The sequence below is a fragment of the Sphaerochaeta globosa str. Buddy genome (genome assembly GCF_000190435.1).
In the GTDB taxonomy this organism is placed as follows: Bacteria; Spirochaetota; Spirochaetia; order Sphaerochaetales; family Sphaerochaetaceae; genus Sphaerochaeta; species Sphaerochaeta globosa.
The window spans coordinates 2935870-2992055 of sequence record NC_015152.1 but is presented as its reverse complement, the minus strand read 5'-3'; the positions used below and the strand labels follow the sequence as shown (position 1 = coordinate 2992055).

General features: G+C 50.2%; 53 protein-coding genes and 1 tRNA gene (2 of these 54 only partly in view). 26 read left to right on the top strand and 28 right to left on the bottom strand.

Features of this window, described 5'->3' with window-relative positions; translation table 11 throughout:
* The 3 genes from SPIBUDDY_RS13925 to SPIBUDDY_RS16395 all read right to left on the bottom strand — a co-directional run.
* Positions 1-1076, bottom strand: partial view of a GGDEF domain-containing protein gene (locus SPIBUDDY_RS13925; RefSeq protein ID WP_013608409.1) — the 5' portion only. 592 nt of this gene lie to the left of the window's left edge; only the first 1076 of its 1668 coding nucleotides appear in the window; its start codon is at positions 1074-1076; its stop codon lies off the left edge, out of view.
* A 9-nt stretch (positions 1077-1085) separates the two neighbouring features.
* On the bottom strand, positions 1086-1886 hold the full coding sequence (locus SPIBUDDY_RS13920; protein WP_013608408.1) for an NYN domain-containing protein: 801 nt from the start codon (positions 1884-1886) through the stop codon (positions 1086-1088).
* A gap of 74 nt (positions 1887-1960) precedes the next feature.
* Complete coding sequence (locus tag SPIBUDDY_RS16395) at positions 1961-3214, bottom strand: RluA family pseudouridine synthase (protein WP_013608407.1); 1254 nt, start codon at positions 3212-3214, stop codon at positions 1961-1963.
* Positions 3215-3306: 92 nt separating this feature from the next.
* Between SPIBUDDY_RS16395 and SPIBUDDY_RS15905 the strand changes: the two genes are divergently transcribed.
* The 3 genes from SPIBUDDY_RS15905 (at position 3307) to SPIBUDDY_RS13900 (ending at position 5677) form a co-directional block, all read left to right on the top strand.
* Positions 3307-4410, top strand: coding sequence for a GGDEF domain-containing protein (locus SPIBUDDY_RS15905; RefSeq protein WP_013608406.1), 1104 nt, complete (start codon positions 3307-3309; stop codon positions 4408-4410).
* Positions 4403-5125, top strand: a complete 723-nt coding sequence (locus tag SPIBUDDY_RS13905; protein ID WP_013608405.1) for a creatininase family protein — start codon at positions 4403-4405, stop codon at positions 5123-5125. The genes SPIBUDDY_RS15905 and SPIBUDDY_RS13905 overlap by 8 nt, the downstream gene beginning before the upstream one ends.
* Before the next feature lie 84 nt (positions 5126-5209).
* Positions 5210-5677, top strand: coding sequence for a TrmO family methyltransferase domain-containing protein (locus SPIBUDDY_RS13900; protein WP_013608404.1), 468 nt, complete (start codon positions 5210-5212; stop codon positions 5675-5677).
* On the opposite strand, the gene SPIBUDDY_RS13895 is transcribed toward SPIBUDDY_RS13900, so the two are convergent.
* On the bottom strand, positions 5649-6500 hold the full coding sequence (locus tag SPIBUDDY_RS13895; RefSeq protein ID WP_013608403.1) for an effector binding domain-containing protein: 852 nt from the start codon (positions 6498-6500) through the stop codon (positions 5649-5651). The two genes, SPIBUDDY_RS13900 and SPIBUDDY_RS13895, sit on opposite strands and share 29 nt — an antisense overlap.
* A gap of 35 nt (positions 6501-6535) precedes the next feature.
* Here SPIBUDDY_RS13895 and SPIBUDDY_RS13890 point away from each other — a divergent pair, with 35 nt between their 5' ends.
* Positions 6536-7009: a 2-thiouracil desulfurase family protein gene (locus SPIBUDDY_RS13890; RefSeq protein ID WP_013608402.1), complete on the top strand. Its 474-nt coding sequence runs from the start codon at positions 6536-6538 to the stop codon at positions 7007-7009.
* On the opposite strand, the gene SPIBUDDY_RS13885 is transcribed toward SPIBUDDY_RS13890, so the two are convergent.
* Both SPIBUDDY_RS13885 and SPIBUDDY_RS13880 read right to left on the bottom strand, forming a co-directional pair.
* On the bottom strand, positions 6966-7568 hold the full coding sequence (locus SPIBUDDY_RS13885) for a KDPG and KHG aldolase (RefSeq protein ID WP_013608401.1): 603 nt from the start codon (positions 7566-7568) through the stop codon (positions 6966-6968). The two genes, SPIBUDDY_RS13890 and SPIBUDDY_RS13885, sit on opposite strands and share 44 nt — an antisense overlap.
* Positions 7569-7594: 26 nt before the next feature.
* Positions 7595-8935: an MATE family efflux transporter gene (locus SPIBUDDY_RS13880; protein WP_013608400.1), complete on the bottom strand. Its 1341-nt coding sequence runs from the start codon at positions 8933-8935 to the stop codon at positions 7595-7597.
* A 90-nt stretch (positions 8936-9025) separates the two neighbouring features.
* Between SPIBUDDY_RS13880 and SPIBUDDY_RS13875 the strand changes: the two genes are divergently transcribed.
* The 3 genes from SPIBUDDY_RS13875 to SPIBUDDY_RS13865 all read left to right on the top strand — a co-directional run bounded on the left by SPIBUDDY_RS13875 (position 9026) and on the right by SPIBUDDY_RS13865 (position 13310).
* Positions 9026-9763, top strand: a complete 738-nt coding sequence (locus tag SPIBUDDY_RS13875; protein ID WP_013608399.1) for a haloacid dehalogenase-like hydrolase — start codon at positions 9026-9028, stop codon at positions 9761-9763.
* 55 nt (positions 9764-9818) lie between these two features.
* The gene (locus SPIBUDDY_RS13870; protein WP_013608398.1) at positions 9819-10739 is read left to right on the top strand and encodes a PHP domain-containing protein; all 921 of its coding nucleotides are present in this window, start codon (positions 9819-9821) and stop codon (positions 10737-10739) included.
* 144 nt (positions 10740-10883) lie between these two features.
* Positions 10884-13310: a bifunctional diguanylate cyclase/phosphodiesterase gene (locus SPIBUDDY_RS13865; RefSeq protein ID WP_013608397.1), complete on the top strand. Its 2427-nt coding sequence runs from the start codon at positions 10884-10886 to the stop codon at positions 13308-13310.
* On the opposite strand, the gene SPIBUDDY_RS13860 is transcribed toward SPIBUDDY_RS13865, so the two are convergent.
* Entirely contained in the window at positions 13307-13846 is a 540-nt protein-coding gene (locus SPIBUDDY_RS13860) for a hypothetical protein (protein ID WP_013608396.1), read from the bottom strand. The two genes, SPIBUDDY_RS13865 and SPIBUDDY_RS13860, sit on opposite strands and share 4 nt — an antisense overlap.
* Positions 13847-13869: 23 nt before the next feature.
* Positions 13870-14739, bottom strand: coding sequence for a DMT family transporter (locus SPIBUDDY_RS13855; protein WP_013608395.1), 870 nt, complete (start codon positions 14737-14739; stop codon positions 13870-13872).
* A 106-nt stretch (positions 14740-14845) separates the two neighbouring features.
* On the opposite strand from SPIBUDDY_RS13855, the gene SPIBUDDY_RS13850 reads away from it, so the two are divergent.
* Both SPIBUDDY_RS13850 and SPIBUDDY_RS13845 read left to right on the top strand, forming a co-directional pair.
* Positions 14846-15697 (top strand): LysR family transcriptional regulator, encoded by an 852-nt coding sequence (locus SPIBUDDY_RS13850; RefSeq protein ID WP_013608394.1) that lies wholly within the window; start codon positions 14846-14848, stop codon positions 15695-15697.
* An 89-nt stretch (positions 15698-15786) separates the two neighbouring features.
* Positions 15787-17691, top strand: a complete 1905-nt coding sequence (locus tag SPIBUDDY_RS13845; protein ID WP_013608393.1) for a GGDEF domain-containing phosphodiesterase — start codon at positions 15787-15789, stop codon at positions 17689-17691.
* Here SPIBUDDY_RS13845 and SPIBUDDY_RS13840 read toward each other — a convergent pair.
* The 9 genes from SPIBUDDY_RS13840 to SPIBUDDY_RS13800 form a co-directional block, all read right to left on the bottom strand.
* Positions 17688-18314 carry a hypothetical protein gene (locus SPIBUDDY_RS13840; protein WP_013608392.1) on the bottom strand — a complete coding sequence of 209 codons (627 nt, stop codon included), beginning with the start codon at positions 18312-18314 and terminating at the stop codon, positions 17688-17690. The genes SPIBUDDY_RS13845 and SPIBUDDY_RS13840 overlap by 4 nt on opposite strands.
* Before the next feature lie 80 nt (positions 18315-18394).
* Positions 18395-19156 carry an amino acid ABC transporter ATP-binding protein gene (locus SPIBUDDY_RS13835; RefSeq protein ID WP_013608391.1) on the bottom strand — a complete coding sequence of 254 codons (762 nt, stop codon included), beginning with the start codon at positions 19154-19156 and terminating at the stop codon, positions 18395-18397.
* Positions 19156-19956: an amino acid ABC transporter permease gene (locus SPIBUDDY_RS13830; protein ID WP_013608390.1), complete on the bottom strand. Its 801-nt coding sequence runs from the start codon at positions 19954-19956 to the stop codon at positions 19156-19158. The genes SPIBUDDY_RS13835 and SPIBUDDY_RS13830 overlap by 1 nt, the downstream gene beginning before the upstream one ends.
* 15 nt (positions 19957-19971) lie before the next feature.
* On the bottom strand, positions 19972-20817 hold the full coding sequence (locus tag SPIBUDDY_RS13825; protein WP_013608389.1) for a transporter substrate-binding domain-containing protein: 846 nt from the start codon (positions 20815-20817) through the stop codon (positions 19972-19974).
* 227 nt (positions 20818-21044) lie between these two features.
* Entirely contained in the window at positions 21045-22064 is a 1020-nt protein-coding gene (locus tag SPIBUDDY_RS13820) for a LacI family DNA-binding transcriptional regulator (RefSeq protein ID WP_013608388.1), read from the bottom strand.
* Between the two features lie 55 nt (positions 22065-22119).
* Complete coding sequence (locus tag SPIBUDDY_RS13815) at positions 22120-23475, bottom strand: family 4 glycosyl hydrolase (RefSeq protein ID WP_013608387.1); 1356 nt, start codon at positions 23473-23475, stop codon at positions 22120-22122.
* 14 nt (positions 23476-23489) lie between these two features.
* Positions 23490-24374: a carbohydrate ABC transporter permease gene (locus SPIBUDDY_RS13810; RefSeq protein WP_013608386.1), complete on the bottom strand. Its 885-nt coding sequence runs from the start codon at positions 24372-24374 to the stop codon at positions 23490-23492.
* A complete protein-coding gene (locus SPIBUDDY_RS13805) occupies positions 24374-25261 on the bottom strand; it encodes a carbohydrate ABC transporter permease (RefSeq protein WP_013608385.1) in 888 nt (295 codons plus the stop codon). The genes SPIBUDDY_RS13810 and SPIBUDDY_RS13805 overlap by 1 nt, the downstream gene beginning before the upstream one ends.
* A gap of 72 nt (positions 25262-25333) precedes the next feature.
* Positions 25334-26611 carry an ABC transporter substrate-binding protein gene (locus SPIBUDDY_RS13800; RefSeq protein WP_013608384.1) on the bottom strand — a complete coding sequence of 426 codons (1278 nt, stop codon included), beginning with the start codon at positions 26609-26611 and terminating at the stop codon, positions 25334-25336.
* A gap of 276 nt (positions 26612-26887) precedes the next feature.
* Here SPIBUDDY_RS13800 and SPIBUDDY_RS13795 point away from each other — a divergent pair, with 276 nt between their 5' ends.
* From SPIBUDDY_RS13795 to SPIBUDDY_RS13785, 3 genes are all read left to right on the top strand, one after another.
* Positions 26888-28054, top strand: coding sequence for a serine hydrolase (locus tag SPIBUDDY_RS13795; RefSeq protein WP_013608383.1), 1167 nt, complete (start codon positions 26888-26890; stop codon positions 28052-28054).
* Between the two features lie 33 nt (positions 28055-28087).
* On the top strand, positions 28088-28645 hold the full coding sequence (locus tag SPIBUDDY_RS13790; protein ID WP_013608382.1) for a CDP-alcohol phosphatidyltransferase family protein: 558 nt from the start codon (positions 28088-28090) through the stop codon (positions 28643-28645).
* A 508-nt stretch (positions 28646-29153) separates the two neighbouring features.
* Positions 29154-29933, top strand: a complete 780-nt coding sequence (locus SPIBUDDY_RS13785; RefSeq protein WP_013608381.1) for an ice-binding family protein — start codon at positions 29154-29156, stop codon at positions 29931-29933.
* A 271-nt stretch (positions 29934-30204) separates the two neighbouring features.
* Here SPIBUDDY_RS13785 and SPIBUDDY_RS13780 read toward each other — a convergent pair.
* Positions 30205-30278: transfer RNA gene (locus SPIBUDDY_RS13780), tRNA-Ala, on the bottom strand.
* Positions 30279-30460: 182 nt separating this feature from the next.
* Between SPIBUDDY_RS13780 and SPIBUDDY_RS13775 the strand changes: the two genes are divergently transcribed.
* The 4 genes from SPIBUDDY_RS13775 to SPIBUDDY_RS13760 all read left to right on the top strand — a co-directional run bounded on the left by SPIBUDDY_RS13775 (position 30461) and on the right by SPIBUDDY_RS13760 (position 34379).
* A complete protein-coding gene (locus tag SPIBUDDY_RS13775; protein ID WP_013608380.1) occupies positions 30461-31927 on the top strand; it encodes a DUF1538 domain-containing protein in 1467 nt (488 codons plus the stop codon).
* Positions 31924-32529 (top strand): hypothetical protein, encoded by a 606-nt coding sequence (locus SPIBUDDY_RS13770; RefSeq protein WP_013608379.1) that lies wholly within the window; start codon positions 31924-31926, stop codon positions 32527-32529. Before SPIBUDDY_RS13775 ends, SPIBUDDY_RS13770 begins: the two co-directional genes overlap by 4 nt.
* A 208-nt stretch (positions 32530-32737) precedes the next feature.
* On the top strand, positions 32738-33757 hold the full coding sequence (gene asd, locus SPIBUDDY_RS13765; protein ID WP_013608378.1) for an aspartate-semialdehyde dehydrogenase: 1020 nt from the start codon (positions 32738-32740) through the stop codon (positions 33755-33757).
* Between the two features lie 112 nt (positions 33758-33869).
* On the top strand, positions 33870-34379 hold the full coding sequence (locus SPIBUDDY_RS13760; protein WP_013608377.1) for an NUDIX hydrolase: 510 nt from the start codon (positions 33870-33872) through the stop codon (positions 34377-34379).
* On the opposite strand, the gene SPIBUDDY_RS13755 is transcribed toward SPIBUDDY_RS13760, so the two are convergent.
* Positions 34376-36604: a U32 family peptidase gene (locus SPIBUDDY_RS13755; protein ID WP_013608376.1), complete on the bottom strand. Its 2229-nt coding sequence runs from the start codon at positions 36602-36604 to the stop codon at positions 34376-34378. The two genes, SPIBUDDY_RS13760 and SPIBUDDY_RS13755, sit on opposite strands and share 4 nt — an antisense overlap.
* Positions 36605-36795: 191 nt before the next feature.
* Between SPIBUDDY_RS13755 and SPIBUDDY_RS13750 the strand changes: the two genes are divergently transcribed.
* From SPIBUDDY_RS13750 to SPIBUDDY_RS13730, 5 genes are all read left to right on the top strand, one after another.
* Positions 36796-37344: a cyclic nucleotide-binding domain-containing protein gene (locus SPIBUDDY_RS13750; RefSeq protein ID WP_013608375.1), complete on the top strand. Its 549-nt coding sequence runs from the start codon at positions 36796-36798 to the stop codon at positions 37342-37344.
* A 99-nt stretch (positions 37345-37443) separates the two neighbouring features.
* A complete protein-coding gene (locus tag SPIBUDDY_RS13745) occupies positions 37444-39300 on the top strand; it encodes a phosphoenolpyruvate carboxykinase (GTP) (protein WP_081454665.1) in 1857 nt (618 codons plus the stop codon).
* A 70-nt stretch (positions 39301-39370) separates the two neighbouring features.
* Positions 39371-40327: a helix-turn-helix transcriptional regulator gene (locus tag SPIBUDDY_RS13740; RefSeq protein WP_049787910.1), complete on the top strand. Its 957-nt coding sequence runs from the start codon at positions 39371-39373 to the stop codon at positions 40325-40327.
* A gap of 206 nt (positions 40328-40533) precedes the next feature.
* Positions 40534-40740, top strand: a complete 207-nt coding sequence (locus tag SPIBUDDY_RS13735; RefSeq protein ID WP_013608371.1) for a hypothetical protein — start codon at positions 40534-40536, stop codon at positions 40738-40740.
* A gap of 179 nt (positions 40741-40919) precedes the next feature.
* Entirely contained in the window at positions 40920-42203 is a 1284-nt protein-coding gene (locus SPIBUDDY_RS13730; RefSeq protein ID WP_013608370.1) for a uracil-xanthine permease family protein, read from the top strand.
* Positions 42204-42274: 71 nt separating this feature from the next.
* Here SPIBUDDY_RS13730 and SPIBUDDY_RS13725 read toward each other — a convergent pair whose 3' ends face one another.
* Complete coding sequence (locus SPIBUDDY_RS13725) at positions 42275-43429, bottom strand: iron-containing alcohol dehydrogenase (RefSeq protein ID WP_013608369.1); 1155 nt, start codon at positions 43427-43429, stop codon at positions 42275-42277.
* 307 nt (positions 43430-43736) lie between these two features.
* On the opposite strand from SPIBUDDY_RS13725, the gene SPIBUDDY_RS13720 reads away from it, so the two are divergent.
* The gene (locus SPIBUDDY_RS13720; protein WP_013608368.1) at positions 43737-44621 is read left to right on the top strand and encodes an HRDC domain-containing protein; all 885 of its coding nucleotides are present in this window, start codon (positions 43737-43739) and stop codon (positions 44619-44621) included.
* On the opposite strand, the gene SPIBUDDY_RS13715 is transcribed toward SPIBUDDY_RS13720, so the two are convergent.
* Complete coding sequence (locus SPIBUDDY_RS13715; protein WP_013608367.1) at positions 44593-45522, bottom strand: ketopantoate reductase family protein; 930 nt, start codon at positions 45520-45522, stop codon at positions 44593-44595. The genes SPIBUDDY_RS13720 and SPIBUDDY_RS13715 overlap by 29 nt on opposite strands.
* Positions 45519-46589 carry a M20/M25/M40 family metallo-hydrolase gene (locus tag SPIBUDDY_RS13710; RefSeq protein WP_013608366.1) on the bottom strand — a complete coding sequence of 357 codons (1071 nt, stop codon included), beginning with the start codon at positions 46587-46589 and terminating at the stop codon, positions 45519-45521. The genes SPIBUDDY_RS13715 and SPIBUDDY_RS13710 overlap by 4 nt, the downstream gene beginning before the upstream one ends.
* Positions 46590-46652: 63 nt before the next feature.
* On the opposite strand from SPIBUDDY_RS13710, the gene SPIBUDDY_RS13705 reads away from it, so the two are divergent.
* From SPIBUDDY_RS13705 to SPIBUDDY_RS13690, 4 genes are all read left to right on the top strand, one after another.
* Entirely contained in the window at positions 46653-47657 is a 1005-nt protein-coding gene (locus tag SPIBUDDY_RS13705; RefSeq protein WP_013608365.1) for an aldo/keto reductase, read from the top strand.
* Positions 47632-48024, top strand: coding sequence for an iron chaperone (locus SPIBUDDY_RS13700; RefSeq protein ID WP_081454664.1), 393 nt, complete (start codon positions 47632-47634; stop codon positions 48022-48024). The genes SPIBUDDY_RS13705 and SPIBUDDY_RS13700 overlap by 26 nt, the downstream gene beginning before the upstream one ends.
* Before the next feature lie 133 nt (positions 48025-48157).
* Positions 48158-48856 carry a P-II family nitrogen regulator gene (locus tag SPIBUDDY_RS13695; RefSeq protein ID WP_013608363.1) on the top strand — a complete coding sequence of 233 codons (699 nt, stop codon included), beginning with the start codon at positions 48158-48160 and terminating at the stop codon, positions 48854-48856.
* A complete protein-coding gene (locus SPIBUDDY_RS13690) occupies positions 48853-50718 on the top strand; it encodes a DUF1538 domain-containing protein (RefSeq protein ID WP_013608362.1) in 1866 nt (621 codons plus the stop codon). The genes SPIBUDDY_RS13695 and SPIBUDDY_RS13690 overlap by 4 nt, the downstream gene beginning before the upstream one ends.
* Before the next feature lie 19 nt (positions 50719-50737).
* Here the strand turns inward: SPIBUDDY_RS13690 and SPIBUDDY_RS13685 are convergent, their stop codons facing one another.
* The 6 genes from SPIBUDDY_RS13685 to SPIBUDDY_RS13660 all read right to left on the bottom strand — a co-directional run.
* Positions 50738-51487: a MerR family transcriptional regulator gene (locus SPIBUDDY_RS13685; RefSeq protein ID WP_013608361.1), complete on the bottom strand. Its 750-nt coding sequence runs from the start codon at positions 51485-51487 to the stop codon at positions 50738-50740.
* 67 nt (positions 51488-51554) lie between these two features.
* Positions 51555-52589 (bottom strand): GGDEF domain-containing protein, encoded by a 1035-nt coding sequence (locus tag SPIBUDDY_RS13680; RefSeq protein ID WP_013608360.1) that lies wholly within the window; start codon positions 52587-52589, stop codon positions 51555-51557.
* Between the two features lies 1 nt (position 52590).
* The gene (locus SPIBUDDY_RS13675; protein WP_013608359.1) at positions 52591-53652 is read right to left on the bottom strand and encodes a cobalamin B12-binding domain-containing protein; all 1062 of its coding nucleotides are present in this window, start codon (positions 53650-53652) and stop codon (positions 52591-52593) included.
* A 68-nt stretch (positions 53653-53720) separates the two neighbouring features.
* Positions 53721-54455, bottom strand: a complete 735-nt coding sequence (locus SPIBUDDY_RS13670; RefSeq protein WP_013608358.1) for a FadR/GntR family transcriptional regulator — start codon at positions 54453-54455, stop codon at positions 53721-53723.
* Positions 54456-54502: 47 nt separating this feature from the next.
* Complete coding sequence (locus SPIBUDDY_RS13665) at positions 54503-55270, bottom strand: HpcH/HpaI aldolase family protein (protein WP_013608357.1); 768 nt, start codon at positions 55268-55270, stop codon at positions 54503-54505.
* Positions 55267-56186: the 3' portion of a dihydrodipicolinate synthase family protein gene (locus SPIBUDDY_RS13660; protein WP_013608356.1), read on the bottom strand. It continues 4 nt past the right edge of the window; the window shows 920 of its 924 coding nt (coding positions 5-924); its start codon lies beyond the right edge, outside the window; it ends in the stop codon at positions 55267-55269. The genes SPIBUDDY_RS13665 and SPIBUDDY_RS13660 overlap by 4 nt, the downstream gene beginning before the upstream one ends.

Sequence of the window (56186 nt, the reverse complement as noted above, 5' to 3'; positions counted from 1 at the left end):
ATATTCATTGCAAGGAGCACCACTTCTGTAAGGATGGAGAAAAGCAGGCAGGAAAGGGCGAGCAAAAAGGAACTGAGACGGCTGTTTCCCTTTGCATATGCATAGATGAGATAGGCGAACAAGGAGAGCAGAAAGAGAGCGAGGGCCAAGCCGGAGACCAGTAATACATCGGTGTATTGGATGAACCCAACCACCTGCAAGACGCCAATTACTATATACATAAGCAGAAAGAGCATTGAAGTGCGTTTGAAATGATTGATTCCTCGGTGTACCGGATAGGAGTAGAGGATGTAGTTGGTTAAAAAGGTAGGAAGGGTATAGAGGGCGAAGAAGCTGAGATTCATCGGGAGGGCGGGATTGCGAAATAGCAGGAATTTGCTGGGAGTCTGGCTGAACACCCACCCGCCGAGGGCGAGCAGCACCATGCCGAAATAGAAAAAACTCTTGCGCTCTTCCCTCGACTGGATGGAAAAAGAGAAGAGTGCAATGAGGAAGCCGAGCAAAAGCAGTGAAAAGCCGAAGAACAGCGAGGGCCATTCCACGAACTCGGAAAGGATGAGGGAGGCCTTGCTGCCGGCGCGTACCTCATGGATGTGGCCTGCAAACGAGTTGTTGGAGGTATATTCGAAGGTGAGGGAGAGCGTTTTCCCCTGATAGGAGTCGTCAAGGCGAATAAAATGGGGAGTAGATCCCCCATAAACGGGGCGGGCCCAGCCTTCTGCAGGTCCTTCGTAGCGATACAAGACTTTTCCATCCACATCAACAACAAGACTGCACATACTGGTATCGACTGCTATGGCTGTATTGTGGTTTGGGAACGAGGAAGGCAGGGTATAGGAAGCGGTAAAGGTTTTCCCCAAAAAGGGCCCTTCGATGGTGTAGGGAAGCTTGACTTTGGTTGCCAGGACACGCTGTCCTTCATAGATGGTCCAAGGTCCCTCCCATTCGGTGGTTGGCTCGTTATCCAGCGCGGGAATGGACAAGAATGAGTCGAAGAAAAATGCCAGGCAAAGCATGAGCATGACGAGGAGCAACAGAGTACGTTGCAGGTGCTGATCAAAAGAGGTGGGGGACATCGTATACTCCTATGGTGATACAGATACAGATGCTTTGCGTATTTCAGGATGCCCTTTTTCGTTGAGCTTCCGTTCAATGAATCTCTCCTGTTCCAGCTTGGACAGCAAGTTGCCGAGGCTCCGATAACTGCTGCGCTCGATCATCCGGCTTTTATCCATCTGATGGAACTTCACCCCCGCATAGCTGACAAGCTGCCAGGCATCAGGGTCGAAGGATTCAACCACCTTTTTCATTAAATCCTCAACCAGCAGGTCCATTTTCTTGGTATGTGCCGCATCGGGTTTTTCAGCCTTTTTAACCTTGCCTTTCTCTGCCTCTTTCGGTTCTTCTGTTTTTGGTTTGGGCATGAAGGACTCAATGATCAAAATCTCATCACAACAATTGTTGAAAATCGGCTTGTCGCTTACCGATTCCTTGGTTACCAAATACACTTCCTTTCCATACTTTCTCAGCGCTTCCATAATGACGGTGAAATCGCTATCGCTGGTGATGAAAACATAACGGTCGATGACCGGGGTGTTGATGATGATGGTCTCCAGCGCTTCGAGGCTAATAATCAGGTCGGCTCTGTTCTTGTAGTTGGTGGTAATCGACGGGGTGTCACGAATGGTAAAGTTGTATTCAGCGAGCTGTTTTTCCAGTTTCTTAATCGATGCTGAGTTGCCGCAAGCCATTTTAATGACGAAAATATTCTCTTCCTCAGGGCTTTCATTATGTTTGAGTGTAAGCTCCTCGAAGAGCATCTTCAGATCAAGGCCTGATGGTATGTTCTCAAGGTCGATATACAGTGCGTTGTTTTTCCTATGCATGCATTGCCCCCTGACCATCAACTATACACCAGCTTTTACGGCCAAGAAAGTACGAGGTAGGGACTATGTGTTGTTTAGAACGGTATTTCTGTACAAAAGTCCATCATTTGGCCGCTGATGGGATGTGAGAAGCTAATCCTCTGGGCATGCAGGTACAGCCGTTCGGTCATCCCGCTGCCGTAGAGTCGGTCTCCAACTATGGGAATTCCCAACCCCTTGGGATGGGAACTGTGGAGCCTGAGCTGGTGGGTCCTGCCTGTTTGCGGCTCAAACAGCATCCGGGTTACGAGCTCACCTTCTGCAGTACGTTCCACACCAAGGCGCGTATAGTGAGTCGTTCCCCATTTGCCATGTACCTCATCATAGATTTGGTGGGGGCGGTTGGTGATATCGACTCGGAAGGGCAGCGTGATGGATCCGCTCTTTTGCTTAACCACACCCTGAAGCAGGGCGATATAGCTCTTCTTTACCTGTTGTTCACGAAACTGTATATGCATCCTGCTGTGTGCCTGTTTATTGAGTGCAACCACCAAGAGGCCGGAGGTGTCCATATCCAGGCGATGGGTTGCACACTGCAAGGGAGCATGGGGATACAGAAGACGGATGCGTGTTTCCACTGAATCGATCTTGTCTTGTGTTCGTCCGGGTACCGAAAGCAGTCCGGACGGTTTATTGACCACCACAATGTGTTCATCCTGATAGACGATGTCCAGACCAAGCATTTGCTTGAGAATGGGTTTGCATTTTTGGTCACAGGGACCATACAAGGCCAGATGTTCACGATTGGGGCTTGAGCCGAAGAAGAATTCGGCCATGCTGATCGGCTTCAGTCCTTGGGAAAATGCTGCATGAAGCAGCTTGATCGCACAACAATCGCCACTGCCGGTGGGTATATTGGCAGAGGGGAAGCAAGAGGCAAGCGAAACCTGCTTTGCGTCGATAGTGCTCAGGTGATAGAGGCTGTAGTAGTGGCAAAGAGCCTTTTGGGAGAGTTTGATGCGCTGTAGTTCATCCTCCTGCTCTTTGATTCTCTGGTCGTACATCTGCATATAGGAATCGTACGCTTGGTCTTCTACCAGATGCTTGGCCCAGCCCGGTAGGTTGCGCTTCCCTCCCAGACTTCCGGAAAATGCTTTGAGCAGTATCTCATTGCCATCCTTGTCTTGTGCAACCAGCACCCCGAACATACTACCCCCGCCGCTTTCAAAAAACCGGTCGATGGAATAGGAACACTGTGCATCGAAATCGACACAGCGTTTGGTCAGCAGCAGATGTTGCAAATAGAGGGCATGCAGTGTTGCCGGATACTGGGGAAGTGGAGGGTGCATATGCGTATAGTACGCAAGTGAAGCTTGTGTGGCAACCTTTCCCCTAGGCAAACAGAAATGGGTGTGTCATCATACGAATCAAGGGGAAATTCATGCAAGCAACGATAGAATTGGACCTGCTTTCAGCAGTCATGATGCTTTTTGCCATCGCCTTGGCAAGCAGGAGTGTACAGAGCAATCCCCGCAATCGTTGGTATATCCTCTCTGCGTGCTCTTTGCTTGTGTTGCTGGGAACCGAGTTGTTTGCCTACCAGGTAGCTGATGTTGGAAATGCCAACCAGATATTCTTTCACCGGGCTACCAATGTGCTCGGTTTCTCCCTCTCCCCGGTCGTCTGCTTCTTCCTGCTGAAATTTATCGGCTATTTCAGTTTCCGAAAACATAGCCCCCTTTTGATGCTTCCCCTTATTGTCAACGCGATGTTCAGCTTGGCAAGCTATTGGACGGGGTGGTTTTTCTTCGTTGATGAACAGAACATCTATCGACGAGGTACTTTCTTTTTTGTCACAACCACAATTACGCTTTTTTACTATGCATTGTGCATTCTCTATCTGATTCGATCACTGACCCGCTATGAGAGTTCAGATCGGGTGCTGCTTATTTGCATTTTAATCACCCCTCTGTTGGGCCTTCTCTTCCAGCTGATGTTTCCCTGGGTACTTACTCTTTGGCCGGGCATCGCCCTTTCGCTTCTTCTCTTCTACCTCTTTTTTTTGGAACAACGCTACTCGATCGATACACTGACCGGGCTGAGAAACAGAACGGTATTCATGCGTGACATTTTGGACCTGCAGCATTCCCGAAAAGATGCTGCCTCCATCGTGGTTCTGGATGTCAACTTCCTCAAGCAAGCCAACGATACATGGGGGCATAAAGCCGGTGATGAGGTATTGGTGCATGCCAGTGCCTTAATCGAGCGATGTTTCCGTGGCCTCGGCAAGGTTTACCGCGTTGGTGGTGATGAGTTTGCCGTCATCAGCACCAGAAATGACAATAACGATGTTGAGCGTGCTCTTTCGTTGTTGGATGCACAGATTCAGATGGCCAACACCGGCAGGACGATTCCCCTCTCCCTCGCATCAGGTTTTTCGTGGTGTGAAACGTGTATTGACAATCTGTTCAACACATACATTGCTGCGGACAATGCCATGTATCGTAACAAGGAGGCGATGAAACGGAGGCTCTCCCATGAATGAGTGTGTACACTATGCATATTTGAGCATTCCGGCTTTTTCAAAGAGATTGAAAGAGCATCCGGTCGGCTACATCCCTTTGGGTACGTTGGAGTGGCATGGACTACACAATGTATTGGGAGCCGATGCCTTGCAGGCCGATGGTGTGTTTGCCCGTGCTGCGAGAGCGTTTGGAGGCATAGTATTCCCTCCTCTCTATCTCGGACCCGACCGAATTGAGACCGCTTTGGAAGAAACGACGTTGATAGGCATGGACCTCAGCGACGCCACCAAACCTCATCAAAGGCTGGAGGGAAGTTGTTACTGGGTCAACAAAGGTTTGTTCCTTCAGATGCTGGAGGCTCTCATCGCCCAAGCAAAACGAGCCGGTTTCATGTGCCTTATTGCCGACGGACACGGTCCTTCACGCAAGGCTTGGGCGGAGATGGCTCCTCTATGGGAGAAGCAGTATGACATCATTCTGCTCTCTTCCCTCAATGATTTTGAGGCACAGACCTTTTTGACCCAACAGGACCATGCAGGACGCAATGAAACCTCTGTCATGATGGCTCTCTATCCAGACTTGGTTGACTTAGGCCGCATTGAGGATGCCGGCGGTGCATGGCCGCTTGGGGTAAAAGGTGAGGATCCCCGCCTTTCTGATGCAGCGTATGGGGAGTTCCTGATTCAGACCACTGTTGATGCTATCGGAGGCAAGTTGTTGGAGTTGGGATTGTAATACCAGATAGTGTCATATCTGTCTCCTGTTTTGTCATGGCTGTCTTTCACGAAGCGAGCCATGCTTGTATCAGGAGGATTACCTATGGAAATTACCTGTACCGCAATTGGAAGGGTGCATACCCAAAAAGGCTTTCAACTTCAACTCGAGGAGCCCTACAAAAACGGCCTGACCGCCTTGGAAGGCTTTGGCCATGTACTGGTCATCTGGTATGCCGACCAGCTGGGAAATGCCGGTTCTGCCCTGACGCTCATACCCAAACCCTATGCAAAGGGACCCGAACAGCTGGGAGTTTTTGCCACCCGCTCCCCGTATCGCCCCAACTCATTGTGCATCAGCATCGCCGAAGTAGTGAAAGTCGATGTGAAACAGGGTGTTCTGGAGCTTGGGTACATTGACGCATTGGAAGGGACGGCTGTCCTGGATATCAAGCCGTATCACGGCAGTGAGGATCGCGTGCGTGAGTACAAGACTCCCTCTTGGTGTGCCCATTGGCCTTTGTGGATCGAGGACAGCGAGCATTTCAACTGGGAAGAGGAGTTCCTGTTCTGACGGGAATGTAGATTTCAATTTCCGATCGACCTTGGGGGTACCGCTGGAACTCCCAATTGCCCAGAGGCTGCAACGGGCTCCGGGCAAAATAGGTTCCGTAGATGTACTGGTAGGCTTCTTGTATGAGCATGACATCCTGGGTATGCACAAAACGAACGTAGGTGGCGGGGGGAACTTTTCGGATAGTGAAGAGTTCCTCCTCCAGCCAAGCTTCTTCTATGGCTTTTGCGCAGAGCACACTCATGCCCGGCATTGGTTCATCTGCCCATGAGCTGTACTGATAGGTCGTCCCCTCTTCCAGAGTATGCTCGATCAGGTGCTCATACCTACTGAATTGCGCCCAGATGGTATGAAAGGTTTTTGTTTCCGGGCCGACGAAAAAGCTTAGCCCGCAGAGATTGATAGCCTCTTTCTGTACCAACTCGCCGACCAAGGTGATTGTTGGCTCTTTTCTTTGTGGATAGATTCTCTGCTGCTTTTGCTCTTCTGCCAGCCCTTGCTCCCGTATTTGGGTGGGATTCTTGTCCCAACGGGTCTTGCATGCACGATAGAATGTTTCGTAGTCACGAAAGCCATATAGAGCAGCAAGCGTTGCAAACGGAGCATTGTCGGTTGCTGCCTGCTCAAAAATTGAGGTAAGCAATCTGCCCTGCAGGTACTCCTTCACGTGAAGCGAGGTATGGGAGAAGAAGAGGCGGGAAAAGTGATGGACACTGTAGCCGCTTTCTTTTGCCAGTTCGCCTACCGTGGTGATCGGCTTGAGGGAAGCCAGACTATGTTCGAAACGTGAAAGCGTCTCAACTAAAGTGTCATACCCATTCATGACAGAAGCATACCACACTGTGCTATGCTGTCGATATGAAAAAGCCGCCTCTTTTGATCAGTGCCTGTCTTGCAGGCAAAAACTGCCGCTACGATGCAAGTTCGGCAACCCTAAGCTGCCTTGCTGAACTTAGGGAGCACTATGAACTTATTGAGGTCTGTCCCGAGCAATTGGGAGGACTTCTGACACCCCGTCCTTGCACAGAGTTGGTAAAGGAAAGAGTGTTGACGAAAGATGCTTTGGATTTTACCGAGCAGTTCCTTTCCGGCGCAAAGAAAGCACTGCTCATTGCTCAACTGCAAGCATGCAACATAGCACTCTTGATGGAGCGTAGCCCTTCCTGTGGCTCGCATACCGTCTATGATGGGACGTTCAGCGGCACCTTGATCGAAGGCGAAGGGGTGTTTGCCCATCTGCTTCGTCAGATGGGTTTTGCCATCTACACAGCCCAAACCATCGAGGTGCTTATGAAAGCCAATACTGCTTGGTGCGAATCAGAGCCTCGGTAACTGCTTTGAAGTTGTCCGCATCCTTGAACATCCAGCTGCCGGTCATGCCCAGGACACGGGGGTGCTCCAGGTAGTGATTCATCATCGACTCTTCAATATGTCCGGCAACAAAGAAGGAAAAGTCTCCTTCCAAAGCAATTCTTTCCATGAAAGCCAGCCCTCCCAGTTCCTCGACCGGGTAACAGCCAAGGACTTTCAGCTGATGCAGTGTTGCCAGATTCGCTTGTGTGGTGACCGGATAGATGGGAACGGAACGACTGAGGCACAAATCAATCATACGCTCGTCAAAGAGAGGGGAGAATACAAAGGCCGCTCCTGCTTGGAGAGCGTTCACCGCCTGCTCATATGTCTGGACATTGCCAGCTCCTACCAAAAGGGACTCCTCCTTGGCAAAGGTGGCGAGCAGGGAAAGGCCGTCTTTTCCTTGTTGGCTGACATTGATGGCTCGGATGCCGCTGTCAAGAAAAGCGTTGGTAAGCTTCACAGCATGTTCTTGAGTATACTGCTTTACCATGGGGATGCAGCGAAGTTTGGAGAGGGTGAAGGTAGTCTTGTCCATGAGAACCTCCTCGTGGTGGTTTTAGTTTACTTTGTTTGGCCCATCCAGTCGACCAGAAAGTAATAGAGGACAAATAGTATTGCGCTGATCGTCCAGGTAACCGGATAAGCCCAGTATACGACGCGGATATCCATGATGATGGCAAGTCCCACCTGGATGAAGATAATGCGGAAAATACACCACACAGCAAGCATGACACTCATCGGGACGATGGACTTGCCCGCCCCCCGGAAGATTCCTGTCATCGCATGGCTGAGGGCGAGAGACCAAAGGAACAGACTCGCAATCTGTGATTTCTGCACCCCGAAGGCGAGGACCTCCGGATCACGGCTGAAAAGGGCTATGAGTGGCTCGGAACCGAAGTACATCAAAGCCCCGATGGTTTCAGCAAGGATCATGGCAAAGACTACGCCAAAACGAGCTCCCTTGCGGACTCGCTCGTATTCACCTGCTCCTAGGTTTTGCCCCGTGAAGGTGGTCAGGGCGAGGGCGAAGGCGGTGATGGGTATGAATGCAAAGCCTTGGATGCGCATGAACGCTCCGTTGCCGGCCATGGCCGATGGTCCGAAGAGGTTGATCGAGGACTGAAGAATGACGTTTGCAAAGCTTGTGACCGAGTTCTGGATACCTGAAGGCACTCCCAACCTGAGGATGGGACCAATGAAACCCTTATGAAAACGGATATGAGAGAGTCTGACCTTGATGATATCGCTTGTGTTGAAGAGCAGGCGGAAACTGAGCATTGCGCTCACCCCTTGGGCGATGATTGTTGCATAGGCGGTTCCTGCAATTCCCATGTCAAATACTGCAACAAACACTAAATCCAGCACAATGTTGATTATTGCCGAAATGATGAGAAAGTACAGGGGATGCCTGCTATCTCCCACTGCTTGGAGAATGCCGCTGGCGGTGTTGTAGAGGATGAGCGAGCTCACTCCCAAAAAATAGATGCGTATATAGAGCTGGGCATCGTCAAAAACACTGGCAGGTGTTTGCATCCAAATAAGAATGAGGGGAGCAAAGTAGTACCCGAGCAACGTGAGAAGGACGCTGCCTGCAAGTCCGAGTGCGACGGTGGTATGGACGGCTTTTTGCACAGCAGCCTTATCACCTTCCCCGAATGCTTTGGATATGACAACCCCGGCTCCCACAAAAATACCCTGAACGAGTCCGATCATGAGCATGGTCAGTGAACCGATGGATGAGATGGCAGCCAACGACTCCTTACCGACAAAGTTCCCCACCACCAGGGAATCGGCGGTGTGGTAGAGTTGCTGAAAAAGATTTCCCAAAAAGAGGGGGATCGCAAAGGAGAGTAGATTCCTTTGAATGGAGCCGGTGGTCATGAGTTTTGAATGCGTTCCCATATGGAGTAGTACTCTAGTCCATCATAGCCAATCATGCAAGTTGCAATCTGAGAGAAGGTATGCAAGGATGGTCTAGGTTGGGAGGATGCGATGCTGGATGTACAATTGTTGTGCCGTGAAGGCGAGGGACCTGTTCTCTTTGATATGGATGGTACATTGTTTGCCGGGGACCTTGGGGAGACTTCATTTTTCCTGTTGCTTGCCGCAGAGTTACTGCAAAAGGAGCCTCAGGCTATCAAAGAGGCCGACATTTCCTTGCTTGCACAAGCCCAAACTGGTCGAGTACCTGAGATTCTTGCCTCCTATGGTAGTGCTGTAAAGCAAGGCCGGATGGACAGGGCATATCAAATCACCAGCGATTATGTGCAGGATCTTCCGTATGATACGGTCTTTCATGCTTGTAAGCAGGCTTTTGATGCCTTCAGTGGAAGTCCTGTTGTTTTCAGCTTCGATGGGGTTGCACATCGGCTGTATGTAAAGAAGGAAGCTCACATGCTTGCCATCCTCCAAACCTGTCTCCAAGCGAAGAGGGATGTCTTTCTTGTGTCGGCGAGTCCCTTGGCGGTGGTGAACTCTTTTTGTGAACTCTTCTCGTTTTCAGGTCTTACCTGTCTGGCAGCCGATGGCTTGCACATCCTGCCATATGGACAGGGCAAGGTCGAACGCCTTAACGAAGCAGGCTTGAAGGCTGCTGCTATCGCATTCGGCAATAGCATCGGTGATACGCAAATGCTGCAGATGGCTAGGTACGGGGTTTTTAGGCATCCGGGTGATGACCATGACCTCCTTGATCTGGCAATCCGCATGCATTGGATACTTTTTCCCTAACGTAGGACAAGGACTGCACAAAGTAGGATATGATGACATGTGTTGGAGGTGGAATATGGTGGAGAAAGCATTTGTGGCACAGCAAGGAATCTGGCTGAAAGGAAACCTGCACAGTCATTCAACGGTCTCCGATGGGAATTTACATCCGGCGTCGGTGATCAGGGCATATGCAGATAAAGGCTATGACTTTCTCAGTTTGACGGACCACAACGTCTATACTCAGTACGAAGACTACCAGAACCTGTTGATGATTCCAGGCTTTGAGCTGACCTGCTACCTCAACCAGAAGAGAGTTCATCTCAATTTCATCCAACGCATATCCTCTACACGGTTTGCTTACGGCCAGCAGTTCGACATCACCACACCTGAACAAACTATAGCCCTCATTGAGGAGCTCAAGAATGAGTATTGGATCATGCTCAACCACCCCGATTGGTCCTTGCTGGAGTATCGTGATATTGAGAATTTTAATTGCTTCTCAGCCTTGGAGGTTCTCAACTACGGCACTGAAAGGTATGACCGGGTGGGGGAGAGTTCACACTTCTGGGATACCTGTCTCAGGCATGGCAAGCGGTGGCCTGCGGTTGCCACCGACGATAATCACAACGGCTATGTGCACAGTGATGGCTGGCCGTTTGGGCATCCGGAGAATGACAGCTTCGGAGGTTATGTGATGGTCAAGTCAGCTTCCAAGAGCCAAAAAGACATTCTTGCTGCTCTCGACAACGGGCAATACTATGCGACCGGGGGACCGATAATCCACGATTTCCACGTTTCAGGCGAATATGTGTCAGTGACTTGCTCGCCAGTGGACCGCATCATCTTCAAGGGTGAGAACAGGAACTTTGTTCGCAAACTTGGCAAGGATATCACCGAGTTTAGCGCCATCCTTCGGGGCAACAAGGAGTTTGTAAGGGTTGAGTGCATTGACCAGTATGGTCGTATTGCCTTCAGTAATCCTCTCTATCTTTCGTAAGGAAGGTAGGTTGCATATGCATCATCCATTGCTTTTCATTATCTCAACTCTCTGTTTCAACGGTTTTAGTTTGATCTTTTTGTTACCTTATTTCTTTTATGATATTGAACATAATCATGTATACTGCTTACATTGGAGGATAGATTGGCTAAGAAACTCTTGGTGGTTGGCTCCTCAGCTGAGGATGCTTCACTCATCGGCACTGCCATGGCTGGGTATGAGGTGGTTCTTGCCAAGGATGGAAAGCAAGCCTTGGAATTGGCAGCCGGACTTTCAGATTTGGTGCTGATCATCATCGATGCAATAGCCAATACCTTCGATGCGCTCTTGTTGCTTCATACCTTGGAGCAGAATCCCCGGTATGCCATTATGTTGATCACCGATTCCGGTGATGGTGTTTCGCTTCTTCACCAACCGCTCACCTCTGATGCTGTATCCAAGCAGGTACAACAGGTGTTGCGTAAGGATCACAGCAAATTGCTCAATGAGCAATCGTTCCTCTTCAATGCCATTTTCTGGCAGGCTCCAATCGGCATTTCCATTTCCCATGGCATCGGGCCCATCGATGGACCCATCAACGAGGTATTCAGTGTCAATCCCCGTTTCGAAGCGATTACCGGAAGAACAAGTCAGGAGTTGAAAGCAATCGGATGGGCCGTTATTACCCATCCGGATGACCTAGAGGCCGACCTTACCCAGTTCAAGCGATTACAGGCAGGCGAAATCCAAAGCTATTCGCTTGAGAAGCGGTATATCAAGCCCGATGGTACGTATGTGTGGGTTTCCCTTGTTGTGGCCGCATTGAAAATCCAGAGTGATCACTCGTACAGTCATATCTGCTTGGTGCAGGATATCTCACAGCGTAAAAAAGCCGAGCAGTTGCTTGCTGAAAGCGAACGCAGCAAATCAGTGCTGCTTTCCCACTTGCCAGGCCTTGCCTATCGCACCAAGTACGACCGTGACTGGACCGTACTCTATGTTTCTAAGGGGTGCAAAGCCCTGACCGGGTATGATTCAGAAAGTCTGCTTGGGAATCGTGACCTTAGTTTCAACGATCTCATTGTGCCATGCTACCAAGAGGACATCCGTAGAGAATGGGACCGGGTGTTGCCGTTGCACCAGATGTTCACCTACGAGTATGAGATCATCACTCGCGATGGAAAACGCAAGTGGGTGTGGGAGAATGGACAGGGGTTCTATACTAAGCAAGGTGAAGTAGAGGAGCTTGAAGGGATAATTCTTGATATCTCAAACCGTAAGAATGTTGAGCAAGAGCTGATGTATAACAACGAGCATGACATTTGGACGGGCTTGTTCAACCGCCAGTACCTAGAGAGGCTGCTTCGCTTGGATGCACAGCTGCATCCAAGTCTTAAGCGGGCCGTACTAGCTGTCAATATCAGTGCTCTGCATTTTGCGAACATGACCTATGGCTTTCAATATACCCAGGAGGTAGTAAAGAAGGTCTCATCGGCCTTGCAGGTGCTCACCAGTGAGCAGTGTCTCCTCTGTAAGACCCATGAATATCGGTTTTCCTTCTATATAAAAAACTATCACACGAAACAGGATTTGATAGACTTCTGCAAGAGAATATCTTCTCTTTTGGAATCTTTCTTGATCATTGAGGGTATCAATTGGGGTATCGGCATTGTTGAGATCAAAAAAGAGACGGCCGAGGATGTTGAACAGTTGCTGCGTAATTTGCTGGTAGCCTCGGAGAAAGCATTGCAGCAACTGCAAGGTGATATTTGCTGCTGCTTCTTTGATGCTGCAATGGAGGAACAACTCTATCAGGAGGAGGAAATCACCGCTGAGCTCAGTCGCATTGCATCAGGCGAAGGCAGCGGCTCTTTGTTTCTGAACTACCAGCCGATTCTCGAGCTTGCAACCAATAAGATTGTTGGGTTTGAAGCCTTGGCCCGCCTGCAGATTCCCTCTTTGGGCCTTATCTCACCGCTACAGTTCATTCCGATTACGGAAAAAACCAAACTCATCATTCCCCTTGGCGATTCCATTATTCTCCAAGCCCTGCGGTTTCTCAACACGTTGCAAAACTCTGGGTATGCCGATATTGGCATTTCCATCAATATTTCAGCCATTCAGTTGCTGAAGCACGACTTCATCACTCATTTGCTTCAGATGATCAGTTCGATGCAGGTCGATCCTCAGAATATCTGCCTGGAGATTACCGAGTCGGTATTTGCTTCGAACTATCAGGACATCAACAAGGTCCTCGGCCATCTGCAAAGTCAGGGTATCCAAATAGCGATCGATGACTTCGGCACCGGTTACTCGTCACTCGCCCGTGAACGGGAACTGAACATCAACTGCCTGAAAATCGACAAGTTCTTCATCGATAAACTGATGACACTCACCGAAGAAGAAGCTATCACCGGGGACATAATCAGCCTTGCCCATAAGCTTGGCCACTGTGTCGTGGCTGAGGGGATAGAGCATGAAAGGCAGCTGCAGTACCTGAGAAAATTCGGGTGTGACAAAATCCAGGGATTTCTCTTCAGTAAACCGTTGGATGAGCAAGCAGCCTTATCGTTTCTCAAAGCACAAACCTAGAGGCCCAAGAGTGTTTGCAACTGTTCTGCTCTCTGCTCGCTGTATTCCCCTTTGATAAAACCAAGAATGCTGCCATTTTCAGAAAGCACTACCAAGGTGGGTTGTCCATCGATAGGAATTGCAGCATCGGCTGCCCAGCGTTCTGACTTGGAGAGAAAGAGCACCCCGCCTTGTGAGCTTTCTAGGATGTCCCCATACTCCTTTGCAATACCGCCTCTGATCGCTCCCCGCACAAAGAAAGGGGCCCCGTCGATAACCGAGACGTGGTAGATGGAAACAGAACGTAGGGGAGAGAAAGCAGCTTTCAATTTCTTCTGCCAATCGATGAATAGACCTTGCTGTTCTTCCCCGTTTTTTCTTGACGAGCTGAGCGTAAGGGCAACAACCACCGGCCCCTGTTCAAGCAAGTCGTCAGGAAAGATGAATGCCTTGTCATTGAAGAGCTTTCCCTCCACCGATGAAAAGGAAGCGCCGCCAAGCGAACCCAACGCCGAAACGAAAAGCAAGATGATGAGCAACAGGTTTGACTTTCTCATATAGGAATGAGTATAGGGCAGAACTACACTTCTGTGTAGCGGGGACTCTTTATTCGCTCGGTCCAAAGGGCTGCAAGGACAATACAGGCGCATCCGATCAGTTTTTCCAGGCCGAACGACTCCTTAAGGAAGAGGATGGAAAAGAATACTGCTGAAACTGGCTCCAAATACCCCAGAATGGCAACCGATTTGAGCGGAAGGGCCGCAATGGAATTGAAATAGAGAAAACAACCCAAAGCGGTGTTTCCTAGTCCTAGCACAAGAATGTTCAACCAGGAGACGGCAGTCTGGGGATAGGTGAATCTATGGGAGAGAAATATGACCAACGTTACCACCAACGTGCTTCCACCTAGTTGGCAAAGCGTGTGTACCAAGCCCGATCCTTTGCCGACTTGGCGGTTGGTCAGGACCATGACGGCATACATGCAACCTGAGAACAAGCCGTAGAGCATGCCTTGCGTCGACTTGCCTTGCAAATCGGCATCGCCTTGTATCAGAAGCATGCCCATGATCACCAAAAGACACGCAACAAGGATGCGATGATTGTACGGCTCCTTCTTCCGAACAATCGAAACTACGAGAACAATGATCGGCCCGGTATAGTACAAGAGCGACGATACCCCCACCCCGATCAGGGTGTAGGCTTTGTACAGCGATGCCCAACCCAAGCCCATATACACGCCGCTTTGCACTAGGAGCCCGATTTGCTTTGTTTCTGTCGCTGCATGCTTGGACTTTGAGGAAAGGAGATGGACCAGAAGCAAACCAAAAAAGCCAAGGGTGGTGCGAAAGAATACTATGGTAAGGCTATCGGCTTGGATATGGCTGGCAATAACCCCGTTGGAACCGAAGAGCAACAGGGCGGAAAGGTACTGAAGCAAAGGCGTTTGCATGGTTAGCGTTCCTCGTATTGGCTGGTACTATAGCAAGTATTTAAATATTTGAAAAACGAATTCTTTACATGGATACCATGCTAAAATGGCATACAAGGAGAAGTACATGCAAATACTTAAATATCAAGCTGTATTAAAGGCAGTGGAACTTGGGAATTTTACCAAAGCTGCCGAGGCCTTGCACTGTACACAATCGGCGATAAGCCGAATGGTGAAAGATCTTGAAGAAGAATGGGATTTGTGTTTACTTCAGCGAAGCAAGCAAGGAGTTCGTCTCACCAGTGAGGGACAGGCTCTCTATCCCACACTCCAGCGGATTTGTAATGAGCAACACGGCTTGGAAACGCAGGTGGGATCTCTGCACCAGTTCGAGTCGGGATCGATTCGCATCGGTACTGTATCTAGCATTGCTACTCATCTATTGCCCCCCGCTCTTATGAAATTCAAGCAGGGTTTTCCCAACATCCATTTTGAACTACTGATGGGAGAATACGAGGAGATTGCGCAATGGATACGAACAGGGCGGGTCGATTTTGGCTTCCTTCGACTTCCTGTGGGTGACGACATGGATGTTCGGGTGCTCCTTGAAGATCCTCTGCTAGTAGTTCTGCCAAATAATCATCCGCTCTGCCTGCTCAAGGAAATTCCGCCCAAGTCTCTGGAAGAGTATCCTTTCATTTTGCTCTCTCGGACAGGCAGTGCGGAAGTTCCTGCTCTTGTGCAACAGAAACATCTTGCACTTTCTGTACACTACAGGACCTGGGATGACTATGCGGTGATGGCAATGGTGGAACAAGGCTTGGGAATCAGTATTCTTCCCTCACTCATTGTAACGCGGTGCTCGTATACCATTACCACACGAACTCTGGAAGGTGGTGCTTTCCGTACCTTGGTGCTGGCCCAAAGGAAGGGATCCATTCCCTCGTTGGCCGTACAGGAATTTTTGCCGTTTCTCTGATGAAGCGTTGGTACTTTGGTTCTGAAATCGTTGCGGAACATGGTATACTGCCCCCGTTGCAGAAGTATTCTACGTCTCTGGAGTGAAGCATGCACTATTATGGGGTCACCTTGCTTTCGAGCATTCTCATGCTCGCAATTCTTTTTGATGTCATAAGGTTTCCCTTATTGAGAAAAGATAGAGGAAGCTGGTTCTTTTCTGAATTGACCATTGCATATTCAATCTATGTCGTGCTCTCCTTGAGCTTGATGCTGGACAAGCAAGGGGTGATTAGTTTTCCCCTGACTGTTCATCGTGTAGTGTGGGCCGCACATGCCCTGGCGCTTCCCTTCATGCTTTCTGCGTGGATGCATTTCAATGCCATCAATGTCATGGATGATCCCAAGCTGGTAACCATCCTTACAATCGTACATGACATTCCGTTGGTAGTCTTGGCAGTACTGACAATCCGGGACATCCCCACACAACAGTTCTATCCACTTAATCCAACTTTTGAACAGTTGCTTCCTTCATCAGGAAGTACCTATATGCTCTCATTATCGGCTTTCTACTGCTTTGCCATGCTTATGCCTACGCTGGGCCATAGGAAAAACCTCCAAGGCTCCTTCCTCTTCATTTCCCTGCTGTTGCCGCTCTCGTTTGCTGTTTCTCTGTTCTCTCTGGCAATAACCCATTCCTCCTTGCTATTCATGATGGTCAATGCCTTCATGCTCGTCCTCTATTACCTTGTCGGCCAGCGGGACTCCATTACGTTCGACAGTCTGACCGGTCTTCCCACCGAGGCTTTGCTGCAACGCAAGTTGATTCGTTTGTTCCGTTTCCAGACTCCCTACACCATCATTTTGGTGGACATTGAAAATTTTCCCTACTTCATCGCGAAAAATGGGTCGGTATCTGCCGATCGGTTGCTTGTCGAGCTTGCACTGTTTCTCAAGACCCTGGGCGGCTCGAATGAAGTCTTTCGTATCGACCAGCAACAGTTCTGTCTCTGCCTTCCTTCCAGCAAGGGCGGATCAGGCGGCTCGGTCATCCAGGCAATCCGTCAACGCATGGAGCAGGGTTGGGAAGTGCAGGGCGCTCCTACGTTCATCCAGATGAATCTTGGTTTACTCTCCATCCCCAAGCAAGCCGCAACGCTGGATGAATACCATCAGGCATACAAGCAGATGCAGTCTGAGATCAGATCGGTACGCAAACGGGCGGTATTCGTCTACACAAAGAAGGATGCCCTGAGCCAACAGCAGACGATGAACATTATTTCTGCACTTCGGGCATCGATCCGCAATCCCGAGCAGGTATTGGTGCACTATCAACCAATGTATGATGTGCAAACCGGGCGCATCGTCTCAGCAGAGGCACTGATGCGCATCAACGATGAGCATCTTGGGTTTCTGAATCCTTCACAGTTCATCTTTCTAGCTGAACAGACTGGTTTGATCGTCCACCTTACCCAGATCCTGCTTGCCAAGGTTTGCACCCTGATACGGCAGAACCTTGCCAAGAATGCCCTTGAGTATATCTCAGTGAATCTGAGCGGTGAGGATTTTACGTCCAGACAGATGGGCCAAACACTGCTTTCGATCATTCAACAGGAAAACATCCCGAGTAGGAAAATCGGCTTTGAGATTACCGAGTCTGTGGTCTTGCAGTCGTATGATATGGTCGCTGATGTGATGCTTGAACTCTCATTGAAGGACATCAAATTCGCCCTCGATGACTTCGGTACCGGATATTCCAATCTGCAGGCTCTGATGGACCTTCCCTATGCCTATGTGAAATTCGACAAGAGCGTCATACAAGGGGCCATGTCAAATCCAACCATGCTCACCCTGCTGTCGGATATGTTGCACAAGTTGGGCAAGGTACTTATCGCCGAGGGTGTGGAGACTGAACAGCAGTTGGAGATGATCAAAAAAATAGGTATCGAACGGGTACAGGGCTACTACTACTCCAAGCCTTTGGAGAAGGAAGCTTTTCTGGAGCTGGTAGGTTAATCGAGCCGTTTGAAATCCAACCTTACAAAATACTTGTGGTTGGGTAGGTCCATCTGCTTTCGAAAGCAGTAGCAGTAATCAATTGCCTTCAGCGCCGAAATAATTCCCTCTTCGGTGATGGGATGGAGAATCTCCTGGAGATGCGAAAATGCATCCTGGTAGGGGGAGGTGGAGACAAAGACATCTCCCGTCTGTTGTTGGATGATCAACGATACATAGGAAGGGTCGATGCACGTAACGGCATGCTTGAAGGCTTCATACCCTATGTACTCAACGAAGAGATTGGCTATGACTAGCTGTGCATGAGGCAGCTTCTCTGCTTCTTGTGCAACATTGCAAGCCAAGGGGACGAAGATGTCCGACAATCCATGGTGGCGGAGGCTTGCCATCTGCAGGTAATCGGTGTTGATATCCACACCGTAGAGTATGCGGGTTATGCTTGTGTCGACATGCTCAAGCCCATTTCCTGCGCAAACACCCAAGATTATGATGGTCTCTGTCCGGTAGCATTGCAGCTGCTCGCGCATGGAGTCATTCAGTGTCTGTAGCTGCCTGATGTCATCCATGCTCATGTGTGCTTCATAGTCGGATAATTGTATCGATTGCCATGGATGAATCTGCATGGTCTGGCCTCCGTTGCTTATGTCCATCCTATAGCAATGCAAGGGCTGCGCTCAAGAATTGAAACGGGTGCCCCATTGGATTAAGGCTGGCTGCCCTGATGGCCTGTGTCGCTGGTGAACCGGCTGAGAAACTCCTTGAGCTGAGGGCTTTTGGGGTGGATGAAGAGCTCTCTGGGCTCGCCTTCCTCCTCAATCTTGCCGTCCAGCATGTAGACCACATGGCTGGAGACATCCCGTGCAAAGGCCATCTCGTGGGTGACGACCAGCATGGTGGTTCCCTCTTTTGCCAAAGTCTTCATGACATCGAGCACTTCTCCCACCGTTTCAGGGTCCAATGCAGAAGTCGGTTCATCAAACAGAAGGATTTCCGGTTGCATGGCCAAGGCTCGTGCAATTGCTACGCGTTGTTTTTGTCCGCCGCTGAGCTGATGTGGCTTGGCATTGATATGGCTGGTCATGCCCACCTTGTCCAGGTAGCGTAGGGCATCTTGATAGGCCTCTTGCTTCGATTTCCTCAGTACCTTGAGCTGGCCGACCATACAATTGCTGAGCACCGTATGATTGTTGAAGAGGTTGAAGGATTGGAAAACCATCCCTACCTTTGCACGGTATTTTGCCTCGTTTACGTGGTCGGCTAGAATATTCTGGCCATGAAAGAGAATTTTGCCCGAGGTGGCGGTTTCCAGGAGATTGATGCATCGAAGCAAGGTGGATTTGCCTGAACCTGAGGCTCCGATGATTGAGGTGACATCCCCTGAGCGCACCTGAAAATCGATATCCTTGAGAACTTGGTTGGTCCCAAAGGTCTTTGAAAGGTGTTCTACCTGCAGGATTTCACTCATCAGATTCTCCTCTTTTGCTTGCGCGGAAAGTTGATCATGCCACTGGTGAAAGCCAGGGTATCCGTGGTGGCAAGGTCGAAGTTTGCAGGACCATCCATCCGGTTTTCCCAAGCAAGCAGAATTCTTGAGGAGACGAACGTGAGGATGAAATAGATGATGAGTATGACCGTTGCCGCCTCGAAGTAGGTATACAGGGCACCTGAGATGCTCTTGAAGGTGAAGAACAGCTCCACAGTGCCGATGATGGACAGTACGCACGTATCCTTGATGTTGATGATCAGGTTGTTGCCGATCTGGGGCATTATGTTCCGAAGTGCTTGAGGCAGGATTACTGTGAGCATGGTTTGGAAATGGTTCATACCGATGGCCTTGGCCCCTTCGGTCTGCCCGTTATCAACCGAGAGGATGCCTCCACGGACGGTTTCGGCCATATAGGCACCGGTGTTGATGGAAACAATCAGGATGGCTGCCTCCCACATTCCCAGATTCAGACCGAAGACCTGGCTGGCTCCATAGTAGATGAAGGCTGCTTGCAGCATCATGGGAGTCCCGCGGAAGAGCTCGACGTAGGCCGTGAGGATCAGCTTGATGATTCTCAGGATAATCTTATAGGCGAGGTTGTCCTTCTTCTTTGGTTCCAAGGTCTGCACAATACCGACTGCAAAGCCGATGACACAGCCCAAGGCTGTGCAGATTATGGCTATAACCATGGTGGTAGCGGCCCCTTTTGCAAGGGAGCCGCTGTACTCCTGGAGGATGTAGAGCATCCTCTGGAAAAAGTTCATTTCAGATATCGACATTCCGTTTCCTTTAGATTAATTCGACAAAGGCTGGACAGAGATGGCGCTTTCCATCATGGAATTGAAGTCATCGACGGTAAGGGTATCCAGCAGGCTGTTGATTGCCTTGGTCAGCTCGGGATTCTTCTTGGAGACGGAAATTCCAATGTTGATTTCCTCTTCACTGACCTGAAAGTCATCCTTTGAGCCTGCGAAGTCGAGAATCTTCATGCTTGGGTAGGCGATTATGGCAGCCTTTGCTGTGGGCATATCGGTACAGATGAAATCAACACGCTTGCTGTTCAGGGCAACTAGCATCGCCGGAGCAGATTCCTGGGCGGGAAGAATCTTTGCATTGGGAATCTGGGGAAGACAGGTGTCGTACCAGATGGTTCCCAGCTGGCTGGTTGCTGAGCCGCCGGCAAGGTCGGTGATGCCTGTAGCTGAGGCGTACTTACTGTCCCCATTGGTCAGGCAGACGATTGAGGCATAGTAGTACGGGGAGGTGAAGTCAACCATTTGCTTGCGTTCGGAAGTGATGGACTGGCCGGCGATAACGCAATCGACGGTTCCTGACTGTACTGCCGGTACCAAGGAATCCCAGTCAAGCTTCACTATCTCAAGAGCGTAACCAAGACGCTCGGCGATCAACTTGGCCATCATGACATCATACCCATAGGCAAAGTCCTTCGAGTTTGCGATGGGAACTGCTCCATTGGCATTGGTAGTCTGCGTCCAGTTGTACGGGGCGTATCCGCATTCCATGGCAACACGCAGCACCTTGGCCTGTGATGCGGCAGGTGCTTCCTGCTTGCCTTGTGCGATCAGCAAGCCCGATACGCTAAGCAACAGGACTACGAGCAGAACAGTAGTTTTCTTCATTGATTTCCTTCCTTTGACTGTGCAAGACACCATGGCCTTGGTAATACAGTGTATATGTTATAAATAATACATTGATTGCAGACTAGTGTCAATTTGTTATAAAATCTTTTTATTTGTTATTAAAATAACATGTACTATACTATGAGCAGTGAAGTCATACCGAAACCACCCATCGCCAAGGCCGATGGGGCAGCAGTGAATCAACAGTCGATGGCTGAGATTTGAAACTAGAGTTTTCTCACTGAATCCCGTATCTGTAAATAAATCGGGAGGGTTACTCTGGCAGGCTCTACGTCCTGACCCTGTATGAGTCTCATAAGCATCTGTATGGCAAGCAAGCCCTTTTTACTGGAATCCTGATGGACGGTTGTCAACCGCGGAGTCACCAGCCGGGAAAAAATATTGTCATCGAAGCCGGTGATCGAAATGTCCTGGGGGATGCGAAATCCATGTTCCTGCAGATAGGTAAGGGCTTCGGAGGCATAGTAATCCGAGGAGAACACCAAAGCGGTGTACCCTGCATCTTTGCCGGCGAGCTGCATATAGATTTTCTCACGCTTTGTGCGGTCATACGGCAGGGGCACCCTTGCTGTATCAGAGAGAACCATTCCCTGTTCTGCAAAGGCATCCTTGCATCCAGAAAAACGTTCAGAGTCGCCGCCGGGGAAAATGGGATTGCAAGGAAGGAATACTATGTTGGTGTGTCCCATCGAGAGGAGATGCTTAGTCACCTCATAGCCCCCTTTCCTGTCTTCCAACCCGATATTGTGATAGACATGATCCTCATCATTGAAAAAGCAATCGATGTAAACCAAGGGAACATCGATACTGGAATTGATGATTCTGCAAATAGTACCAGGAACCCAGACCAACACCAGTCCATCCATTTTCCAAGCTTTCGAGAGACGGACAACTTCCTCTTCATCGCTTGAGATATACAGCATCATGTAATAACCGTTGCTGCGTATCTCCCGTTCCATTGCTCCAAGGATGGCTGAAGAAAACGGATCTTCCAGAACTGTTTCATTATGCCTTGGCTCGGTGAACATGATCACGCCGATAATTTTGGAATTATTGCGCAGCAACATCATGGCTCCCATGTTGGGAGTATATTTTTCAGCTTCAAGTATTGCTTGCACTTTCTCTCGGATTGCGGGAGATACCTTGGTGGTGCGACCGTATACAACGTTTGCAACGGTCGTGGGGCTTACTCCGGCTTTTCGGGAAATTTCCTTGATTGTTGACATGGCGCCATCATACAAAATTCAGCGGATGGAAGTATACTCCCATCCGCTGTCGCTGTTACTGCAAATATCCCAACCACTTTTCCTGCTTGCTGATCATCCGATCGAGCAATGCCTCTAGTGACGAGGCCTGGTTCACCACTGGGTTTGCCAGCAAGGCCTGGATGGCATATTCTTTTTTCCTGTGTATGATCGCCTCGGCGGTCAAGTCATACACACCGGCGTACGAACGGAGCAATGCCAAAAAGCCTTTGGGCATTCCATCCATTTTGATCCCATTCACTCCCGTCTTGTTGATCATGGCAGGAACCTCAACAACCAACCAGGATGGCAGATCGGCGATAAGCCCATTGTTCTGGATGTTGACAGCAGCTTCCTCATAGTTTGCATCACCGAGAATCCCGTCGATGATCGGAATAACCCGTTCGGAAGTCTCCAAACGGATTTCGTGGGGGACTTCCTGGGACAGCATGACTTTGTAGACATCGTAGAAATCGAGGATGCCCCTATGGTCGACTATATCCCAAGCCCAGCTCAGATACTCACCGAAATGACTATCGGTTGTGATGGGCAGCAAATGGTAGTTCTTAAGCATGAACTGCACCAAGCGACGATCCGCCCATTCATAGGCACTCTTCTGGCTTACTGCTTCCTTCTCGAATTTCTCAGCCGCATCGAGCGTGCCGGTTTTCCGGTATGCATCGTACAAGTCACTATATCCAGGTTCACGTTCGAAGAAAGCTTCAGCTTTCTCTAACACTTCCGGATACAGGTCCTTGCCGGTTTTTCGGTCGGTGAGGGAGAGCATGCAACTGAAATGGTTCAAGCCTGCGGCTCTATAGTGCAGGTCCTTTAGATCCCTATTGAGCATGCGGGGCAGCCAACGTCCCAACCAGCCGATTTCGTGGCACATTCCTACGAATTTTGCCTCGGGATACATCCGCTTGACCGTTGTGCATATGGCGGTCATCGGATTGGAGTAATTGAAAATCCATGCGTTGGGGCAGATTTCCATGGCATCCTTGACAATGTCAAGAATCACCCTGCCTATGCGAAGGGAATGGAAAACGCCGCCCGGTCCGCCATTCTCCCCGTACACCTGATGCACCCCGTACTGCAGGGGTATTTTCCAGTCCTCGTCCCACATCTGGAATCTGTTTCCGACTTCAATTGAGCTGATGATGAAATCGGCCCCTTGGAAAGCCTTTCTGCGGTCGGTGGTGGCATTCACCGTATACACAAGTTTGTGTGCCTGGATAAAATCCTTTGTTGTTTGCAGCACTACGTCCAATGCGTTTGCATTGATGTCGAGCAAGGTTATTTCACTACCCTTCAGCGTAGTACTGGTGAAAATATCCCCGAGTGTACCTAATCCGAACTGGATACTCCCAGCGCCAACCAGAACAATTTTCATGTCGCGTCTCCCCTCTATTTTATCGATCCTTCTACCATACCCTTGATAATGTATCGTTGAGCAAAAATGTATAATACTATAATTGGAAGCATGGCGATCAGGGTTGAAGTAAGAATGAGATCCCACTGCTTCAGGTATGCACCAGCAAAAGCCGTGACTGCAATCGGTATGGTCTGTACACTTCCATTGGAACCCAGCACCAACAAGGGCAGCAAATAATCGTTCCATATCCAGATTCCATTGAGAATGAGGACGGTGACAATAATCGGCTGCAACAAGGGAAATACAATCCTGAAGAAAACCGTGCTTCTCGGACATCCGTCAATGGTCGCCGACTCCTCAATCTCCAAGGGGATGTTCTTGATGAACCCGTGAAAGATGAAAATGGAGAGGGGACTGCCAAAACCCAAATAGGCAAATACAATACCCGGTATGGTTCCTAGGAGTCGGATATGCAAAAAGTTCCCGCTGATTCGCATCCAGCGGACCAAAGGATACATGAGAACCTGGAAGGGGATGACCATTGCTGAAACAAAAGCCATGAAGAGAATGGTAGACCAAAGGGTCTTGTTTCGTACCATGACCCAAGCAGCCATGGAAGAACAAATTACAATTACCAACAGTGAGATGACCGTAATCAGGATGCTATCGACAAAGGCTCCGAGGTAGTCCACCGTCGGATTGTTGAAAATCAACAAAACATTGGTTCCCAGTTGAGCCCAACTGGCAGGAGGAGCAATGGCGTTGAAAATGATCTCTTTCGAGGTTTTTGCCGAGTTCAGTACAACCATGAAAAAGGGAAACATGAAAAGCACGAAGAGTAGAATGGTCAGTACTTCCAACAGGACCATTTCCGGCTTGAAAATTCTCTGTTTTTTGCCTGTGTATAGCGTTTTCATCACATCTCCACCTCTTTGCGCTTATTCACCGTTACCTGGATCAGGGAGACTACCAAGAGTGCAAGAAACAGAACCACGGCCTTGGCTTGGGCCTCAGCCATTCGGTTTGCCGTTGCTGTATTGAAGATATTCATAGCCAACAACTGACTTGCCTTTATCGGGGTGTCCATAAAGCGGGTGGCAGGTCCGCCGTTGGTCAACGTCAGGTTCATGTCGAATTGCTTGAACGAGGTGGTCAATGTCAAGAAAATGGAAATGGTAAAAGCATTTGCCATCATGGGCATCAAAATATGGATGACCCGGGAAAAATAGCTTGCTCCATCGACATTGGCCGCCTCCATCAGGGAGGACGGAATGCTTTGGATGGCAGCTACGAAAATCAACATGATGTATCCGGCATACTGCCAGGTATTCACTACAGCCATGGTCCATATGACCGTATGGGGAAGGCTGAGAAACGATGTCTGGAAAAACTGTATGGCATAGGTCGTCCCGATTTCTACAAGAATATTGTTCAGGATGAATTGCCAGATATAGCCCAGTACGATTCCCCCGATAAGGTAGGGCACGAAGAACCCGGAACGGTAGAAATTTCTTCGTTTGATTTTGCTGGTGACAACAAGGGAGAGAACGAAGCTCACGACATTGATGAACACGATGTTTATCAGTGTGTAGGCGATGGTAATCAGAAAGGAGTAGACGAAATCCGGTGATGCCATCAGATTGCTAAAATTCTTCAAACCGACAAACATAACATCGTCGCTTACCCCATTCCAGTTCGTCAGTGAATAGTACAAGCCGAAGAAGAAGGGTATGACGATGACCATGAGAAAGGTCAGCACGCAAGGCGCCACGAACAAAATATTGACGGCACGATTCTGTTTCATTTGATGCTCCCCGGATCAACCTGCAGAAGTTCTTGCACAGGACATACTCCTGTGCAAGAACCGAGACGATTATTACATGGTAGGTAGACTTGCGACCGCTTTCTTCATGTCTGCGATGAACTGGTTGAGATTGTTCTGGTTCTGTGCAAACAGGTCGAAGATCGGACCAAAGACGTTCTGTCCAGCTCCGTCGGGAAGCATGCCGAAGAATACGCCGTAATTGCCGCCCTTGGCGTTTGCAGCCATCAAAGCCTGGCTCAACTGTCCGGCGGGCTTCAAAGTCACTGACTTGAACGCAGGAATCATACCGGCCTTGTTGACCATGTAGTCATGTCCGTCGGCGGTGGTTGCCATTGCAGTCAGGAAAGCCTTGGCAGCAGCTGCATTGGGGCTCTTTGCATTGACGCAATACCAACTCGGGGCGAACAGATACAGACCTTTCTCTTCTGCATCCAGGAATGCGTGCGGGGCATACCCGATCTTGAAGGTGACGCCGAGCTGCTTCAGGTTGGGATCGACCCAGTTGCCCTGGTGCAGGAATGCAGTCTTGCCTTGTGCGAATGCTCCGACCTGGTCGTCATAACTGCCGTTGAGCAGAATCTTTTGGTCGGCATACTTGAACAGCAGCTGCAGATACTTTGCATATTGCAGGAAACGGGCATCGTCAAGCTTTCCCTGCAGGGCCATATCGATGATGCTGGTGTCATTGAAATCAAGTCCACCACCCCAATATGCAGCCAAGTTGTGCTGTGCGGCTACCCACCACATGCCACCGGCTACAGAAGCTGCCATGGCAACGGGTGCATCAATTCCGAGTTCGGCTTTCTTGGCTTCCAACGTCTTGAATGCCTGCTCGTATGCTGTTCGGGTGGTCAGCTTTGCCGGATCAATACCCGCCTTGGCGAGAATGTCGGCATTGTATGCCAATCCGTAGCCTTCGATTGCAACCGGGAAACCATACACTTTTCCATCCACCTTGAAAGCAAGGTCGGTATCTGCAACCCAGCTCTGATCACCTAGGTCGGCAATGTAGTCTTTCCAAATGTCATAGCCGCCGCGGCCTTCAATGACGAAGATATCGGGCATTTGTCCAGCTTGTGCCTTTGCCTTAAGTGCCCCACCGTAGTCGGCACCGCCGCCGAGGGTCTCGACCTTCACCGTCACCCCGGGGGTGGCTGCCGTGTACTTGGCGGCATATCCATCAATGGCGTCCTTGATCTCAACTTTGAGCTGGAACATGTTGACGGTTGTTTCGCTCGACGCTTCCTTGGTACCGGCACCAAATACTGAACCGGCTGCCAGGACGACCATGAGGCTTATTGCCACCATGCTCAACAGTTTTTTCCTCATTTTTTTCATTCCTCCTTAGTAAATCTGTGATACTACCTACCTATATTCTGGGTAGGTGTTACGTAACACCTGTCACCAGTATAGCACGCCTTTGGAGCCTGTCAATGCAGTAAGTACCTAATATACATAACAAAGAGAGACAGATAGTTTCTTTGCTGGGAAAAATCTTGTATACGGGTGCGTACGTCTTGGGGCTCAAGGAAAAATACTGTCTGCTTGGTATTTCAACGCAGATTGTTGCTTTACAAAGAGATTGTCATGGGTACATAGTATGGCATGCATACCTATAAACGCTTAGCGCTCATACTCATCCTTCTGTTCGTAGTTGGGACGGCTGTCTTTGCCGATGAGGCAAAGGTCTTGACCGACATCTTTCATGAAGGTCCTGCCCGTGTTACCTATACCAAGCAATTCGAGGCCGCGGTTCCTTTGAGCAGCATGCAGCAATTGCTGGTTCAGCTCACCATGCAGCTGGGTACCTTCAAGCAGGTTGAGGGAACTTCCAATCCCTATACCATAGTATTTGAGCAAGGTACGGTGACTGCCTATATCAGCCTCGATGGGCAGGGCAGTGTTGCAGGTCTGCAATTTACCGAAGTGATCAGCTCGAAGCTTACCCTTGCGGACAGCGTAAAACAAATAACCGATTTGGATGCACAGACATCGGTGCTCATCCGTAGGAATGGGCAGACCTTGGCCTCCTATCAGGCTGATGTCCCGCTTGCCGTGGGCTCTGCTTTCAAGTTGGGCGTATTGGCTGCCCTTGATGACGCAGTTAAGGCAAATCGGATGCAATGGGGTCAGAGCGTCAGGCTGGAGAAGGCGTATAAAAGCCTTCCTACGGGAATTCTGCAGGATTGGCCGGTCGGTTCTCAACTTACCATTGAAACGTTGGCTACATTGATGATCAGCCAAAGTGACAACACTGCCGCCGATGCCCTCTTGTCCTTGGTGGGTCGACAGAATGTGGACCGATACCTGATGCATAGCAAGCCGACGTTGTCCACATCTGAAATGTTCAAGTTGAAGAATCCAAAAAACAGTGACATTCTGGCAAGGTTTCGTTCCTCATCGGTAAGCCAGCGGCTCCTTCTTCTCGAGGAATTGAAAGAGAGAGAGCTTCCGAATGCCGGTCTATTCTCTGGTGACCCTGTTGCCATCGATGTGGAGTGGTTCATGACTGCCAAAGAACTTGCGACGCTGATAGAGCGGCTGCAGAGCTTGGATTTGATGACGGTCAATGCAGGTCTGGCAACCAAGGAGCGCTGGCAACGGGTAGCCTTTAAAGGGGGCAGTGAACCAGGCGTGCTCAATCTCACCACCTATTTGGAGGACACGCAGAAGAACCGCTATACCGTAGTGGTGACGGCAAATACCAGCAAGAAGCCACTGGACGAAAAGAAGATTATGGAGAGCTATCAGGCTATTCTGAATTACTTATAGGAAATTGAACGCTCTTGTTGCGAGGGATACGAGATGCAAGTAGTAAAGAACATTCCCAATTTGCTCTCTCTTTCTCGAATTGCTTTATCGTTCGGAATGTTCTTTGCAATGAAGCATCCCCTTGTCTTGTTCTGGATTATTGTCGCCTCAGGCCTTACTGATGTCCTCGATGGCTTTTTAGCACGTCGACTGCACTGTGAGAGTGACTTGGGAGCCCGCCTTGACTCCTTGGGTGATTTGGTGTTTTTCAGCGCCTTGGTTCTGTATGTCGTGCGCTACCAGATGAACATAGTCCAGAAATACATAGTGGGCATCTATGTAATTTTTGTAATCAAAACCCTCTCTCTTGTTGTTTGCACCATTAAGAACCATGCCACCTATTCATTGCATACGTATGGAAACAAACTTACCGGAATACTGGTAGTAGGAGCCGTCTGCCTGATCTTATTGACAGCAAAAGGCACATTTACTGCAATACTTGTTGTTGTGGGTATGTTCAGTGCCCTGGAAGAACTGCTGATTATGTGCTTCTATAAAAATCCTGATAGCAATACAAAAAGCATCTTCCTGTATAAGAAAAAGCATGAATAATCGGTAAGAGCTTGTATGTAAAGGCTTGGGTCCCCCTTTTCCATCCAAGCATGCCTATGAAATAGTGAGTAAAAGTACCAAAAATTAGATTTTAATGCCAATCATTAATAAAAATAAGCAATTAATGTTAAAAATTTAGTTTAATTGATAGAAATTAATTTATATTGTTTGACAATATGTTCTATCTATGTGATGATGTATGTAGAGAAGGTGTCTTTGAAGTATCAGGCTCCTTTTAGAGAAGGTTTACGCAGCACAGCGTAAGTCCCGCCAACCGTATTTTCTGTAAACGCAAGGACTTTGCACAGAATTCGTTGGCACACATTCCATAAAACATCGTTCTTCTTAGCCTCTCTATACCCAAGTACCGGTGTATTCAGAATCGTGCTCTCACTTGAGTTCAGTTTCTGTCAGCTAGGCGTCTGCAGAGAAGGATGCATCTCATTCACAGTAGTAAAACAGTACGGAAATAGTACGTACATCGAAGCAAGAGATCCGGAGGATTTCCATGAAAAAAACCAAAAATGTAAGAAGAGTTCTCGTAGCAATGTTTGCAATTATCATACTTGCAGTCTCGTTTATCGGATGTGAGGGAGGAATTCCCTCTACTGGCATCGGCTCTACAGTAGTTGATCTGGGATCAGCCGGCGATTTTGTGATACTGGCAAAATCCGGAGTCTCGACAGTCCCTTCTTCTGTTATCACCGGGGACTTGGGATTAAGCCCGACGGCAACATCCTATTACACAGGATTCTCCGAAACCCTCAATGGAACATCGGCAACATCAACACAGGTCACCGGCCTGCTCTATGCCGCTGACATGACTTCGCCTACGCCTTCAAACTTGACTACCGCAGTAGCAGATATGGAGACAGCGTATACCTTTGCAGCCGGCAGAACTCTTCCGGATGAGCTAAACCTCATGTCTGGTTTAATCGGTGGTCAGAATCTTGCCCCCGGCCTCTACAAATGGACAAGCTCGGTGAATATCAGTGGGGCTAATCTCACCCTCACCGGTTCGGCGACTGACACTTGGATTCTTCAGATTGATGGGGATCTTACGTTGGCCAGCGCCTTGCAGGTGACGCTTGCCGGTGGAGCTTTGGCAAAAAACATTTTCTGGCAGGTAGCTGGTTCCGTGAGCTTTGGAGCAACTTCCCACTTTGAGGGAATTATATTGGGTAAAACCAATGTTGAGGTGGGAACCGGTGCAAGTATGAATGGAAGATTGCTGGCCCAGACTTCCATTGCCCTTGATCAGGCTACGGTGACGCAGCCCGCACCCTAAACTTTGATTCGGGTTACGTTCGCCCGCTAGACAGGCTCCCCCAGTGTCGGGGTGATATTCCTCCTCCTTGGCCGTATGCACATTCACAACGTGTATACGGTCAAGCTTGTATATAGTACATATTTCCGCTGTTTGTGTTAGGTGCTAAAATGTATTGAGTAAAGGATATATGTTGCATTTGCACGGAATATACGACTATCTAGCCGTGTCCATGCAACAGGGAGGATGTCACAAAATGAAAAAAGCCGTTGTTTTCACAACGACTTCTTAGTGGAGGTAAGGGGAATCGAACCCCTGACCTTTTGAATGCCATTCAAACGCTCTAGCCAACTGAGCTACACCCCCAAGGCAATAACAGAGGGTATCATACGAATTGAAAACCAATAAGTCAAGTAGGTTCAAAAGAATTCTATTTTTGCCGGCTTGACCTTTTTTTACTTACAGAGTAATAATTCTTTGTATAATTAACACATAAAGTATCTCATTCCACGAAGGAAAGTTTCTATTTCCAGCACAAGGAGGATTGCATGGAGTTGCTCAAGAAGCTCAAGGAAGTTGGCTCGTCCATAATCCCCATCCTTGTGCTCGTAACCCTTATGCATTTCTTTCTTACGCCCTTGCCTGAAGGGTCTCTGGTCTCCTTCCTTATCGGTGGTGCTTGCATTATTGGTGGGCTCTCCCTTTTCTTGCTGGGAACCGAAATCGGCCTGTTGCCCATCGGAGAGAAAATTGGATCGGCTGCAATGCAATCCAAACACCTTATTGTCCTTCTGGGAACCGGCCTTGTTGTTGGTGTGGTAATCATACTGGCAGAACCAAATATTGTAGTGTTGGTGGAACAGATAAAAGGGGTGAATCCCTTTTTGTCGGCCGCCAGCCTCATAGCCATGATAGCCCTCGGTGTAGGCTTGTATTTTATGATCGGTATAGCCCGGGTAATATTTCATCTGTCGCTTCGCTGGATTTACCTGATCAGCTACACGTTGATTTTTATTCTGTTTATCTTCGGTCCGTCTGAGATGATGGGCATCGCCTTTGACAGCGGAGGAGCCGCAACCGGTCCCCTGTCCGTTCCCTTCATCATCGCCATCGGTGTAGGTATCGCCCGTGTCCAGAAAAAACAAAACGACGCTGACAATTTCGGCTATGTCTCCCTTGCGCTCATCGGGCCTACGCTTGCCATTGCAATCCTTGCCCTCTTCACGCAAGGAGGAGGTTCAGCGGGACCGTCAGAAGTAAGTATTGCCATTGACGGCAATTTTCCCTCCCTGTTCCTACCAAGCATCATTATGACTTCCAAGGCACTCGTGCCGCTCTTGCTGCTGTGCCTTTTCTATCAAGTGTTTCTCTTGAAAATGCCCTTGGGCCAGCTCGTTCGTCTCGGCATTGGTTTCATCTACCTCTTTCTTGGTCTCACGCTCTTCTTTGTGGGGTCCAATGGAGGCTTTATTCCCGTCGGCTATCAAATCGGGTACACCATAGGAATGTTCAATCCCTATCTTCTTTTGGTGGTGGGCTCTGTCATCGGGGCCATAACCGTCCTCAGTGAACCCTCAGTCTGGGTTCTGGTGGACCAGGTGCAGGTTATAACCCAAGGCCATCTGAAGAAACCAGTCATGCTTGGCGCCCTGGCAATCGGAGTAGGGCTTTCCGGATTTCTTTCCATGGTGAGGGTGATCACCGGCCTGAGCATCTGGTATTTTGTTCTCCCCACCTATGCCTTGGCCGTATTGCTCTCTTTCTGGGTCCCCGACTTGTTCGTAGGACTGTCGTTTGACAGCGGCAGCGTGTCCTCCGGCCCCATGGCCTCGACATTCATCCTTTCCTTTGCCATCGGTTCATCGGTGGCAATGGGGGGCAATCCTGTTAGCGATGCGTTCGGTGTAATCATATTTGTTTCCATGACCCCCGTGGTCATCGTCGAACTTCTTGGCCTCGTGTACAAACGGACACAAAAGAAGATGGCAGCTGCGAAAGGAGGAAAGGGCATATGAGTAATACCTTGTTATTTGCAATTGTTGAGGAAGGGAAGGCCGATGCTCTGATGCTGACGGCCAAGCGGGCCGGCAGTACGGGTGGTACCATCCTTACCGGACGGGGTACGGCTTCCAATTCGTTCTTGTGCCTTCTAGGCTTAGGAGACTCTCATAAGGAAATTCTGATGACAGTGGTCTCGGAGGCGGTGAAGCCCGCAGTATGGGAGGCTCTGCTCTCTGATCGGCATGTTCACGGAATCCTTGCTGCTGTCACTGCTTCATGGGATGGGACACCAAGCACACCGCAAAAGGGTGGTGAGTGGGACCTGATCAATGTTATCTGCACCAATGGGTATGGCGATGACATCATGAGCGCCGCCAGAAAGGTTGGAGCAGGCGGGGGAACCATCATCGATGGCCGGGGTACTGCACTGCCTGATGATATTGCTTTTTACGGCTCGACATTGGTTGCAGAAAAAGAGCTTTTGCTCATGTTCGTGAAACGCGACGATACACACAATATTTTAGCGGCGATTGCCGGCCTTTCGTGCATGCAAAAACCCGGTAGCGGGATCGCCTTTACCTTCGCAGTGCAAGAAGTTGCAAAACTTGGAAGGTAGTGGAATTCTGTACAAAAGCGTACAAATTCGCTATGCTTTTGAGAACGTTCGGCTGTTCACTATGTTGAAATCATGTGTTAATATAATAACAATCTGTTAAAAAATTCAATTACTTGTTACCAAACACTTGAAAAACTCACGAAAAAACAGTACCGTACGGATACTTTAGCTTACATGAACGGCCTTTTGCCGTTTAGGAGAACCGTAGATGGACAAGAAAATAAAAGTTGCCGTAATGGGTGCTACTGGTGCAGTTGGCCAGGTATTTATGTGGATGCTCGCCGATCATCCTTGGTTTGAATTGGCATATGCCACAGCATCAGCTTCCCGCGTTGGCTTGCAATATGCTTCTACCGTACACTGGGTCATGCCCTTTGAAATGCCCAAGAACGTACGGGAAGTGGAAGTGAAAGAGTTCAATATGGAAGCAATGAAGGAAGCCGGTGTCCAGATTGTTTTCTCAGCCCTTCCTGCAGAAGTTGCCCGTGAAGCGGAGCCGCAACTGCGTGACTTTGGTTTCTACGTATTCTCCAATGCTGCTTCCATGCGCTATGAGAGCAACGTCCCCATCCTGATTCCCGAAACCAATGTTGAACAGCTCGACTTGATCAAGGACCAGGGCTATCCGCAGTCTGGTTTTGTGGTAACCAACGCCAACTGTGTCACCACCGGCTTGGCCATGGCACTCGCTCCACTGCGCAAGTACGGGATCAAGAACATCATGATCCACAGCTATCAGAGTGTCAGCGGTGCAGGGTATCCCGGCCTTTCCTCCTTCGACATCACCGACAACTGCATTCCTTTCATCAAAGGTGAGGAAGAGAAGATTGAAAAAGAGATCAAGAAGATTCTTACCATCAGCCCCGAGGTATATTGCTATACCGTTCGCGTACCGGTCATGTTCGGACACCTCGAAGCTGTCTGGCTCGATTTCGAGCAGGATGTAGAGGTGGAGGATATTATCCAGGATTGGGCCAACTTCAAGGAAGTTGCAGATCTTCCTTCCACACCAGAACTACCGGTTGAGTACGGCAGCGACAACACCTTTCCCCAACCCAAGTATGCCTTCTGGGGCAATCCGAGCGGCATGGTTGTCTACACTGGTCGCTTGAAGAAGAAGAACAACAAGATTGGTTTCCTTCTGTTGGTCAACAATATTGTCAAGGGCGCAGCTGGTGGCTCGATCCAGAATGCTGAAGCTTTTGTAAAGCGGTTCGGCCTCATCTAACCAAAAGCATCTTGCACTCCAAGGGCTTCCATCTCCTCGCAGGGATTGGAAGCCCTTTTTGTCTTGTCACAGTGCATCCATAATCGTAGACTGTCCGAACCAAGGAGAGACAATGGCAGAGTATTGGGATCTCTATGACACCGACCGAAAAGCACTCGGCAGAACACATCTGCGCGGCCTCTCCTTACCGGAGAATACCTACCATGTGGTGGTCTCGATATGGACAGTCAACCAGGAAAACAAGCTGTTGGTGACACTTCGCTCCGAAGAGAAGGAGTTGTATCCGAACCTATGGGAAAACACCTCCGGTTCGGTAGTCAGCGGTGAGACGAGCCGTCAGGGAGCCCTCAGGGAGCTGAAAGAGGAGACCGGTATTGTGGCAACCGATGATGAGTTGGTTTTCCTTGGTACTGCACGCAAGAGGTTCTCTTTCGTAGACATCTACCTGGTCAGGAAAACTGTGGAGAATCAAGCCATCCGGTTGCAGGAGGGCGAAACTTCCGCATATAAGTGGGTGACCCTCTCAGAGCTGGAGGAAATTCACCGGCAAGGCGAGCTCGCCTTCCCGGTAGCCTATCGGTTTGAACAGTTCAGAACGGTATTCGAAACCCTGCTTTCCTAGGCTTTTACCAAATACGTAATGCAATCCTCAACCAAGACCTTATAACGATCCTTGTCTCCCTTCACGTACCAGGAGCCCCGGTGAGGGCAGCCTTCACAGCTCAGCATGAGCGAGTCATGGCGGAAGCACGAGCGGCTGATGAATAGAGGCGGGGTGTAAGCTGCCTCAACAACTGTAGGAACAAACGGCCACGTGGTGAAGTCACCCTCATGCCGCTCCATCCACAAGTAAGCCCCCTTGAAGTTGAGCCCGAGGGTGAGGGCGAGCTTGGCTGCCTCACTGTTTGCGAGGTACAGATAGATGTCAAGGAAACAAGCGATTTGGGTTTCTCTGAAATAGGAAATCTGACCGATGTTGTTCAGACCGAATAGGACCTGGTCGAGTATGCCCTCATCACGGAGTTTTGCAACTATAAAGGTGAGGTCATCGGTGAACCGCCCTTCGTCGAACATCACCGGACTGAGAGGAAGATACAAGCGGTTCTCAAAGCTGAAGAGCATTGGTGAAAGTGCTTCGCCTTGTTCGGCTTTCTGCCTGAGCAGCTTCAAGTCAAGGAAGGGAAGTTTCTCAATAGTCTGTAAAGTTGAGCGGGGAGGCAGGCACTCGGTTTCCAGCTTGTCGGTGATCGGCTCGATGGTTTCTGCTGCAGTGAAGAACTGGGCCAGATTCCTGTCCAGACTCTCATACCACGCCCTTCGTATCGCCTTGAGTGCAGAGAGCGGCAAAAACAGATCATCCACAGCAAAGGCGGTACGATTTTCCAAGCTCAGCGTCCCGAGGGTGAAGTATGAGGTATCACTCTGACTGAAAATCTGCGTGAGATTGGCTTTGGTTTCCTGCTTCATGTTTGCTTGTGATAGTTGCAGGGCAAAGTATTGGGTTCCCTGACCCGATGAGAGAGTAAGCCCTTCATTTTCAAGGGTTATGGTCATATCGATGGGCTTTTTTGACGGATTGAGACTTTCAGAAAGGAGTGCGATATTCTGGTCGTGGCGGCTGATAACCATAAGCTGTTCCCCGGCTCGGGGTAAGACGGTGGAGGAAGGTAGGTTTATTTGTATCGTTTCGCCTCGATAGGCTTCGGTGATGCTCCTTCCCCTTTGGTCGATGATCATGGAAAGGCCGAACTTCACCGCATCAACCGGCTCTCGCTTGCCCTTGGCGAAATACATCAATCCGTCACGAAGACTCAGCTTGCGCTCGAGGCGGACCTGGGCCTTGCCTTCCTGGACCAACAGGATGGTGCCCGCCTTCAAACCGCGATGGGAAGGGTAGCTGGTGCTACCCAGGGTCGGGGTTTTCCTGATGGAGAAGTCTTGCTTTGTTCTTCCGTAACCGGCTAGCCATCCTGCTGTCTGTCTGCGTGAGAAGACGATGCTCAGAGCCTCATCCATTTCTTCAGTGTCTTGTTTCCCATCCAGGATCGAACGGTAATAACGGGCGGCGAGTGCCGTATAGGCAGGGCTTTTCATTCTTCCTTCAATCTTTAGGCTCTCGATGCCAAGGTCCTGCAACTCTTTTGCCACCGGACCTGCTTTCAGATCGCTCATAGAGAAAAACCACCCATCGCGTTGGCCTTCGGGAATCGGGCTGAGAGCGGCATTCACCTCAGGATCGGCACAGACGGAGAAATAGTTGCGGCAGATCTGGGCGCAGGCGCCGCAGTTTGCACTGCGTCCGCACAGCTGCTCGCTTGCCATGCAAAGACCGGAGAAGCTATAGCACAATGCACCATGGATGAAGACCTTCAGTTGTACATCGGGACAAGCCTCGCGGATAAGCTTGATCTCCTCGAAGGTGAGTTCGCGGGCAAGGACCACACGCTCGAATCCAAGGCGGACCATCTCGCGTACCCCTTGGATGGTATGCACTGCCAACTGGGTGCTGCCATGCAGCGCCAGGGAAGGGAATTGCTGGCGGATTATGCCGACGATTCCCAAGTCTTGGACGATGACGCCATCGCATCCGATGAACGCAATCTGCTTGAGGGTGTTGATAACTTCGCCAAGTTGGCTGTCATCAACCAAGGTGTTGACCGTCACATAGATTTTCTTATCTTGGGTGAGAGCAACCTGCCTGAGTTTTGCAAGGTCTTCAAAACTGAAGTTGGTTGCCATTTTTCGGGCTGAGAAACTTTTCATGCCAAGGTAAACGGCATCAGCGCCTTCTGAGAAGGCCACAAGGGCAGCTTGCAGGGACCCTGCAGGGAGAGCGAGTTCTGTCATAGCCTTAGGGTAGTCGCGCACCGCATCAGTGTCAATCTAGGCGATTTTGCACGAGGGAGGCTCTACCACGTCCTGAGCAAAGAATCCTTGCTTGCCCGCTCTATTAAAAATGCCTGAAATCAAGAATAAAGGCCCACCCTTGTTCTGAATACTGCTCACAGGGTATAATTACGTAGTGAAGGAGGCAGCCTATGACTATGCAGCATGATGCCGGAAATCCTGTTTTGGAGGTCCCCAAGGGGACGGTTGTGTATGAGCAGGGGGCTCCTTGTTCTTCAATGTTTCTGCTAAGAAGCGGTTCTGTGGGGTTGTACCTCAACTACCATACTCCTCAGCAATTCGAACTTTTTGAGATTTCAAAACCCGGTTCGAGTCTGGGAGAGATGGGCCTGTTCGATAAGGAACCAAGGAATGCTACCGCTGTTGCGCTTTCCGATTGTGTTTTGGTTGAGATTTCCCAACAAAATTTCCCCGCCTTTATTGCAGCCCATCCCGAGGAGACGACCCATATAATTCTGGATCTGAGCCAACGCTTCAAGTCGGCTATCCAGGAAGTAAAGAATAGCCACCAAATCGTTGCGGAATGCCTGGAGGCTCTCAAGGAAGCTCAGGTAAACAAGAAGGATACCTTAAAAGAGCGAATTCGTAAGATATCGGATTATTTGCTGGATATTCCCCAGGATGTTCCCCCTGAACTCTATATCAGCTTTAATTCGCGATTCCATGGAACGATGTTTTAGTTGGCAAGGTTTTGAAAAGGCTATTGTCAATTGTATTGATAAAGATTTAAAAAAAAGGTAACGTGGAAAGGCGCAATTCTCAACTTTAAGAAGAATTGCATGAAACTTACAGATAAGGAGTTGTCCATGAACGTCAATGACATTAAGCATGCTGGGCTCAAGAAATGGATCTTGGATTTTGCAGCGCTTACGACCCCCAATGAGATCGTTATTGCAGACGGAAGTTCCGCACAGTATGACCAATTGGTAGCCGAGCAGCTTGCCGGCGGATATTGTGTAGCATTGAATCCCGAAAAGAAGCCTGGTTGTGTAGCATACAATTCTGATCCTTCCGACGTTGCTCGTGTAGAGAACAGAACGTATATCGCTGCCCAAAACAAGGAAGCAGCAGGTCCGACCAACAACTGGATCGATCCCACTGAGCTGAAGAAGACCATGACCGGCCTGTACAAGGGCTGCATGAAGGGTCGTACCCTGTATGTTATTCCGTTCTCCATGGGCCCCATCGGTTCCCCCATTGCAAAGATTGGTGTAGAGCTGACCGACAGCGCGTACGTTGTCATCAACATGATGATCATGACCCGTGTCGGCTTGAAGGTTCTGGATGTTCTTGGAACTGACGGTGCCTATGTCCCCTGCTACCACTCTGTCGGCAAACCGCTGGCTGAGGGTGAAAGCGACAATGGCGTCTGGCCTTGCGCCCCGCTTGACGACAAGTATATCTCCCATTTCCCCGAGACCCGCGAGATTTGGTCCTATGGTTCCGGCTATGGTGGAAACGCCCTGCTTGGAAAGAAGTGCCTTGCCCTGCGCATCGCTTCCGTCCTTGCCCGCGATGAAGGCTGGCTCGCTGAGCACATGCTCATCCTCAAGATTTCCAATCCCGCTGGCAAGAGCATTTTTGTCACCGGTGCTTTCCCCTCCGCTTGCGGCAAGACCAACCTGGCCATGCTCATTCCCACCATCCCCGGATGGAAGGTTGAGACCGTCGGTGATGACATTGCCTGGATGAAGTACGGCTCTGACGGCAGATTGTATGCCATCAACCCGGAAGCTGGTTTCTTTGGTGTTGCCCCCGGCACTTCCTCTGATTCCAACCACAATGCTTTGATTGCCGCTTCCAAGAACACCATCTACACCAACTGTGCCCTCACCGAGGACAACGACATTTGGTGGGAAGGCATCGGCTACGATGCTCCTGGCAAGTTGATCGACTGGAACGGCAACGAATGGGTGCAGAGAAAGGGTGACAAGACCCAGAAGCCTGCAGCTCACCCCAATGCACGTTTCACCGCTCCTGCGAAGCAGTGCCCCAGCATTGCAACTGAATGGGAAGACCCGAAGGGTGTGCCCATCAGCGCAATCCTGTTCGGTGGCCGCCGCCCGAAGACCATCCCCTTGGTACACCAGAGTCATGACTGGAACCACGGTGTGTTCCTTGGTTCAATTGTCGGTTCCGAAATCACTGCAGCTGCCCTCGACCTCAAGGTCGGTACTGTCCGCCGTGACCCGTTTGCCATGCTCCCCTTCTGTGGTTACAACATGGGTGAGTATTTCCAGCACTGGATCAACGTCGGTAAGGCTGCCAAGGATCAGAGCAAGCTTCCCAAGATTTTCTATGTCAACTGGTTCCGCAAGACCGAAGACGGCAAGTGGCTCTGGCCGGGTTATGGTGAGAACAGCCGTGTCCTGAAGTGGGTCTTCGAGGCCTGTGAAGGTACTGCAAAGACCATCGACACCCCGATCGGCATTATGCCCACTGCAGACGCCATCGATCGTCCTGAAGGCGTTACTGTTGAGGATATGAAGGAGCTGCTTGCTGTAGATATCGACGGCTGGATCAATGAAGTCGAAGACATCCGCGCCAACCACTACCCGAAGTTCGGTGATAAGCTTCCCAAGGAACTCGCAACCTTCCTGGATCAGCTCGAGGCAAACCTCAAGGCTGCCAAGTAAGTAGCGTTTCTTACGGATTCTGTACTACGGCTCTCCTTCACGGGAGAGCCTTTTTGTGTATACTGGCATCATGAGCCAATTGGAACGCATCGTTTTCATCAATCGAACCATCGAACAAGAGGGTGGTGTACAAACCAGGGCGATCATGCGCGAGTTTTGCCTTTCGCGCAGGCAGGTGTTGCGGGACATCGAGTTTCTACGCGACCAACTGAAAGCACCCATACGCTACGAAGCTGAGAAACGGTGGTATAGCTATTCCCAAAGCTTCACCCTCTTTTCCAATTCCAATGAACGAATGTTGGTGCTGAACGCCCTTTTTAGAAGCCTTGCACAGTCTCAGGGACTTATGGGGGCTTTGACAGAAATGATCAGCGAAGGGCTTGATAGTGGATTGGAAAAAAGTTACCGGCCCTTGGCCGAGAAAATTGTGTTCATAACCCCGGTTCAGGATTGGCCCGACTACGAGGTTTTCAATACGATCTGCGCGGCAATGAAGAGCGCAGAGCGTATGACCATGCACTATAAGAATGCCAACGGAGAGCTCTCCAAGCGGCACATTGAGCCGCTGAAGCTGATTAATTACAGCGCTCGCTGGTACCTTGTCTCCTATGACATGCAGCACAAGGAGCTCAGGACCTTCCACCTCAGCAGAATCATCTCCCTTTCCCCGATTGCAGGGGACCTAATGAAAGATCGCTACAGCGAGGCAGAGCTTGATGCATTCATCCACTCCGGCTATGGTATTTTCATGGGCAAAACGGTTACCTATGTGACCTTCCGTGTCTACGGCTGGGCAATCAATACGCTGGCAACCCAAACGTGGCATGAAAAGCAAAAGCAGAGGCTGGTCAAGGAAGCAGGGCAGGATGCTCTGGAAGTGACACTCCCCGTAGCAAACCTGCAAGAAATTCTCTCATCACTCTTATTCTTCGGCTCCCAAGCACGGCCCATCGATCCTCCTGAGTTTGTTAAACTCTATACGGAAACCGTCGAGTCCATGCAAAATCGTATAAAAACTTTTAACTGAGACATTCTGTGTCACACTACCTGCCGTAAACTGGAATCAGAAACAAGGAGGGGAGTGTATGCGTGAACAGACAAACAATCTACCCGTGTGGTATGACAGGATGCTATCATCAGTGCCTTTGATGGTGCTCTTTATAGTATGTGTCTTAGTCTCTTCACCCATACTGCTGCTGTATGGAGCGCTTTCCCCCCTTTTCAGGAGGTAGCATGAACACACAAGAGAAGAGATCGGAGAGACCGGGAAGAAAAATCGGTGCTGAGCGCAGGCGGGTAGCCCGCATGATTCTTCGCGATTTTTATGAAAGTGAGCAGTTTTCCGCTTTGAACCGCACGGTTCAGCTTGCAATGCTTGAACTTTGCCCTATCCAGGAGAAAGTGTTCGATCAGGAAGATTCGTTGCGCAGATTGGCATGATGTTGCAATTTGGTGCCAATTTTGCACATATTTTGCATATTCATGCATGTTTGCACTTCCCACACTCTTTGAATTCTCGGTAGGATGGAGAGACTTCCTGCAAGTCATCATCCCCCTCTGCCTGTTTCCTGTACCAAGAGCCCAGGTTCTTTGTGTGCACAGGTTCAAGGAGCTCTCTGATGGCAAACCAACCATCCAGCTTTGTAAAGTATGGTCCGGCCGACAAGCCGCCATTGGGACAGTGGATTCCTTTGAGTATCCAGCATGTCTTCGCGATGTTCGGTGCGACCATTCTCGTACCCATCCTCACCGGATTGAGCCCCAGTACGGCGCTCTTCACCGCTGGTACGGGAACCCTGCTCTACATCCTGATTACCGGGGCAAAGGTTCCGGCTTTCTTGGGTTCTTCGTTTGCATTCATCCCTGCCCTTATAGCCATCAGCAGTAGTTATGGGGTGGCCTATGCCATGGGTGGTGCCTTCGTCTCCGGTCTTTTCTATACCCTGGTAGCCTTCATCATCAAGAAAGCCGGGTATGCATGGTTGAACAAAGCCCTGCCACCGGTAGTCATCGGCTCGGTCATCGTAGTCATCGGCATGAACCTTGCTCCCACCGCAATGGGGATGGCAATGAACGATGCAAGCGGCAACTACAGCCTCTTCTACCTGTCAATCGCAGCAGTCACACTGGCTCTTACCATTGTGGCAAACATTTTCTCCAAGGGCTTTTTCAGTATTATCCCGATTCTCCTGGGCCTGTTCGGGGGCTACTTCTTCGCCCTCATTCTCGGGCTTCTTTTTCCTCAGTATGCCTTGATCAGCTTTGCAGCAGTCAAAGAGGCTGCTTGGTTCGGGCTTCCCTCCTTTGCCCTTCCCAAGTTCAATTTGGTGGCGGCCGTAACCTTTATTATAGTATCGCTGGCAACCATCTGCGAACACCTTGGAGATACCCTGACCATTTCCAAAGTAGTGGGAAAGGACTTCTACAAGGATCCAGGCCTCGACAGGACGCTTGCCGGTGATGGTATTGCAACGCTTTGGGCATCGTTCTGGGGTGGACCTCCCAACACCACCTACGGTGAGAACATCGGAGTATTGGCACTTACCCGCGTTTACAGCGTCTGGGTAACCGGTGGAGCCGCAGTGGTTGCAATCCTCCTGTCATTCTTCCCCAAATTCGGAGCACTTATTCAGACCATTCCGAATCCAGTGCTCGGAGGCATCTCGATGCTGCTCTTCGGCACCATTGCTTCCAGCGGACTCAGAACGCTGGTTGATGCAGGAGTGAATTATGAGGACAAGCGCAACTTGACCATCAGCAGCGTGATTCTGGTCATCGGCATCGGTGGGGGAACCCTTTCCTTTGCAATGGGCCAGAACCTGACCTTCTCGCTTGCCGGCGTCGCACTTGCTACGCTTGTCGGCATTCTCTTGAACCTTGCCTTGCCCAAGACCCAGGTATAACAAGAACACGTAGTAGAAAAGTAAGAAGACCGCTCGATTTGAGCGGTCTTCCTTTGATAATCAGCTTCTCGTTATTTTACTGCCTTCCCGTAGTAAGCAGCCTCAAAAAGCATTTTTACATCTGCTATGGTAGGCTTTCCGGGATTGGTCAGCGTACAAGGATCTTCCCATGCATTCTTGCTCATGCGGTCCAGTACTTCCTTGAATTTTGCCTCGTTGAAGTCAACCTCGGTGCAATCCTTGAACGTGGAGGGGATACCCATTTTCTTGTTCATCCCATCGATTGCCTTGCAAAGGTCCCCAAGTCCCAGAATTTTTTCAGCATAGTCATACTTGTCACTGAATTTGCGGTTGTAGGCGATGACATAGGGAAGCAGAATGGCATTGGCAAGGCCATGGGTGACACCGAATTCCCCTCCGATTTTATGGGCCATCGAATGGACCAAGCCCAGGGAGGCATTGGTAAAGGCCATGCCGGCTAAGGCGGAAGCTTCATGCATTGCTTCACGGGCGGCCATGTTCTTCGGCTCTGCGTACGCTACCGGCAGGCTCTCGAGCACCATCTTGATCGCCTGGATGGCATACGGATCGGTGAAAGCCGTCGCTGCAGTCGAAGCGAGGGCTTCCACCGCATGGGCCATGACATCCATCCCGGTATTAGCGGTGATATGCTTGGGCATGGTCATCGGAAGTGCAGGGTCGAGGATGGCGATATCGGGAACCATATCGGCTGCTACAATCGGGTATTTAATGTGCTTTGCAGTATCGGTGATAACACTGAACGCAGTAATTTCGCTTGCAGTTCCACTGGTTGAAGGGATGGCAATGAACTTGGCCTTGGTACGCAGGGCGGGCATGCTTCCGGGTGTGATGATATCCTCGAAGCTGAGCTCGGGATGCTCATAGAAGCACCACATGACTTTTGCTGCATCCAGAGCCGAGCCGCCTCCGATGGCTACGATCCAATCGGGACCAAAATCGAGCATGCTCTGCGCACCCTTTTTGACGGTCTCGACCGAGGGGTTGGGTTCAACCCCGTCGATGATGATCGACTCGATACCGGCTTTCTGAAGCAGGGCTACTGTCTGCTCGAGAAAACCGAATTTTTTCATGGAGCTCCCTCCAGTGACGATAGCGGCGCGTTTGCCTTTCAACGTGGAAAGTTTTTCAAGTGAACCTTCTCCGTAATAGATGGTTCGGGGAATGGAAAAACTCATGGTACTCATTGCTCAACTCCTTGGAATCTGATGGATGACTAAAAGATATCGATATTTATTTATCGTGTTAAGTGGATTGAGTGGAATGTAGAAAGATTTCTAAGAAAAGCAAAACCATTTTAGGCAAAATACATAATAATATAAAAATTAGCATATAAAAAATGACTATACTTACTTATATACTGGTTATATTATCAATAATGTACAAAAAATATGAATAATATGATATAAAAGCATATTTTGTAATTTTCATTACTTCCGATACACGCAGAGAAGAGGTTCTCTCTTTCTTCTCAATTTGATATGCTGTCCTCCTATGCATACATACACCTTGATTGACTCCGATGCAAAACTGAATCTGTTGCAGTCACAATGGAAAGAGCAGGGCATCACTACGGTTGCCATGGATTTTGAAGGGGAGTTCAACCTGCATATCTACGGGGAACACCTCTGTCTCATCCAACTTTTTGATGGATCAGCCTACGCGTTGGTCGACCCATTCACCCTTTCCAAAGAGGCCCTGAAGGCCTTCTTGGAGGATGCTTCCCTCCTCAAGGTGATGTTCGACTGTGCCAGCGACTCAGCCTTGGTGCGCAAGCAATATGATATCTTGCTCGATGGGGTGTACGATATTCGCATTGCAGCCCTGGCTCTCGGATATATCGGCAACCTTACCGGGTTGGTGGAGCGCTATATACCTGAGGCGGAAAAGCCCAACCTCTCCAGCAAAAAGAAAAACCAGATGACCAACTGGCTTATCCGTCCGCTGAAGAGCGACCAGATTGAATACGCCCTCTCCGATGTTGAGCACCTGCTTGTTCTTAAGGATATCCTGGATGGGGAAGTGGAGAAAAAGGGACTGACTGAGAAAGTCGCCCTTGAAATGCTGCAGGCTGGAAAGAGCAAGGGACCGGACAAACCGGGTTGGACCAAGTTCTCCTCGTGGAAATATCTCTCTCGGGAGGAGAAGGTCTTTCTTAAGCACTTCTTCATTGCCCGCGATGAATTGGCCCGCAAGTATAACGTACCTGCAGTCAGGATTCTGGAAAAGCACCTTTTGCTGGAGATGGCAAAGGATGTTCCCTCATCGGATGCAGATTTTCATGTGTACTGCAACAATTGCACAGCAAAGAAGCTAACCGAACTGACTGCCAAGCTGAAAATCGCAAAAATCAACGCCTTTTCTGAGCTTGGCCGCTGAGAACGATATGCTCCTTGGCCTCCACCAAAAGCGATAGTGCCTGACAGGTGGGGGTAGGTATACCATGCTTGTTGCCCAGCTTGATCACCGTCCCGCAGAACCAGGCGTTCTCGGTCTTCCTGCCTGCCTCCATATCCTGACACATTGAGGTCTTGCCCTCAACTCCGAGGCTGCAGACGATTTTATGGTTCTGTTCTATCAGGGAGTCAGGCAGGTGCCCTCCTTCGCATTGTGCCACCAGTTGTACTTCCTTACAGATCAGATGGGCCAAGTTCAGTACCGATGGTTGGTCGAATTCAGAATAGGTTGCGTAGAGTAGACTGCTGATCGTGTTGTAGGTTGTGTTGAGCATGAACTTGTTCCACATCTGCAGCTGGATATCCTCTGGAACCACGTAGGCTATGCCCGCGCTTTCAAAGAGGTCCTTGATCGCCACAACCCGCTCGCTGATCGCGTTGTCCTTCTCACCAAACACAATACGTCCCTCGGCTGTATAGGTGATGGTATTGCCCATATGGGTGGAGTTCAGTCCGACGGCAAAGCTGTACAGAACTTTCTCCTGCCCGAATGCCGAAGCTAGAAGCTGTTCACTCTCGATGCCGTTGAGCAAGGAAAGAATTACAGTTTTTGGACCGACTGAGGACCTCATCAACTCAATTGCGGCTCCCAAATGATGGTTCTTCGTTGCGAGAATGATCAGGTCGGCTACCTGTGCCTCTTCAGCAGTACAGTAGCGAAAGGGTGCCCGTTCGCCGTTGAGTAGGATGCCCTGCTGCTCGTAGCGTTTCTTTCGGTCATCATCGACCAGAAAACAGACATGCTGGTTGCCCAGCAGATTATGAAGCCTTAGTCCGTAAAGAGCTCCAACAGCCCCGCAGCCGATAAGTGTAATCTTCTTCATAGCCTAGCCAACTCCAATACCAAGGCGCCCAGACGCTGTAATTCACTGATGGGAATATACTCACGTGTAGTATGAGCTTCTTCATAGCCGATGCCGCACACCAAGGTGGGAATGCCCAGTTCGTTGAGGATGTTGGCATCGCTTCCTCCCAAGGTGGGTTCCTCGCGGTACGGAAGGCCAAGCTTCGTGCAGGCGCTTTTGAACGTTGCCAGCACGGTGCTGTCTTGTGCATGGTGATAGACCTCATAGAGGTGATCGTGCTGTATCGTTACCTGGCCGCCATACCTTTGGGCAGCATCCTTGAGGGCTTGCACCATGGTGTCTGTCTGTTTCTTGAGCTTGGCATTATCCAAGCTGCGTGCTTCGAAAACCAGATGGGCCTTGTCGCAGACAATATTCTTTGCTCCCGGGGCAAGGAAGGACCCTACATTGGCGGTGGTTTCGCTGTCTATGCGCAATAGCGGCATGGAACTTACCGCAAGACTTGCCATCTGGATGGCACTGATTCCGCTTTCAGGCTTGAATCCTGCATGGGCACCCTTGCCGAGGAAGGTAGCCTCGATCTTATCGTAGGATGGGGCGGCTGTGATGGCTAACCCTACGCTCTGCGATGCATCGAAGGTATAGCCGTACTGGACACCACCAAGCTTCTCTTTTTGTAGTTGTTTGGCACCTAGGAGTCCCTGCTCTTCGGCAACAGTGAAGAGTATGACCAAGTTGGGATGCTCGCGCTTCTCATTCTTGATCGTTCTCAAGGCGAAGAGGATGGCAGCGAGGGCGGCCTTATCATCGGCACCGAGGGCGGTTGTTCCGTCGGTCCTGATGATACCGTCCTGGATGACAGCCTTCGCACCCCTGGCCAGCTCAACGGTGTCCATATGGGCGTTGAAGAGGATGGTGGGGCCTGTTCCGGGCAGGTAGGCGTAGAGGTTTCCCGCTTCGTCATAGTCGGTACTCAGTCCCGCCTCAAGCAGTGCATGCTCGAGCAACAACGCAATGTGTTGCTCCTCGAAGGACGGGGAGTCGAACGCTACCAGTTCCAAAAACGTGTCTAGGAGAGTTTGCATGCTCAGACTATAGCACAGGAAAAATTGCTTTGACCACACCTATCGATGTTGTATAGTGTAACTATGAATACCTATACAGCAGCACAGACTCGATATGATGCAATGCAGTACCGCTACGCAGGACAAAGCGGTTTGAAACTTCCCGTTCTCTCCTTGGGCCTCTGGCACAACTTCGGAGACGGAGTGGACGATGCTGTGTGCAGACAGATGATCGGCACCGCATTCGACCAGGGAATTACCCATTTCGACCTTGCCAACAACTACGGCCCGCCTGCTGGAAGTGCAGAAACCCGGTTCGGCAAGATGCTTTGTGATCAGTTTGGATCCTATCGCGACGAAATGCTGATCTCCACCAAGGCAGGCTATTACATGTGGCCCGGTCCCTATGGGGAGTGGGGCAGCCGCAAGTACCTGATCAGCAGTTGTGATGCGAGCCTGAAGCGCATGGGGCTTGAGTATGTGGATATATTCTACCACCACCGCCCCGACCCCAACACGCCCCTTGAGGAGACGATGGGAGCCCTCGCCCAGTTGGTCAGGCAGGGAAAGGCGTTGTATGTAGGGATCTCCAACTACCATAGAACCGATGCACTTAAGGCCATGGCATTGCTCAAGGAGATGGGGTGTCCCTGTGTACTCAATCAGGTCCGTTACTCTATGCTCGACCGATGGGTCGAGGACGACCATCTGTTGGATGGCATGAAAGGCGAGGCGGGAACCATCTGTTTCTCACCGCTCGCCCAAGGCCTGCTCTCCAACCGCTACCTCGATGGCAGCATCCCCCCCGACTCCCGGGCGAGTAAAAGCTATTTCCTCAAGCCTGAGACGATTACTAAGGAGCGGGTGGAGCTTCTCAACGGTTTGAACGCCATTGCCCGGGAACGTGGGCAGAACTTGTCAGAGATGGCAATTTCCTGGCTTCTGGTGGACAAGCGGGTCACCAGCGTGCTCATCGGCGCCAGCAGTGCCGAGCAACTGAAGGTGAATCTGAAGGCTGTAGAGAATAAGTCCGACTTTACCAATAAGGAGCTCTCGGAGATTGATGCACTGTGCAAAAGGTGGAAGTGAAACAATGAATGAATATGCAACAGAGGTGGATGACTACATCAAGCAATTCGATGGCGAGAAGCAACAACGATTGCAAGCAATTCGTGCATTGGTGCATCGGATGGTCCCTTCTGTAAGCGAATGCATTTCGTGGAGAATGCCCACCTTCAGGCTTGCCGAAGGTGGGAACATCATCCAGATGGCAGCGTTCAAGAGCCATATCGGACTCTACCCTGAGCCTGATACAATACAAGCGCTTAAGGCCGAACTGGCAGGGTTTCCCACCAGCAAGGGGGCGATTCAGCTGCCGCTGGAAATTCCGCTGCCCTTGGAGCTGATTGCAATAATTATTGGGTATCGACTCAACCTTTTGCAAGAGAAGCAATAACCGATTTCCATTGGAATCCTGAGGGCAACAACTTTGCCAACCTCAACAGGATTGGTTGGGCGTAGTGTATGCATGAGCTTGAACATCTTTTGGGAATTCAAGGAAAAGTATGGTATAACAATAGTATACACACATGGGTTATGAGTATTCATCAGGTGCAAGGGAGCTTACCATCGATACCGTATTTTTTGCTGTTGTCAACAAAGGAAAGGCAAATATTCTGCTGCAAAAGGCCCAGGAGCTTGGAGCAATCGGGGGAACCATTCTGCTCGCAGAAGGAACCACACGCTCAAGATTCTTCAATACAGTCAGACCTTCCCAAGCTCACAAGGAAATTGTGATCATCAGCGCAGGGTATGAGCTGTGTGTCGGCTTGCATGAGATGGTCTTCCAAACATTCAAATTTTATAAGCGACGAAAGGGGATTGCATTCTCCATCCCATTCAAGAATTGGGATACCGTGGAAAAGAAGCCTGATCCCAGCCAAAAACCTATGGATGACTATTTTGCCCTTCTTACTATTGTGGAGCGGGGCAGGGGAGTAGAATGCGTGTACGCAGCACGAAAAGCAGGTGCGAGAGGTGGCACCATTGTGCATGGACATGGGGCGGGTATACCAAAGGACTTCTTTTTTTCTCTGAACATAGAACCACAGAAGGATATTGTGATCATCCTATCCAAAAAAGATACGCTGCAGGCGATCAAAGAGAGTATTACCGAATCACTGAGCCTGGCGAACCCAGGTAATGGAATTCTCTTCATCCTTCCGGTTCTCAGGACCAGTGGTTTATTTGAGAACAGAGTTGCAGAGCAGAGGGGAGTCAGGTCATGAATCTTCTCTATGGTAAAGTCAAGGAAGTCCTGCAATCACTGGTCCCTCTCGTGCTGGTTGTGGTGGCATTATGTTTTACCATCATAGAAGTGGAAACGGATATGTTTATTCGCTTCTTGGTTGGAAGTACGATGCTCTTGGTGGGGCTTGCTCTTTTCTTATGGGGAATCGACCTATCCATGCACCCCATCGGCGTGTACATGTCCAATGAGGTTGCTACTTCCAAAACCTTCCTAGGGGTGGTGATTTTAAGTTTTTTGTTGGGATTTCTCATTACGGTTGCCGAGCCTGATCTTTTGATCCTGGGTTCACAAATTGAGGAAGCGTCGGGCCATACCCTCTCAAGCAGGCTCATTGTATATATGGTGTCAGGCGGGGTGGGCCTGCTGATTTCACTGGGCATTCTCCGCCTGCTCAGGGATAAGCCATCGATCAATATCTTCCTGCTGATGACCTACTTGGTCATTCTTGTACTGGGCTTTCTAGTTTCTGAGGAGTTTCTTGCAATATCGTTCGATGCTTCAGGAGCAACCACTGGAGCTTTGACGACTCCTTTCGTACTGGCTTTAACACTTGGGCTATCCCAGGCGAAAGGCGGCAGGCATGCCGAGGAAAACTCATTTGGCTTGGTTGGCATCATGAGTGCCGGACCCATCCTCGCAGTCATGTGCATCTCTTTCATCACCGGGCAGCATACCATTCAAGGTGAGGCCAGTGTGTTTATTCCTTCCGTCGGGGTAATCGCTCCGATTCTGGAAAGTATTCCTGCAACATTAAGGGAGTCCCTGATCGCGCTCCTGCCGATCACGCTCTTGTTTTTTGTGTACAACGGATTCAAATTTAAACTGAAGCGAAAGGAAATCCTTGGGATTATCAAAGGCCTATTGCTTGTACTTATCGGTCTAGTGTTGTTTCTATCCGGTGTACACGCAGGCTTCATGGATATGGGCAGGGTGATTGGTATGCAGATCGCCTCGATGGATACGAGACTCCTTATAGCAGTAGGATTCCTCTTCGGCCTGATCGTCGTCCTCATGGAGCCGGCAGTGCATGTCCTGGGCGTACAGATCGAGGAAGTCACTGGAGGTACCATACCTCTCGGACTCATCCGTCTGACACTCTCTTTGGGTGCAGCCATCGCTATTTCACTCTCCATGGTTCGCATCACTGTTCCTGAAGTGAAGTTATGGTATTTCCTGCTCCCGGGTTTTGCTTTCGCTTTGTTCTTGTCGTTTTGGTGCAATCCCGTGTTTGTCGGCATCGCATTTGATGCAGGAGGGGTTGCTTCCGGTCCGATGATGGCAACCTTCGTTCTGGCCTTTGCACAAGGAGCCGCCTCGGCCATCCCGACAGCAAACGTGTTGGTGGATGGATTCGGCGTCATTGCCATGGTTGCCATGGCTCCAGTTTTTTCCATCATGCTGTTAGGAACAATATTCAGGCAAAAGAAAACCAGGCATGGTGCGCAAGAAATACCCATGGTGAAGATGGCAGCCGCTTCAGAAGAAAAAGCTGTTGACCACACATGCATCCTCGTGGTTGTCAATCGCGGTTTTGCCGCCGAGGTAGTCGACCTTGCCCGAAAACATGGAGCAGCCGGTGCCACCATCCTGCATGGAAGAGGCAGTGCTGAAGAGAGAGCAGCAAGAATTCCCTTCATCAACTTGGAATTGCAGCCCGAGAGGGAGATGGTATTGCTCATCACGCCACAGAACATCAGCAATCGTGTTGCTGAGCAATTGATTGCCGAGCGGCAGAGTGTTTTCGACGGTTTCTTATCGGTCTATGGTTCTCCAACCGAAGCTTTCATCAAGACCTACGCTGTACGAGATGAAGAAAAGCCCTCCAATTCAGAGGGCTGAGTGGCTGAACTATTTTTCCTTATTCCTCATTCAGATAAGCCAGCACTGCATCACGCAGGAAGGCTGCCTTTCCGAGATAGTAGGCGTTGAAACGCTCATCGTCGACGTACATGCGAACCAGATTTGCATGCGCCTCCTTGTTGTAGGAGGGCCAGGTGTAGGCAAGCCATTGCTTGTGCATCATGGCCACCTCCCGGGCAAGGGGCGAGTAAACGTCTCCCGTTTTTTCCGCCTCGACAAGCTTTTCCAACAACCGGGCGCCCAATTCGTTCATCTCATTGTAGGTCTTCTCATCCATACCCATCATCTGTGCATTCGACTTGGCCACCGTCTCCTCTCCATAGCGCGCTCGAATCTCTTTTCCGAACTTCTTCTCATTCTCCTCGATTAAATTTTTCTTTAATCCTTCAAATCGTTCTTTGTCTGTCATGGTTCTTTCTCCTCTCTGTTCTGCGATGGTTGTTTCCAAGGTGCGAAGCAGACTCTCCAAGCGGTTGCGTCTTGCCAGCAACCGCTTCCTCTGGTCCTCCAAGGCCTGCAAGGTGGAAAACCCGGGATCTTCCATGATTGCCTTGATGGTTGCCAAGTCGAAGTCCAGCTCCCGATAGAAGAGAACCGTCTGCAGTCGTTTCAAATCTTCTTTCGAATAGAGCCGATAGAGCTGCCCCCTGTCCCGTTTGGGACATACAAGGCCCAGCTCGTCGTAATAGCGCAACGTACGCTCGGAAACCGAGGCAAGCTGTGCGACTTCTCCTATGGTGTAGTCCATGTTTGCACCTCCTGATATGGCTATACACCCTGACGTAACGTGAGGGTCAAGAGGCAGCCAATTTTTTTTACTGCTCGGAATATCGCTGGTCGTACAGCAGCTTGTCAAATACCCGGTATCCGTGCTTCCCGCCGCGTTTGGCCTGATACATGGCCCAGTCGGCATACTCGATCAGCTCGAACAGGTTGGTTGTATCACGGTTATAGACGGCAAACCCGACGCTGCAGCTGATTGCAAGCTCCCCTATGGACGTGGAGAGTGGACGCTCGGTGACATATACTTCAAACTTCCGGTAAAGTGATGAGAAGATTTCATCATCGACGGATGCAAGTTCGTGCATATAGAGACCGAACTCGTCGCCTGCGATGCGCATGGCAATAGTGGATTTCTCGAATGGAAGGGATGCAAGGCGTTTTGCAAAGGCAACCAAATACTCGTCACCGACAGCGTGCCCATAGGTGTCGTTGATTTGTTTGAAGGCATCGATGTCGATGAAAGCGAACAGACCGAGAGCTTGGGGGTGTGCATTGATGACGCTCTGCATCTCCGAACGGTATTGATAGCGGCTGACCAAGCCGGTGAGGGGGTCCTTGACGAGGCGGTTGTTCAGATCGAGATTCAGCGCCTCAAGTTTCTTGTTTGCACGCTGTAGTTCACGCTGGGTGTTCACCAGCTGGTTGTTCAGTTTCTGAATCTGCTCAAAGTGGCTGTAGACCACTTGGGAGTTGTGCAAGGAGTAGCGGGCATGCATCGAGGCTACCTGCTCGATCATCTTGAAAAGCAAGGCTTTCTGAAATTCCTGCAAATCAGGAGGAAGCTGCATCAGGTAATCGACCCCCAGTACCCAGACATCCTGCTCAAGGCTGAGAATGAAGAAGCAAAGCTCCAGCTGTTGTTCAATGATGGTGACATGCGAGCAGAATACCTTGTGTTTTTCTAGGAGCGCTTTGGTAAAGGTTTGCTCAAAAATTTTACGACTTTCCTCTTCAAACAGCTCCGAAAGCGTTGTTTTATAGGGAATCGCCAGAGAGACGGGGTCTGACCAATAGGCTTCCTGGACAAGGCCTTGTGGTGTGGTACGGACAAAAAAGGAGTTGCTCACCCTACCTAACCGCCTTTTCGGCCCAGCTGATCAGGTCGGTGGCAAGGTCGGTATAGATGTCCACCGGCCACCGCTCATAGATTTTATTACTCGTTTGGAACGCTCTTCCCCCGACTGCGAGCAGGATGGCGGGGTAAGCTTTTCTGATAGCAAGTACCGCTTCGTGGCAGAGTCCCAGGTATTGGGGCATGGTCACCGAAAGGGCGACAAGGTTCGGCTGGTGTTCGTCGATGGCATGCAACAGGGAGGAAACAGGAACTGCCGAGCCGAGGAAAATGCTCTCCCATCCATGGTATTCGAAGAGGTCGCTGACCATCCTGCCTCCCATCTCATGCAGTTCACTGCCCACGCAGCAGGTCACTATCTTCTTCTCCTTGGATGGCTGGCTGAAAATGACGGGGTAGAAGAGGGAGAGAATCATCTGGGTGGTGGAGGTGCAGTAGTGCTCCTTGTCCACGGTAATCTTGTTCTGGTGCCAAAGCTCTCCGACCTCGAGCATGGTCATGCGGATGATGTCCTCGTAAATCTCCTCGATGGGAATACCGGCAGCCTCTGCATCACGGATGATTTTGGTCGCCTGCGCAGTGTCGCTGCGCAGCAACGCACTCAGGTAGGCCTTCCTGATCGGCACATGCCGACCCTGCAGAAACTGTTCGGACACCTTGATGTTGTCCACCGCATCCTCGGTGACGACAATGGCCCTCTGCAAGTAGCTTTTTGCCAAATCGACCTGCTCATCCTTGTAAAGCTCATCGGCACAGGATGAAAGGATGCGGTAGTGGTCGACCATCTGGTCCTTGATGCGGTCCCGGTCGATGTCCTTCATGAGATTACACAGCAACTCGAAGAGCCAGAGGGCGTAGTTGGAAAAGATCTTCTCATCCTGCAGGTTCACCGCCGTGGTGAGAAAGCTGAAATTGTACAGGATGTCCTGGAACATCAGCTGCTTGCGCCGTTCATCCATTTCGATGACGAGTTTGGAATCGAGTTCGAACTGGCGGTCGAAAATCTTCTGGGCTAGAGTAATGAGCTTAGGGTCGATGCCTGAAAGGAGCAGACTCATGACTTACCTCCTACCGAGAGTTCACCTCAAAGCATACCAGCAAACAGTCAAATTTGATATCTGAATCGTTAGAGCGTCGGTTTTTTTGCTGTAGTTCCCTGTTTGTCAAAGAACTGGACATTAAGGCTGGAAACCTTCAGGTGTTCGACCATTGCTTGGTGGACGGCCTTTGCATCGCGACATTGCAGTGCTTCAAAAATCTCGCGGTGGCGCGTGATTGCATCCTCGATGCCGCCTTCGATGAGAATACCCTTTCCCATATAGTCTCGGAGCAACGAGGTGAGCACCCCCACGAACATGCTTAACAACTCATTTCCGGTAGCTTGGGCGATGGCGATATGGAACTGCTCATCCAGCTTGACCCGCTCCCTCAAAGGAAGGCTCGTGTCCTCGAACTTGGAGAGGATAGAGTCCATTTCCTTCAATTGCTCATCGGTGATGCATTTCACCGCCAAATCCACCGAACTGAGTTCGAGGATTTCCCGCATCTGCGTAAGGTCGTCGCTTTTGATGCGGTCGACCTGCATGATGCGGTTGATTGCATTCATGACTGTATCGTTCTCGGGCCGGGTGACGTAGGCACCGCTTCCGTTCTTCAGGGTTATCAAGCCGCGTTCCTGCAAGAGCTTGAGCGCTTCTCGGATGACGGGCCGGCTGACGTTGTACTGTTTGGCCAACTTCAATTCACCGGGAAGCTTCTCAGTCACCTTGCTGGTAGGAGAGGAGAGAATGACTTCTTCCAGATGGTCTGCAATCTGCTGGCTGAGGTTTGTCCGTGAAAGGGAGAAATGTGAAATGTCCATGCAGACCTCCTTGGTTTGCCCATCATACCCAATTCAAACAGTTCCTTCTAGCTTTTTCCTACCATACTGAAGGTTCGTTTCGCTCCTTGTTGGAGAAAAGAGATGTCATCGCCACAGCTAATGAAGTCCACACCCATGTTCTGATAGGTCTTGATCGTCCTCTCATCCGGACCGATCGATACTCCGACCGGCTTTCCTGCCTTCTTCGCAGCATCGATGACGTGCTGCGCGAGCTCAAGCACCTTCTCGTTCAGGCTGTCGCCGAGCAGGCCGATGGAGGCCGACAGGTCGTTCGGTCCGATGATCACCGCATCGAGGGCGGGCAGGGATAGTATTGCCTCAATGCGCTGTACCGCACTGATGTGCTCGATCTGGATGATCCTGACAAAGCTCTCCCTGCTCTGCTGAAGGTATGTCTTCAGGTCCTGCTGGTTGTAGGCAATGGCACGCCTTGGCCCGAAACCCCTCGTTCCCTCGGGTGGATACAGGCAAAGCTCCAAAACCTGACGGGCTTCAACCTCGTCCATTACCTGGGGAATGATGATGCCGTCGATGCCCATCTCCAACACATACTTGAGGTCTTGCATCTGTTGGCCCGGCACCCGCACAAAGGCGGCGGCCCCGCCTGCATTGGCCGCCATGACATGCAGCAGAAGGTTCTGCTTGTCAAACGGCCCGTGTTCGGCGTCGATCCAGATGAAGTCGTAGCCGTAGCGGGCCAGGGCCTCGGTGATGGCAGGGTCGTTGAGAAACACGTGCCCGCCCAAAACTGAACCCGATTTCAATTTGGTGCGAAACTCCGCTCCTCTGTTCATTGCTTCAACCCCAAAAGCGTACGCATTTCCGCTTCCATGCGGATCAAGCTTTGAATCTCAAGTCGTGCGTTCTCGTTCAGCAGGGAAACCGGCTTGGAGCGGGTGACCAGACTCATCGGGATGCCGGTGAGGTCGAAGTGGTACTTGGCATTGACCGGATAGGCTCGGGCTTCGCTGACACCGCTGACGGTGAGGAAGTCCATGACCTTGCGGGCAAGAACCGGCTCTGTCCTGAAGTGCTCATACATCCACTTGTAGATGTCGATGTGAAAGTTCGCCATAACCCCGTTATACCCTTGGTAACCGGCAATCCAGGAGTCCAAAAGAGTGGCGGTGTTTGCATTGAACAGGGCCAGCTTGGTTCCCTTGACCAACTCGACACGGCGTTTCTCGATCTCCAGGGAACAGGACACATCCTTGAGGAAGACCAGCTTGTCTTCCTTTGCAGCCCAGGCGAGAAAGTCGTCGGTAAGCAGTCTCAAATACGGGTAAGGACATTCATACAGGCCGAAGGTGACATCGCTCAGCTGGTCGAAAATGTCCTGGGCGTTGGCGTTGAAGACAGCACTGTCTTCATCGGCTTTTGCCAGACGGTTGGAGACCAGCACCACTGCATCGACTCCCGTTTGGGACATCGCTCCAAGTTCCTCTATTTGGGCTTGATGGTCGTCGCTGGTGTGTCCGCTTGCAATGACCTTGACACGACCCCCGGCAGCCTCGACGACGGCCTTGGCGATATCGAGTTTCTCTTGTTGGGATAGAAAGAACATCTCGCTGGACTGGCAGACGGCGAAGATGCCGTCCGCACCCCGGTCGATGTACCAGTTGGTGATTGCCTTGACTGCAGGGAAATCTACCTTGTTGTCAGCGGTAAAAGGGGTGATCATGGTCGGCCAGCAGCCGTTATAGGGTGTTT

Coding starts and splice junctions, on each gene's coding strand:
- SPIBUDDY_RS13920 (WP_013608408.1), bottom strand. CDS start 1,886: ATGCATAGGAAAAACAACGCACTGTATATCGACCTTGAGAACATACCA.
- SPIBUDDY_RS16395 (WP_013608407.1), bottom strand. CDS start 3,214: ATGCACCCTCCACTTCCCCAGTATCCGGCAACACTGCATGCCCTCTAT.
- SPIBUDDY_RS15905 (WP_013608406.1), top strand. CDS start 3,307: ATGCAAGCAACGATAGAATTGGACCTGCTTTCAGCAGTCATGATGCTT.
- SPIBUDDY_RS13905 (WP_013608405.1), top strand. CDS start 4,403: ATGAATGAGTGTGTACACTATGCATATTTGAGCATTCCGGCTTTTTCA.
- SPIBUDDY_RS13900 (WP_013608404.1), top strand. CDS start 5,210: ATGGAAATTACCTGTACCGCAATTGGAAGGGTGCATACCCAAAAAGGC.
- SPIBUDDY_RS13895 (WP_013608403.1), bottom strand. CDS start 6,500: ATGAATGGGTATGACACTTTAGTTGAGACGCTTTCACGTTTCGAACAT.
- SPIBUDDY_RS13890 (WP_013608402.1), top strand. CDS start 6,536: ATGAAAAAGCCGCCTCTTTTGATCAGTGCCTGTCTTGCAGGCAAAAAC.
- SPIBUDDY_RS13885 (WP_013608401.1), bottom strand. CDS start 7,568: ATGGACAAGACTACCTTCACCCTCTCCAAACTTCGCTGCATCCCCATG.
- SPIBUDDY_RS13880 (WP_013608400.1), bottom strand. CDS start 8,935: ATGGGAACGCATTCAAAACTCATGACCACCGGCTCCATTCAAAGGAAT.
- SPIBUDDY_RS13875 (WP_013608399.1), top strand. CDS start 9,026: ATGCTGGATGTACAATTGTTGTGCCGTGAAGGCGAGGGACCTGTTCTC.
- SPIBUDDY_RS13870 (WP_013608398.1), top strand. CDS start 9,819: ATGGTGGAGAAAGCATTTGTGGCACAGCAAGGAATCTGGCTGAAAGGA.
- SPIBUDDY_RS13860 (WP_013608396.1), bottom strand. CDS start 13,846: ATGAGAAAGTCAAACCTGTTGCTCATCATCTTGCTTTTCGTTTCGGCG.
- SPIBUDDY_RS13855 (WP_013608395.1), bottom strand. CDS start 14,739: ATGCAAACGCCTTTGCTTCAGTACCTTTCCGCCCTGTTGCTCTTCGGT.
- SPIBUDDY_RS13850 (WP_013608394.1), top strand. CDS start 14,846: ATGCAAATACTTAAATATCAAGCTGTATTAAAGGCAGTGGAACTTGGG.
- SPIBUDDY_RS13845 (WP_013608393.1), top strand. CDS start 15,787: ATGCACTATTATGGGGTCACCTTGCTTTCGAGCATTCTCATGCTCGCA.
- SPIBUDDY_RS13840 (WP_013608392.1), bottom strand. CDS start 18,314: ATGCAGATTCATCCATGGCAATCGATACAATTATCCGACTATGAAGCA.
- SPIBUDDY_RS13835 (WP_013608391.1), bottom strand. CDS start 19,156: ATGAGTGAAATCCTGCAGGTAGAACACCTTTCAAAGACCTTTGGGACC.
- SPIBUDDY_RS13830 (WP_013608390.1), bottom strand. CDS start 19,956: ATGTCGATATCTGAAATGAACTTTTTCCAGAGGATGCTCTACATCCTC.
- SPIBUDDY_RS13825 (WP_013608389.1), bottom strand. CDS start 20,817: ATGAAGAAAACTACTGTTCTGCTCGTAGTCCTGTTGCTTAGCGTATCG.
- SPIBUDDY_RS13820 (WP_013608388.1), bottom strand. CDS start 22,064: ATGTCAACAATCAAGGAAATTTCCCGAAAAGCCGGAGTAAGCCCCACG.
- SPIBUDDY_RS13815 (WP_013608387.1), bottom strand. CDS start 23,475: ATGAAAATTGTTCTGGTTGGCGCTGGGAGTATCCAGTTCGGATTAGGT.
- SPIBUDDY_RS13810 (WP_013608386.1), bottom strand. CDS start 24,374: ATGAAAACGCTATACACAGGCAAAAAACAGAGAATTTTCAAGCCGGAA.
- SPIBUDDY_RS13805 (WP_013608385.1), bottom strand. CDS start 25,261: ATGAAACAGAATCGTGCCGTCAATATTTTGTTCGTGGCGCCTTGCGTG.
- SPIBUDDY_RS13800 (WP_013608384.1), bottom strand. CDS start 26,611: ATGAGGAAAAAACTGTTGAGCATGGTGGCAATAAGCCTCATGGTCGTC.
- SPIBUDDY_RS13795 (WP_013608383.1), top strand. CDS start 26,888: ATGCATACCTATAAACGCTTAGCGCTCATACTCATCCTTCTGTTCGTA.
- SPIBUDDY_RS13790 (WP_013608382.1), top strand. CDS start 28,088: ATGCAAGTAGTAAAGAACATTCCCAATTTGCTCTCTCTTTCTCGAATT.
- SPIBUDDY_RS13785 (WP_013608381.1), top strand. CDS start 29,154: ATGAAAAAAACCAAAAATGTAAGAAGAGTTCTCGTAGCAATGTTTGCA.
- SPIBUDDY_RS13775 (WP_013608380.1), top strand. CDS start 30,461: ATGGAGTTGCTCAAGAAGCTCAAGGAAGTTGGCTCGTCCATAATCCCC.
- SPIBUDDY_RS13770 (WP_013608379.1), top strand. CDS start 31,924: ATGAGTAATACCTTGTTATTTGCAATTGTTGAGGAAGGGAAGGCCGAT.
- asd (WP_013608378.1), top strand. CDS start 32,738: ATGGACAAGAAAATAAAAGTTGCCGTAATGGGTGCTACTGGTGCAGTT.
- SPIBUDDY_RS13760 (WP_013608377.1), top strand. CDS start 33,870: ATGGCAGAGTATTGGGATCTCTATGACACCGACCGAAAAGCACTCGGC.
- SPIBUDDY_RS13755 (WP_013608376.1), bottom strand. CDS start 36,604: ATGACAGAACTCGCTCTCCCTGCAGGGTCCCTGCAAGCTGCCCTTGTG.
- SPIBUDDY_RS13750 (WP_013608375.1), top strand. CDS start 36,796: ATGACTATGCAGCATGATGCCGGAAATCCTGTTTTGGAGGTCCCCAAG.
- SPIBUDDY_RS13745 (WP_081454665.1), top strand. CDS start 37,444: ATGAAACTTACAGATAAGGAGTTGTCCATGAACGTCAATGACATTAAG.
- SPIBUDDY_RS13740 (WP_049787910.1), top strand. CDS start 39,371: ATGAGCCAATTGGAACGCATCGTTTTCATCAATCGAACCATCGAACAA.
- SPIBUDDY_RS13735 (WP_013608371.1), top strand. CDS start 40,534: ATGAACACACAAGAGAAGAGATCGGAGAGACCGGGAAGAAAAATCGGT.
- SPIBUDDY_RS13730 (WP_013608370.1), top strand. CDS start 40,920: ATGGCAAACCAACCATCCAGCTTTGTAAAGTATGGTCCGGCCGACAAG.
- SPIBUDDY_RS13725 (WP_013608369.1), bottom strand. CDS start 43,429: ATGAGTACCATGAGTTTTTCCATTCCCCGAACCATCTATTACGGAGAA.
- SPIBUDDY_RS13720 (WP_013608368.1), top strand. CDS start 43,737: ATGCATACATACACCTTGATTGACTCCGATGCAAAACTGAATCTGTTG.
- SPIBUDDY_RS13715 (WP_013608367.1), bottom strand. CDS start 45,522: ATGAAGAAGATTACACTTATCGGCTGCGGGGCTGTTGGAGCTCTTTAC.
- SPIBUDDY_RS13710 (WP_013608366.1), bottom strand. CDS start 46,589: ATGCAAACTCTCCTAGACACGTTTTTGGAACTGGTAGCGTTCGACTCC.
- SPIBUDDY_RS13705 (WP_013608365.1), top strand. CDS start 46,653: ATGAATACCTATACAGCAGCACAGACTCGATATGATGCAATGCAGTAC.
- SPIBUDDY_RS13700 (WP_081454664.1), top strand. CDS start 47,632: ATGCACTGTGCAAAAGGTGGAAGTGAAACAATGAATGAATATGCAACA.
- SPIBUDDY_RS13695 (WP_013608363.1), top strand. CDS start 48,158: ATGGGTTATGAGTATTCATCAGGTGCAAGGGAGCTTACCATCGATACC.
- SPIBUDDY_RS13690 (WP_013608362.1), top strand. CDS start 48,853: ATGAATCTTCTCTATGGTAAAGTCAAGGAAGTCCTGCAATCACTGGTC.
- SPIBUDDY_RS13685 (WP_013608361.1), bottom strand. CDS start 51,487: ATGGACTACACCATAGGAGAAGTCGCACAGCTTGCCTCGGTTTCCGAG.
- SPIBUDDY_RS13675 (WP_013608359.1), bottom strand. CDS start 53,652: ATGAGTCTGCTCCTTTCAGGCATCGACCCTAAGCTCATTACTCTAGCC.
- SPIBUDDY_RS13670 (WP_013608358.1), bottom strand. CDS start 54,455: ATGGACATTTCACATTTCTCCCTTTCACGGACAAACCTCAGCCAGCAG.
- SPIBUDDY_RS13665 (WP_013608357.1), bottom strand. CDS start 55,270: ATGAACAGAGGAGCGGAGTTTCGCACCAAATTGAAATCGGGTTCAGTT.